Genomic DNA, 56,619 nt, shown 5'->3' on the forward strand with positions numbered 1-56,619 from the left:
GAAGAAAACACGCAGGGCCTCGACCGGTCGGTAACCTGCCTCGCCGTAGAAAGCGATTGTCTCCTCTTCGATCCGGAAAGTGGTCGTCTCCTCCAGGGGCACGATCCCGAAAAGTGTCGGTAGACCGATCCCGGTCACTCCCACTCCCTCAGTGGCATTGCTCGAGAGAAAGAGCCCTCCGCTCAGATCGAAGTCCTCCTCCCCGGGGCGATAGCTGACCCGCGTTTCCGAAAGCCATCCGATCTGCTCTTGCTCGATCCCGGAAGAAAAGAAAGGCAGGGGAGAGAAATCGAGGTCGGACAAATACGGGCTGAGGTCCCAACCGCGTCGAGCCAGAACGGTCGAGAAGTCCCACTCCTCGCCTTCGTAGGCCACCCGAAGCGAGACTCGATTGGCCTCCCGCTCCATCAGGCCAGGCGTCCCGGAGGCCACCAGACCGAAGTCCGCGCTCGCGAGCGACTGCAATTCGGGCGCGCCATCCTCCCAGCGATCCCACCCCGCCTGCAGTTCGGCCTCCCAGCCTGGAGCCGCCTTCCAAAGAAGCGAGCCAAAAACCCCGCCCCGCTCCCGATCGCCTTCCCGAATGCCGAGTGCGCTATTGCGAAGAAAGCCGTCTCGCTGCTCATACTGGCCTCCGATCTGGAGGAAAAGGGTCCCCGGAATCAAGGGACCTCCCACCCAACCGCTGGCACCCAAAAGTTGGTAGGTCCCGGCCTCAGTGGAAAGTCGGCCACCCCAAGTATCGCCAGGACGCTCGGACTCGATCTCCACCACCCCGCCGTAAGCGCCCGCCCCGAAGCGAGTGGTTTGCGGGCCGGTCCAGACCCGGGCAAAACTGGCATTGTCCAAGCCCCCCACAAAGGTGGAGGCATCGAAGTAGGGCACCCCATCGACGTAAAAGCTGAGCGCCGGATCGCTGAAAAACGGGGTATTCGAAAGGCCCCTCACGGAATAGACATCCCCGTAACCGACCGTCCCGGCATCACTCGCAAAGACATTGGGCGCCAAGAAGGTCAAGTCCTCCAAGTCGGAGACCCCTTCCTTGTAAAGCGTGTCGCCCGGGATGGGGGAGGTCGTCGCGGCGTAATCAAAAAGAACCGAGGAACGGGTGGCCACCGCCACCACCGGATCCGCTTCCAGGATTTCTTGGGAGAATCCAGGCACAAGCGCACACAGCCAAAAGGAGAGAGTCAAGGGGAGGAGGTTTTTCATGAGCCCCTCCCTCCCGAAAAAGAGGTCTCGGGTCAACTGAAAAGACCTCATACCAAGCTGCAGAATTGGCTGGTAGAATGGCCGAGTGGATTTCGGGCCAGACCAAGGCGCGACCAGGGCGCGGTGCAGGCACCGTAACCGAGGAGCAACGCAGGCCTGGCTCGAAAGACACCGGCTCTCCCTTCCCCGCGCTTCAGCGCCTCTTCCCCACATCACCTCCCCTCCATTCTTCCAGTGAATTCTGGAGGTTGGTATCACTCATTGCGTAAGAACGGCAGCAAGCTCCGGCGAAAGGAAAGAGCCGTGGCCCAACGCGACGCCAGATACCCCCCCACCAAAACCAGCGCCATCACCAGGAGCACCAGCAGCCAAGGAAAGGCCCCCCGCGCCCCCAAGCCGGCCGGCAAAACAGCGATCAAAGCGGCCCCCGCCCCCAGAGCGATGCCCCAGGCCACCAGCCCAAAGTGCTCATGGTGAACCAGCGCCTGAAGACGGGAACGCCTCACCCCCACCCCCTCCAGGAGCGCCAACTGCCCCCGGAACTCCACCACATTTCTGCGAAAGAGGACGAGAAAACCGACGCAAGCGAGCAACAACCCGAAGCCACCCAAAAGGAGAAACATCTTGAGGTAGGTGTTCTGGACCTCGGCGTAGGCCAACAAGCGGTCCCGGGTCGTGCTCACCTCAGCCCCGTAAGCCTCGAGCGCGCGGGAAAGCGAAGCCACACTCGCCGAAGACGCCTCCCCCCCTCCCACCAGAAAAACCCGATGTCCAGCTTCCGCGGGGAAGAGATCCTGGAAAACTTGTTCATCCAAAAGAAGCGCGCCTTGGAGAATGGACGTCGCCAAAAGACCCACGATTTGGAAGCGCAAGGTTTCCTCTCCGGCGGGCAGCTCCACGATTTCGCCAAGCGACTTACCCAGGGCCCAGAGAGCTGAGTTTTGGTCGACCACCACGGGAACGGCTCCCCCCGTCCCCGCTTCCCGCAGAAGCGACCAGGCCGCGGCCTCTCCCTCTGCCAGACTGCTCGAAAAGGCAAAAGCCCCGCGTTCTTCCAAAGCGCGCGAAGACACCCCGAGCAGCTGCGGTCGCCGAGCTCGCGCCAGGTTCAGGCAGCTCGCCTCATCGCCGGGCAAGAGTCGCATCGGCAGCCACTCGCCTTCCCGCGACAGCCCCAGCGCATCCCGTTCGAAAGGATCGCGCAAATCAGGAAAAACCGGGAGCGCCGTTTCCACAAAGAACCGGTAGCCCCCCGTCGGCCCACCAGGCCTGGCCGAATCCGCCTCGCTCAAGCTGATCCAAAAAGCCAGCACCGCAGCCACCATGAAAAAACCAAAAGCCGAGATTCCCAAGACGGCCAGCGCGCGGTCGGGCCGCCCTCGCACCAGCTGAAGCGTCCCTAGAAACGGCTTCCGCGGCTGACTGCGCCACCAACTCCGGGCCCCCAAGAGCGCACTCAGCAGGAGCAACATCCCGCCGCCGTAAAAAGCCCCCGCTGCGGCCTCCCCCGTGGAGCCTCGACCCGAGAACAAAAGGCCAGCGGCCCCCAGCGCCAAGCCGGCCGCCAGCCACCAGGACCAGCGAGCCGCGCCTGCTTTCTGGGGCTGGCTAGTGAGCGCGCCCCCATGCAAAAGCGCCACCAGAGAGAGCTGGCGCAGAAGCCTGAAAACCGACCAAGCCACCACCAAGAGCGCGGGCAGCCCGGTGGCCAGGGCCCCCGCCAGAAAGCTCGCTTGCGAGACCACCAGCGCCACCTCCATCCCGACGGTGGCCCCACTCCAGGCCCCATTCAGGCCGCTTAAAAAAAGCTGAGCCACCGGGGCCGCCAAAATCATCCCTAAGCCAACGCCCAGAAAAGCCACCAGCAAACCCTCCGCCACCAGCAAGCGGCCAATCTGCCATCGGGTGAAGCCAACCGCCGCCAGCAAGCCCAGCTGGCTCTGCCGCTGCTCCACCCCAAAGCGAAAGGTCAAGCCCACCAGAATGAGAGCGGCCGCCACCAGGAAGACACTCATCCCGGCGAAAAGTCCCCCGAAGTCCATGGCCTCCTCCGCTGCCGCCAGCAATTCCTCGGTGTCCTGCGTGAGAAAACCGAATTCCGCGGGATCGATCTCCCGCTGGATGGCTTGCCGCAGCCGCTCTTCATCGAAGTCTGCCTCCGCCACCCGCCACTCCGTCAGTTGCCCGTAACGATTGCCCCACAACTCCCGCGCGCGGGCATAGGGGAGGAGTGCTTTGGGCGTTTCGCCCCAGGTCGTCCAGTAGTCTTCATCTTGATCGCGAATGGCCGCTTCCTCAAAAGGAATCCCCGGGTCCCAATCGCGACAATTCTCCGTCCCCATGACGCCTGGAATGTCCGGCACCCAACCGGCCTGGAGACCCTCATCCTCCATCGCCACGATCGCCTCCACGACCGACTCGGCGCGTTCCTCGCGCAGCTTCCCGTCCTCCTGCACTGCGAAGAAACGCATCTCGAGTTTGTCTCCTAGGCCCAGCTCCAAATCATCGGCCAACCACTGATTGATCACGATCCCCTCGGGCGAAATTCCCTCCGGCACCGGGCCCACCCCTGGCGGAGCGCTCGCTACGAGCGAATAAGGCGCCGCCTCCTCTCCTTTGGCCAAGGCGTTTGCCAGATAAGAAAAAGAAGCCTCTCCCTCAGGGAAAGTCCCGCGCAGCACCTGCTCCAAGGAGGCATCCAGGAAAAGACGTTGGCTTTGGATCCGAAGGGTGCTCCCGCGCCAGGCCGGCTCGAGCTTCAGCCCGAAGTCTTCCGGAGTTTGCACCTCGCGGAAGGTCTCGATCAGCCGCTGGCCCTCCTCCTGGGCGGTCGCAATCACATTGACCTGGCCCTCCAACTCCGCCAAGCGCTGGACCTCCCCGAGCGGCCCCACCAGCGTCGGCTGCTCTTGCTGTTCCGCCCGGAGAGAAAAACTCCCATGGGTGGAGGGCTCCAAGAGGCCCGCGATCTGCAAGCGCTGACGGACACTCGTCTCCTCGATCGATTTCGAACCCGAAAGCGGCGCGTCCTTGGGTAAAAAACTCGGCTTAGGCAAAGACAATTGGAGAAAATCCCCCGCTTTCACCCCGAGCGCATCCGCAAGCACCCGATTGACCCGCCAACCCTTGCTCTCGCCCCCTCCGCCAAAAACTTGGGCGAAGTCGGCATCGATCGCCAAGACCTGGATTTGATTGAGGCGCTGCCCGGTCTCCGGCCTGCTGACATGGCCGGTCAGAGCCAAAAGCGCGGCCGCCTCCACCCCCTTCTCTCGCAAGCGTTCGGTGATGTTCTGGGCGGCGAAGCGATCGCCGGTCACCAAGACACTTTTCAGCTCTCCCACCCGCCTCTCCAAACGCTCCTGCAAAGCGGCATCGATGGAATCGCCCGTCCCGAGCGTGCCAATGACCACCGCCACCGCCAGCGCCACCATGGCCAAGGTCAGGGCATGGGCCGCCCGAAAATGCCACAGGCTCCGGCCAATGAGACGCCAAATACTCATGAGACCACCTTGCCGTCTCGCAGTTCCACCCGCCGATCGAGCCGAGCCGCCACCTCCGCGTCATGGGTGACCAAGACCAAGGTCTGCTCCGGCCCGCTCGTCAATTCCAGGAGCAGGTCGACCACATCCTTCGACGCCTGGGCATCAAGCGCGCCCGTGGGCTCGTCCGCCAGCACCAAGGCAGGCCCATGCAAGAGCGCCCGGACCAAAGCCACTCGCTGCCGTTCCCCGCCGCTCAGCTTCCAAGCCAGCCGATCCCGTTCCGCAGAGAGCCCGACTCGCCCTAAAAGGCCCTCCGCTCGCTCCAGGACTTCCTCCGAAGCAGCCCCCTGGGCCAAGGCAGGAAGAAGGGCGTTTTCCAGGACGCTGCATTGCGGCAACAAGTGATGCAGTTGAAAGACGAAGCCCAGATGCTGGCCGCGAAAAACCGTGCGCTCCTTGTCGTCCAAGCTTTGCAGATCGGTTCCCTGCACCACGACCGAGCCAGCATCCGCCCGGTCCAGGGCTCCCATCAGATTGAGCAGCGTGCTCTTGCCACAACCGGATGGACCTTGGATGGCCACGCTCTCTCCGGCGGCCACCGTGAGCGATAAGCCATCGAGCACCCGGTCTTGGCCGAAGTGCTTGGTCACCTCCTCAAATTGAATCGCTCTTTCCGTCCTCATCTCTTCGCCAGCGCTTGGCCTTGAACTCATAGCGTGGGAGCGACTCCGCCGGAGCCACCTTCACATGAGCGCGCAGTCCCAGGATATCACGAATGTCTTCTCCCAGTCGACGCGCCACCAAGTCAGGAGACTCCGTGCGAAGCTCCACTTCCAAAAACATTTCTCGCATTTCGCGGACGGTCCGGATCTCCACCTGGTATTCCACCACCTCGGGGAAAGAGCGCACGATCTCTTCGACCGCTCCCGGGTAGACATTCACGCCGCGAATGACCTCCATATCATCCCGCCGGCCCAGGATCCCGCCGTCAAAAATCATCCGCTGCGAGCCCTCGATCTCTTCTCGCCGCAGCCGGACCAAATCGCCCGTGCGATAGCGCAGCAGCGGCATCCCCACCCGACGCAGCGGAGTCAGCACCAGCTCCCCCACGGCTCCCTCCTCCACGGGCATCTCGTCCTTAGGATCGATGACTTCAGCGAAGTAAGCGCTTTCGATCAGGCAGAGGTGATGGGGGTGGCCGGCATCTTGGTAGGTCACCGGGCCCACTTCCGTCATCCCATGATGGTCGAAGACCGCCGCCCCGCCCCAGCGCTCCGAAATCTGATCGCGAATGAGCGGCAAGCTGCCTCCCGCCTCGCCCGCCACGATCACGCATTCCACCGAAAGCCCCGGGTAGTCCACCGCCTCTTCGCCTAGGCGGAGGGCATAGGTCGGCGTGCAACAGAGCGTCGTGGCCCCCGTCCGAGCCATCAGATCCAGTCGCGAGCGGCCGGACAAGCCTCCGCCGGGGAGACAGAGATTGCCCCGCTCGAGGGCCGCCTCGTAGGCACTCCAAAAGCCGAGGAAGGGGCCAAAGGAAAAGGCGAACATGACCGGCTCGCCCGCTCGCACCCCGGCCGCCTCAAAGACCTTTTCCCAACAGGCCAACATCCCCTGCCAACTCTCCGTGGTGTCCAGCCAGGGAAGAGGCCGACCGGAGCGGGTCCCGCTGGTCTGGCAGTAGCGGGTGTAGCGATTTCGGGCGTAGGTCAGATTGTTGCCAAAAGGAGGGCTCTCTTTCTGGTCCGCGAGAATTTCCGACTTGGTCGTAAACGGCACCTCCCGCCGGAAACCCGCAAAAGACTCGCCGGCCGCCTCCCAATCGATGTCGGACAGCTTGCGTTGGTAAAAAGTATTGCGCCCCTGGCGGATCTCCCGCAGCAGGTAGCGGAGGGACTCGAGGCGATTCGGCATGGTCTAGAGGGGGGACGGAAAGACCATGGGGATCACTCACCCGGTTTGGACGCCACCTCCGCGGCCACCGGCGGCTGCGGAACGCTCGCCTTGGCGGGCAGAGGTTTGTAGAAAGAGACCAGACACCCCCCGGCAGCCGCGCACAGGATGCCGAGCCAGAACTGAGGCCGCGTGCTCGAGAAATCAAAACCGCCTGCCACCCCCACCGCCACAAAAGCGTTCACAATCGGGGCCCCGCCGAAGACGATCGACATGACCACGCTCGGCTTGCCCCCCGCTCCGAAAGCCAGAAGAACGCCCAGCGCGCCGACCGCTCCCAGCGTCCCCGCCAAGAGGCTCAACCAAACGCCGCCCGAGCTGAACCGGAACTGGATTCCCTGCATCAGCATGATGAGGGCGGGGGCCAGCACGGCCACCAGGAAATAGGCCAGGCCCACGATCAAAAAGGCCTTGTGTCGACCGCCCACCGGATCGCCCATCGCCACTTGGCCCTTGTGCAGAAAGACCCCGTATAGCCCCCAACAGACAACTGTTAGCAGCACGAAAATTAACCAGCTATTCATTGTAAAGTGTTTCAAGTGAGGGCCTCCCATTCTTCTAGTGAGGCCGCTTCGGCGACCATGATCTGGCTACGAATCTCGTCCGGGATAGAGACCGCCTTCATGGGGCCATCCGGTTGCCTCCGGACACAAACCACCTTGAGCGCGCCCTTGGCGGCCACTTCACCCGTTTCCTTTCGGAGAAGAAACCGATGGTCGAGGGACTTGCTCCCCACTTGGCTGACCCGAAGCTCGACCGTCACGACTTCTTCAAACTCCAGAGGACGCCGATACTCGGCCGAGGCCTTGACCCGCGGCCAACCGACACTTTCGTCAAAACGTCCCTCTTTTTTCGGGTGCACGGAGAATCCCAGCGAACGATAAAAAGCGTGTTCGGCTTCCTCCATGTAGCGGAAAATCTCAGCGAAGTGGACGATGCCCGCCATGTCCGTCTCGGAAAAGGCGACTCGACGCTGGTAGCTGAATTCCGAGCCCATCTCCTTAGCCCTACACATAGTTCCGGAGACTTGCCACCTTGGCTTCGCCCAGTTGGCTCAGCAGTTCGCAAGCCAGCGTCACCATGGCCCGGTAGTCGTGCAAATCCACAATGGCGTGGTGCGAATGAATGTAGCGAGCCGGGGTGCCCAGGACCACGCAGGGAATCCCGCCATGGGCCTGTTGCACGGCCCCGGCATCGGTCCCGCCCGAGCGCCGGACCGCCACCTGATGAGGGATGCGCTTTTCCTCCGCCAGTTCGATCGCTAGATCGGTGAAGCGAGGCGAGAGCAAAGCGCTCTTGTCATGGAGACGAATCTGCACCCCTCCGCCGAGGATGCCCTGCATTTCCCCGGGAGAGAAGCCATAGGTGTCGTCGGCGGGCGGGCCTTCCAAAAGAATGGCCACGTCGGGGCGCACCTTGCCTAAGAGCGTGTGCGCGCCGCGCAAGCCCATCTCCTCCTGGACCGTGCCCGCGACCGTCACCTGATTGACGCTCCCGCGCTTGCCAATCCACTGTCCGACCTGAATCGCCCCCGCCATCCCCACCCGATTGTCGAAGGCCTTGGCCATGTAACGATCCGGCACCGCCAGCTCGCGAAAGCTCGAGAGAGGCGCCACGGGATCGCCCAGGCGGATGCCCAAATCTTTCTTGACTTCGCTGCGACTACTCGCCCCCACGTCGATGACCATGGAAGTGATCGGCAAAACGCGGCCGCGTTCCTCGGGGCCTAGAAAATGGGGCGGCTTGGAGGCGATCACCCCTGGGATCTTTCTCCCCTCCCGGGTCTTGACCGTGACCGGCTGCGAAAGCAAAGCGTGCTCCCACCACCCGCCCAAGGGGACGAACTGGAGAAACCCATCTGGAAGAATATTTTGGATGCGGAAGCCGACTTCATCCATATGACCTGCCACCAAAACCTTGGGGCCTTCCCCCGGGAGATCACAGTAGACCGAGCCTTGGGCATCCCCATGGAGCGAGCCGCAGCCCGAGAGTTCTTCCACAAAAAGATCCCGCACTTCGTGCTCAAACCCCGGCACCGCATGGGCCTCCGTGAGGGAGCGGAGCAAAGGGACGGTCGAATCACTCATGTCCCTCCCTACACAGACTCCCGGTGGCAGCCAAGGGCGAAATCAGCCGTCAAAAAAATGGCTCCCCTCACTCCCACTCAATGCTGGCAGGCGGCTTGGTCGAAATGTCGTAGAGGACACGATTGATCCCTTTGACGTCGTTCAGAATCTGATTGCTGATGTCTCGCAGCAGCGAGTAAGGCAGCTCCACCCAGTCCGCTGTCATGGCATCCTCGCTCACGACCGCCCGCAGGCTGATGGCCCACTCGTAGCTGCGTTCGTCCCCTTTCACGCCGACCGTCTTGACTGGCACAAGGGCGGCGTAGGCTTGCCAAGTCTTTTCATACCAGCCGCTCTCCTGGAGCCAACCGATGAAGATGGCGTCGCACTCCCTGATGATGTCGAGCTTGTGCTGCGTGACCTCGCCCGGACAACGAACCGCCAAGCCAGGACCGGGGAAGGGATGGCGATGAAGAATATCGTGGGCGATGCCCATGGAAGCACCCAACTGGCGGACCTCGTCCTTGAAGAGTTCGGCCAGCGGCTCCAGGACCTTGTCCTCTTTCTGAAGCGCCAAGATGCGGTCCACGCGGTTGTGATGGGTTTTGATCTTGGAGGCTTTGGACTTGTCGTTGGAAGCGCTTTCGATGACATCCGGATAAAGCGTTCCCTGGGCCAGCATCTCGGCTTGGCCGACTTCTTCCCAGAAGACATCGATGAAGAAATTGCCGATCAGGACCCGCTTCTTCTCAGGGTCCTCCTCCCCGGCCAGCTTCTCCAGCATGCGGGCCGAGACATCCACGGTTTCGATCGGCACCTGCATCCGGGCAAAATTCCGCTCCACTTCCGCCGCCTCCCCTTTTCGGAGCAGCCCATGATCCACGAAAATAGCCCGCATCTTCACGCCGGCTTCTTTCAAGAGCACCGCCAGGACCGTGCTATCCACCCCTCCACTCACCCCGCAGACCACCTGCTTGGAGCCCACCTTGGCCCGGATTTCATCCAGCATTTCCTTCTTGAAATCCTCGATCCGGAAAGGCAGCAGCCCGCTGGCTTGGTTCAGGAAATTTCGCAAGATCTGCATGCCCTCGTGGCTGTGGGAAACCTCGGGATGAAATTGGATGCCGAAGAAGCGCTCGCCCCATTGGAGAGAAACCGGAGTGTCCGAACGATTGACCGCTAGGACCGAGGCATTCTCCGGCAAGTTCTCGACCGTGTCGGAGTGGCTCATCCAGACTTGGCTCGATCGAGAAAGCCCTTGATACAAGCCGTCCCTGGCCACGGGGCAAAGCTGGGCCGGGCCATACTCCCGTCGATTGCTCGGCTTGACGCTCCCGCCGAACTTGATGTTCAAGAGCTGCATCCCATAGCAGACGCCGAGCACGGGCACCCCGAAGGCTTGCAGCGCTGGAAAATCGATATCCGGGGCGTCCGGCTCGGCCGTGCTTTTGGGGCCGCCGGAAAGAATGATGGCGCCGGGGCGGCCCAAGCTGGCGAATTCCTCCAAGGCGTAGAGCTTGGCCACAAAGCCCAGTTCCCGCACGCGCCGCACGATGAGTTGGGTGTATTGCGAGCCAAAATCGAGCACCGCCACGTGCCCGGTCTCGTCGAGGACGGCCCTGTCGGGGAGTTGGCTCACAGTTCGGCGCTCGGTTGGTAATTGGTGGGTTCTTCGGTGATCACGATGTCGTGCGCATGGCTCTCGCGCAATCCCCCCACCGTGATGCGGGTGAACTTGGCTTTCTCCCGCAGCTCCGCCAGATTGCTTGCCCCCACATACCCCATCCCAGAACGCAGGCCTCCCATCAGTTGGAAGACGACATCGGCCAAGGGCCCTTTATAAGGCACCCGGCCTTCCACCCCCTCCGCCACCAATTTGCCGGAGCTGTTTTGGCCGTAGCGATCCCCCGAGCCCTTCTTCATGGCCCCGACCGAGCCCATACCGCGATAACTTTTGAAACGCCTTCCCTGATAGTGAATGGTCTGTCCGGGGCTCTCCCGGGTCCCGGCTAGGACGCTCCCGAGCATGACAATATCCGCGCCAGCTGCGATCGCCTTCACGACGTCGCCCGAGTAGCGGATGCCCCCATCCGCGATCACAGCCACCCCTTGGTCCCGGCAGTAACCCGCCACGTTCTGGATCGCGGAAAACTGCGGCATGCCCACCCCGGCGATGACCCGCGTCGTGCAAATGGACCCCGGTCCCACCCCCACCTTGACCGCGCTCGCTCCCGAGCCCACCAGCGCCTTGGCCCCCTCTTCGGTTACCACGTTGCCGGCGACCACCGGGGTGCCCAAGCCGGCCAACTCCGCGACCACCGCCATCACGCGATGAGTGTGTCCGGTGGCAGCGTCAATGAAGAGCGCGTCCGCCCCTGCTTCCAGCAGGGCTTCCGCCCTTTCTCGATACTCGGGCCCCACGCCCACCGCACCCGCACAGCGCAGCCGGCCATCCGGGGCTTTCGCCGAGTGGGTGAAGGTCCTGCGTTTTTCGATGTCTGCTCCGGTGATGAGCCCGGCCAGGCGACCATCGGGCTCGAGCAAAGGGAGTTTTTCGATTCGATGTTGGTAGAGAATGGTGCGGGCTTCTTCCAGACTGGTGCAACTGGGCGCGGTCACCAAGCGCTCCCGCGGCGTCATGACCTCCGCCACCGTGAGCGCGAGATTGTCCTGATAGCGAACGTCCCGACCCGTCACGATGCCGACGACCTGTTCTCCTTCGCCCAGAACGGGAAAACCCGAGACGCCTCGTTCCTCCATCACGCCCTTGACTTCGGCTACCGTCAGCTCCGGCGTGACCGTGAAGGGATTTTGAATCACGGCATTTTCAGAGCGCTTCACCCTGCGCACCATGAGGGCCTGGTCCTCAATGGTGGCATTGCGGTGGATCACTCCCATGCCTCCCTCCCGCGCCAAGGAAATGGCCAGCTCCGACTCCGATACCGTGTCCATGGCCGCGGAAACCACCGGAACCTTGAGAGGAATCTCTCCCGTGAGGGCCGTCGAAAGATCGGTATCGTTCGGAAGCACGCCGCTTTCCTGCGGCAACAAAAGAACATCGTCGAAAGACAATCCCACCTCGATTTGGCCCATGCGCAAGGAGAGCGCGAAAATCTGAGCTGTCGAGAAGAAGGTTTCTCTGGAGAGGTTTCAGGCTTCGGGGTTCAGAAGCGAGAAAGCACCAGCCTGAAACCTACCCCACCTTCTTCGTCCCCGGCCGCACCACCGGCAAACTCCCCAGCTCCTCCGGCAACTCTCCCTCTTCGTAAGTGGGAAACTGCACTTCCATGCAACTTACCAAGGGCCACCCCTGCCAATTCTTGAGCCCCGATCGATTGACCAGCACAAAGACCCCGGCGATCTCCCCGCCCTCGTCTTTCACAAAGTCCTTCAGCTCCACCAGGGTGCCTCCGGTGGTGATGACATCCTCCACCATCAGCACCCGCTCTCCCGGGAGAATCTGGAAGCCACGCTTCAAGGCCAAGGCATTCTCGCGGGAGCGCTCGGCATAGATGGTGCGCACCCCCAAGGCCAAGCCCACTTGCTGTCCCACCGGAATGCCCCCGACGGCAGGCGAAAGCACCACGTCGATTTGCCCCAGCGCCCCGAGCGCCTCCAAGCGCTGCTCGATCATTTTCTGGACTTGGAAAGGGTGCTGCACCAGCAGGCCCTTTTTGACGTAATGGCCGCTGTGGCGACCGCTGGCCAAGAGAAAGTGCCCCTCCTCCAAAGCCCCGTAGCTCTTGAGAAAATCAATCGTTTCCTCGGGCGATTCGGGCAATTTGGTCTGCATAGGCTTGGGCCTTTTCTTGGAAGCTCTTCTCCGGCTCTGCAAATGAAATCCCCCGCGACACATTCACCACCCACGGGGCTTGGCGCTCCTCAATCCGCAGGGAGGACAACTCGCCTCCTTGGGCCCCCAGACCCGGAAGCAGCAGGGGTAAGTCGCGCACCCGGTCCATGACCTCTTCCGCGGCATTGGTCAGGCCCACCACCAGCCCGACATCCCCGGGAAGCCCGGCCGCCCGCTGGGCGAAGTCCTGCACCAGCTCGAAGAGAAAGCGCTCCCCCACCCGCTGGAGCTGGAGGTCGGCCGCGCCTGGGTTGGAGGTCACCCCCAAGAGATAGACGCCCCTCCCGGGATACGCTAAAAAGGGAGCAATCGAATCCATGCCCATGTAGGGACTGAGGGTGACCGCGTCCACGTTCCAATTCTCAAAGTAGGCCTTGGCATAGTGCGCCTGGGTCGCGCCAATGTCGCCTCGTTTGGCATCCAAAATCACTGGGCAATCCTCCGGAATCCATTGAAAGAGACTTTCCAAGGCCTCGTAGCCCGCCCGGCCCATCGACTCGAAATAGGCCATATTCGGCTTGAAACAAGCGGCATGCGGCAAGGTTTCTTTGACCACTCTTTCCAGGAAATCGACCACTCGCCCTTCGATCCATTCCGGGCGAGGATCAAGCCCGACACAGAGCCGACTTCCCGTGGCTTCGATTCGACGCCCTAGCTTTTCCCCATACCGCATCCCCTCCTAAAGCAAGCGCTCTCCCGGGGCGCAACTCCTGACTCTCCCCGCCGTTTCTTCGCCATGCCCCCACCTCTCCTCCGCAGCCTGGTTCTCGCAGGCGCCTTGCTGACCGGTTTCTTCTGGTGGGCCTTATTGAGCGATCCCCACCCACCCGACGCCCCACCCTCCGAGCCAGGCCCTTTCCCTCGCGCCTCGCAAGCCGAGCCCACCCAGCCCCTGGTATTCCTTCCCGGGGCCGAGCTTTCCACCGAGCCAGCCAGCGGACTGGCCGAGTCAGTGGGTGGGCAAGAGGCCGGAGTGCGGTTGGCGGCCGATCCCATGACCATTCCGGGCGAGGCGCTCTTGCGCTTTTCCGATGCGGCTGCGCTGGAAGGGTTTCTCGCCCGGCTGGGGAACTCCCCTTCTCTCCAAGTGCTGGCTCGGCTGGATGGTTTCCACGCCCTCCGCGTGCGCTTCGCCGACTCCGCAGACCTGCTGGCTGCCACGGGCGATCCAGAACTCATTGAGCCCAATTTTTACGTGACCATTCCAGAAGCGCTCACCAGTCCAGAGCCCTCTGGCGACCCCGTGGGTTTCGGCTCCTCGGCACTATCCTATCTCGGTCTGGCCGACCACCAAGGCCTGGGAGAAGGGGTCACCCTGGCTCTCATCGATTCGGGGGTCGCCCCGCACAGCAACTTCGAGGGCGTCTCCCTTCAGCATTTCAATTTGAGCGCCTCTCCCAGCGTCGAAAATGGACATGGGACAGCCGTGGCCTCAATCCTGGTGGGCGGACACCTGGGACTCTCCGGGGTCGCCCCGGCCGCCCACCTCCTCAGCTACCAAGTGACCGACGCCGCCGGAGTGACGGACACCTTCACTTTGGCTTCCGCCATCCAGCAAGCCGTGGATGCCGGAGCCCAGGTCATCAACCTGAGTTTGGGGACCACCGGAAACAGCCAACTTCTGCGCGACGCCGTGGCCTACGCCGCCTCGCAAGGCGCTGTTCTGGTGGCCGCCGCGGGGAATAACGGGAGCGACCAAGCGCTCTACCCCGCCGCCCTCGACGGCGTAGTGGGAGTGGGAGCGATTGATGCCCGAGGTGAGCTGGCCTACTTCTCGAACACCGGGGAAACGGTCGACTTGGTGGCTCCGGGCTACCAAGTCCATGCCGCCTGGCCGCAGGAGCGATTTCTGCCTTTCAGCGGCACCTCGAGCAGCACCCCCTTTGTGAGCGGGGCCATCGCCGCCACGCTCTCGAGCCACTCTGGGCTCACTTCCTCCCAGGCCGCCCAGCACGTCCTCCGCTACACCAATGACGTGGGGCCACTCGGGCCCGATCCACTCTACGGCGCCGGCATCCTCGACATCGGCCGCAGCCTAGTGGGGTCCACCCCGGGGGTGGTCGATCTCGCCTTGAATGGCCTGTATCAACCCGATTCAGCCAATTTCAGATCCCAACTCCTGGTGCAAAATCGAGGGACGGAACCCCTCTTGGGCGCCACCGTCACCGTCACTTCCTCGGGCCCGCCCCAGGACTTCCTGGTCCCCTCCCTCGCCCCTGGGCAGACTCATGTTTTGCAGGTGCTCGTGGGGCCCGAGGGTTCCTTCCAAGCGGTCGCCCGGGTCACCAGCGAGACCGACGTCCGACCGGAAAACAATCGCCTGACCCGTTGACCAATCATACCAAGCTGGAGAATTGGCTGATAGAATGGCCGAGTGGATTTCGGGCCAGACCAAGGCGCGACGAGGGCGCGGTGCGGGCACCGTAACCGAGAAGCAACGCAGGGCTGGCTCGAAAGACACCGGCTCTCCCTTCCCCGCGCTTCAGCGCCTCTTCCCCACAACACCTCCCCTCCATTCTACCAGCGAATTCTGGAGGTTGGTATCAGTCCCAGATCGGTTTCCGAGTGGGCTGGTCGCTTCGCAAGCCCTTGGGCAATTTCAGCTCAATGTAGGTCCAGCCGCGCAGCCGACCGCTCTCCGGCTTGTATTCCTCCACCACCATCTGTTGCGGGAAGAAGCCGCTTTCGAGGTGCTGCACTTTGTCGATGCGAAAACGCCGGATGCGCTCCCCCTCTTCGTTCAAGCCATTGACCTGCATGAGGGCGAGCTGCTTTTTCTCGACCCACACCTCCACCGAGGCATAGGGTCCGGTCTCCCCCGGATTGGTTAGATGCAGCTGCCAGCAATCCTGCCCCTTGATGGTATCACTTCCCAGGAGCTTGACATCCTCCCAGTAGAGAAAGCGCAAGGCCAAGTCCTCGATCGTGACATCCGTCATGCGCAGCCCTTTCTCGAGGCGCTTCGCTTCCACGGCCGCGAAGTCCTCCTCGCCCTTCCGGTAAACGATCTCGTGCCCGTCCTTGCGAATGCGGAATTCATACTCCTCAGACGGCCTGGAAAGGGAGAAGCGGATGACCTCCCCTTCCATCGCGATCTTGATAGGCGAGTTGATCCGCCCCTTCCGGAGAAAGCCTTCGAAGCTGACATTTTGCAGGCGGGCGTTTTCGCGAACGGCTGCCAGGATGGCGGAGGCATCGGCCTCCTCCGCCGAAAGAGCCGGGAGCGACCCCGCCCCAAGACCAAGGAAAAGAAAGGGAGCAAGCAAGGATTTCATGACGAGACTGGGACGCACCGGAGAGACAAAGGATTCATTGGCAGCCCCGGTCAAGCACGCTTAGATCTGCGCCTCCCAGCTCATGTTGCGCTACTCTCCCCTCCTCTTTTGGACCTTGGTGGCTCTGACCGGGTTGCGCTTGCTGGCAGGAGGGCTCTGGGAACTCTCCCCGGCGGAGGCCCTCCACTGGCAAAACTCCCTCTCCCCCGCTTGGGCCTACTTCGAGGGGAGCCCAGCCTTCGCGGGGCTTCTCTGGCTGTCCCGACAGCTCTTCGGAGAAGCGGAGTGGGCGCTCCGGCTTCCCGGTCCGCTGCTGCTTTTCGCCAGCAGTCTCTGGCTCTTCGACCTCGGTCGCAAGTTGGCCGACGAGCTGGCGGCCGCCCTCGCGGTCGCCCTTCTCAACCTGGTTCCTCTGGCCAATGGCCACGCTCTCCTGGCCACTCCCACTCTCTTGTGCACCAGCGCGCTCTTCGCCTTTCTGAAGTGCTCCTGGGACGCCCTCCAGCAGAGCCGTCCCTGGAATCCTGCTTGGCCCCTGGCGGGGCTTTCTTTGGGACTGGCCACCTTGACCCACAGCGAGTGCCTGTGGCTTTTGCCGCTCTTGTTGGGCTTGTTGGCCGCGGATCGGCGATGGCGCTATCATTTCCGCCAGCCAGGACTCGCTCTCCTGATCGGGCTCGTCCTGCTTCTCTGGTTGCCCCAAGCCCTCGCGCAAGCCGCCTTCCCCCAGGCTCCTCGCGATCCCCCCGCTTGGGGTCGCTGGCTTTCTCTTCAAGTGATGGCTTGGACGCCGTGGATCCTGCTTGGCATCCTCTTCGCCCTCGGCCAAACCCTCCTTTCAGGTCGCCTCTCTCTCCCCGCGCGTTTCCTTTTGGCCTTTCTCCTTCCGCTCTTGGCGATTTCCCTACTTCGCCCCTCCTTCTCCAGTCTCTCCGCTCTCAGCCTGGGCAGCCTGTGGGCGGCTTCCGCCTGGAATCGATGGCAGGCCCAGCCCGTTTGGAAGGACTGGCTGCGACGAGCGGTCTTCGCCTGGGCCCTCCTCAGCAGCCTGGGGCCGCTCCTGAGTGACTTCCTTCGCCAAGAAGGCTTGGCTTGGCCTCATGAGCGCGACCCTACGCAAGGGCTCAAAGGTTGGCGGGCTCTCGCGGGCGACCCGCGACTCGCCGCGCCCGATCATTTCCTGATCGCAGAAACGCCCGGCCTGGCCGCCGTTCTCACCTACTACCGCTTGCGAGAGAACGGACAGGCTTCTTCTCCAGTCCAGCTTCGGCAATCGCCCCTGCCCCGGGGACAAGCCTCTTTTCTCCCTCGCTACGATGCCAAAACCGGGGGCGAGCGTCCCGGAAGCCAGGCCCTTTATCTGTCTCTGGAAAGCGAAATCCCGGCTTCCTTGCGGTATCAATTCGCCTCGGTTCGACCCCTGGGAGAACTCCGGATCACCCGCGCGGAACAAGCACTCCGGACCGTCAAAATCTTCTCTTGCCAAGACTTTCAACCCTCCCCTCTGTAGGCCATGCTCCACCCAGCCGACGACCCTGCCTCCCCCTCGCCTGAAATTTCGGTGGTGGTGCCCCTCTACAATGAGGAAGACAACGTCGTGCCCCTCCAAGAAGAGCTGGCCACCGCTCTCCAAGGGATCGAGTATGAGGTGGTGTTGGTCGACGATGGATCGACCGACGGGACCGCTGCCAAGGTGGTGCCGGGCGAGCGCGTCCGCCTCCTGGAATTCGAGGCCAACACGGGCCAATCGGCCGCCATGCACGCAGGCATCCAGGCGGCCCGCGGGGAGATCATAGTCCTGATCGACGGGGATCTCCAGAACGATCCTCGGGACATCCCCCAACTCCTCGAACCCCTCCGCCAAAACGAAGCCGACCTGGCCTGTGGCTACCGGGCCAAGCGCAAGGACACCGCCTTCAAGCGACTCCAAAGCCGCATCGCCAACGGCGTCCGCAGCCGCTTCGTGGGGGACGGCGTGCGCGACACGGGCTGCACTCTCAAGGCCATGCGGCAGGAATGCCGCCGCGCCCTCCCGCCCTTCACCGGCATGCACCGTTTCATCCCGGCGCTCATCAAAGGGGCGGGCTTTCGCATCGTGGAAATGGCCGTCAACCACCGACCCCGCCAGCATGGCGAGAGCAAATACGGCTTCGGGAACCGTGCCTGGAAGGCCACCATGGACATGTTTGGAGTCCGCTGGTTGGTCTCGCGCAGTTTCCACTACCAGGTCAAAGGGGAAAGCGATTGAATCTCCACCGCCCTCGGCTAGGTAGCTGCCGGCCCGTCCCCTCCCATGTCGACCTCCCTGCGCGAACAAATGAAGCAGATCCTGCCGGAATTGCTTCCCGCCCGACCCCAAGATGCCATCAAGGGCACCGAACTCATCCGGCTGGTCAAGTTCCGCCTCGACAACAAAGAATACAGTGATGCGACCATTCGCTATCACTTCTCCATCCTCTCGCACGACCCCACCTCCCCCATCGCCAAGGTCGAACAAGGACAAGGCTACTACCTCCGCCCCACCGCCTTCATCGGCACCTCACAGCCGGAGGAGTACCGTCGCCTCATCCAGGGCCAACTGGGAGAAGAACCCGTCTCCGCCGCGCAGATCGACCGCGCCCGACGCAACCTCCTGAAATTCCAAACCATCCTTTCGCGCAGCTTTCTCGCCGAAAGCCGCTCCCTCTTCCTCACCGAAAGCATGGCGTCCGATGATTCCCTCCCTCGACACTGGAAGCTCTCCGACGCCATCGTAGTGACTTGGAACACCGCCTTGGAAAGCGCCTCCGACGTGTCGTCCAAGCGACAGCACCTGCTCGATCCCGGGGAGCTCATGCTGCGTCGTTCCCTGGGCGCTCCCCAATACCAACTGCATGCTACCAATCTCCTCTTGCAGACCGACCTCAAGAACTGCCACGAAGCCTTCTTCCGCCTCCTGAGCTGCGGCTCTTGGGCCCATGCCAGCGAACTTCTCATCGCCAGCCCCATCTCGGACGGTCGCCTGGCCAAGGAACTCCGCACCCTCGCTGGCCAGTTCGGCATCGGAGTCACCAGCTTCGGCATCGACCTGGGCCGACTCGATGACCTCCCGAGCACCGAAGAAATTCGCTCCATGAACGAACCGGAATTCAGCGGAGTCGAAAGCATTCTCCAACCGCAGACCCTGGCCACCCCTACCGTCCGAGCCCACCTGGACTGGCCCCTGGTCCAAGAACTCAAACAGGACTACCCCCCGATTTCCAAACTCTTCGATTGGGTGGCCGAGTGCCTGACCGCCGGGGAAGTGTATCCGCCCAAAGGCTAGGTCCCCGAGATCCCGCAAGAAGCGAATTTCCTCGCTTCGGCTTTCAGATTTTGGTTCAATAGAGGGAGTCAGGGGGGACCTCATGGACTGCTACATCGCGCGAGACAATCAAACCGAAGGACCCTTCCCGGAGGAACAAATCCGCCAGTGGGTCGCTCGGGGAGAGCTGCGCCCCACCGACCTAGTCTGCCCGGTCGGCGGCCAGCAGTGGCAAAAAGTCCTCGAGCGCTTCCCCCCGATCGACCCCAACCTACCTTCGCCCGCCAGCTCTCCCCCAGCGCCGAAGCCGGCCCCCCGACCCAAGCCGAAGCCTCAGGCCACCGCGGAAAGAAATCCCTACCGCTCTCCCGCGACCGACTCGACCGTCCGGATTCAAAGCAAGTCCGAGAAGTTGACCTTCTGGCAGTTGCTCTTCTCCTTTCACGGCCGCATCCGGCGAAGGGATTATTGGCTGCTGGGGATCGTGGTGGGCGCCATGTTTCTCATCCCGGCCTTCTTTGTCGCCTCCATGATTCCAGAGAGCGAGGTCACCTTCGATCCCGAAACCGGTGAGTATTATCAAGCCGAACCACCCCAAGAAGCCTCGGTCGGTCTCGTGGTGGGCTTGCTCTTGGTCATCGTGCCAAGCTTCTGGTCGTCCTTAGCCATCAGCGCCAAAAGATGGCACGACCGAAACAAATCTGCGCTCTGGATCTTGATTGGCCTCGTCCCTTACATCGGCGGCATCTGGACCTTCATCGAATGCGGATTGCTAGCGGGAACAGACGGCGACAACCAATACGGCGCCGATCCCAAGCAGAGCTAACGAGCCCTCCGCCCCTTCCCCTCTTCCGAAAAGAGTCACAAGACAGGCCCCACCGAAACTGAAACTTCCTCAAACCGAGGCCAAACGGCGGTCGGCCGCCATCTTCCGCAGGTAAACCATTTCCCGAATCACCTGCACGAAGCGCTGCACGCTGCACGGCTTGGCGATGACACCGCTGTAGCCACAATCGGAAGTGTCCTCGTAGAGGTCCGGGTCGGCCATGGCGGTCGTGCCGATCACGGGGATCTCAGAATCGAAGCGCTTGATGTCGGAAAGCAATTCATAGCTGGAAATCCCAAAGTCGTGATCCAGGATGACCACGTCGAAGGGAGAGCCGGTCGCGATGCCACGATGAAACTCATTGAAGGCATCGCTGGGTGAGGCCACCGAACCCACAATGAAAGAGTGGGCGATCAAAACCTTGGTCAGCACCTGGCGTAAAACCGGATCTTCCTCCACCAGCAAGACCATGTTGGCCTCTTCCTGCCGCCGTCCATTTCCATCCAAATCTCGCCCGAGCGAGACAAATTCCCGCAGACGCACCTCCAGGCCCAGGACGTTCGGAACCGGGTCGCCCTTGCCGCGGTAAACCAACGGAATCTTGAGGCGCACCTCGGCCAGCGAGGGCAGATCCTTCAGCTCGGCCTCCCCCACCCCCTCCTCATAGAGGAAAAGATCATAACGCTCGCGGAAAACGGGGCGCTCTGCTTCGGCTGTGCTCACAATGGTGACCTGGCACTTCAGCCGATTGAGGGAGGAAAGAATGGAATCAGCGTGCTCCCTCTTGTTGACGGCCAAAAGAATGTCGAGAGGCTTGCTTTGAGTCTGGGCACAGCTTTGCATAGCAAATTTAATTATGAAGATTATGAATTACACGAATTTTAAACGCAAGCCGAATCCAGAATTTTCATAATTTCTGCCTTTTTTGTTAGAACGGCTCTTTCCCACCACCCTCCTACCCCCGTGAAAGAGGCCCCCTCCACCTACCCGGCTCTGCCCTTGGAGGACGAGTTTTCTGACGTGGTGGCCAAGGCCCTTCGTGGTCACGAGCTGAGCTGGGAGCGACTCGCTGGGGAGCTGGGACAAGATCCCGAAGGCTTCCGCGCCGCTTTTTCTTCCCCCAGCCCCCTGCTCTTCCCGCTTTGGGAGAGAGTGGCGGAGCGACTTTCGCTCCACCCCAAGAAACTCCAGGAAGCGGCCTGCCAGCAGTGGCGACCTCCCTCCGTGCCTGCGATACCAGGACTGCACCAATTCGTCTCCCCTTTTCGCGCCTGGACCGTGAACGCCTGGCTGGTTCACTGCCCCGTGACCAAGGAAGGCTGGGTCATTGATACGGGAACGGACGCCTCCGAACTTCTTCAGTTTGTGGAAGAGCAAGCGGTCTACCTCCAAGCGCTCGCCTTCACCCACACCGTCCATCCAGATCACACCAGCGAAGTCGATCGGATTGGCGCTGCGACCGGTCTGAGGCGTTTGCTTGGACCCGAAGGCGAACCGTCTGTGCGAAAGAGCGCAGCTCTCCGGCGGGATCAGGTCTACTCGCTAGGAACCTTGGAGATCGAAATCCGTTCCACGCCCGGCCACAGTCCCGATGGAGTGACCTTGGTGGTGGCGGGATTGGCCAGGCCAGTCGCTCTGGTGGGCGACGCTCTTTATGCCGGATCACTCGGAGCGCCTCTCGACCATTACGGGAAGCTTCTCTCCGGAGTCCGGAGGGAGATTTTCAGCCTCCCGGATGACACGCTCCTCTGTCCAGGCCACGGGCCGGTCACGACCGTGGCCCAAGAAAAAGCCCACAATCCTTTCTTCTAAAAAGGAGCGTTTCCGAAAGGCAAAGTCACTTCTTTTCCCGATCAGCCTGGCCTTTGTCGTAGGCCTGCGGCAGCTCCTCATTCCACGCGAGCAACTTGGCGCTCAGTTGAGCGAGCACTTCCGGCTCGCGCGCGGCCAAGTTGTGGCTTTCTGCCGGATCCTGGCTGAGATCATACAGCTCCGCCTCCTTCCGGTTTCGCAAGGGCAGGTGCAGCTTCCACTTGCCCTCCCGCATGGAGGGGGTGGAGTTGGCGGCACTGGCTTTCCAGAAGAGTGGGGTCGTCCGCTTTTGGCTCTCGCCCCTCCAGATGTCCGAGACATCGAGACCATCCAAATCGGAGGGCAGCTCCTTGACCCCGGCGATGGCGCAGAGGGTGGGCAACCAGTCGATGAAAGAAGTGACACTTTCCTCGTCGATCCGACCCGCCGGGACCTGACCGGGCCAACGAATGATGAAGGGCACCCGCACGCCGCCTTCAAAGAGATTGTGCTTCGAGCCTCGCAGAATGCCGGCATAGCCCAGCATGTTGTTGGAATACTTCCGGTGCCCCAAGCCACCCCCCAAAATGACGGGCGCGGGACCGTGGTCGCTCGAGAAAACCACGATGGTGTGGTCGGCGATTCCTAGCTCCTCCAGCGTCGTCATGACCCGCCCCACATTGAGATCGAGGGCATAGACGTCTCCCAGATACTGGTGCATGGAAGCATCCAACTCCCCTCCGATTTGGAGGCACTCATCAAACTTCTGCTGCATCGGCTCTGAGAAATCCGAGCGCTTCACTTTGACCTCGATGAATTGGCTGGCCAGCTCCGGCAGCACATGGACCGGAAAATGGGTGCTGTGGGCCCAGATGTTGACGTAAAAAGGGCCTTCCGCGTTCTCTTGAATGAAGTCGATGGCCTCCGCGAAGAGTCCGGCATCCCGGCCTGCGGGGTCTTCCCGAGTGGCGCCCTTCACCCGCACCGTATCAATCCCGTAGAGGCCGTCCATTTCGCGCGACCTGGGACCAATGTGCCATTTCCCAAAGTGGCCCGTGCGGTAGCCGCGTTCCTGCAAGAGGCTGGTGATGGTCGGACGTTCACCGAAGCCATAGACCGCGGCGTATTTGGGAAAACGGGCCGGGTAGATGCCTGTCATGAGGCCGGTCCGGCTCGGGTTGCAGGTCACGCCCGTCACATAATGCTGCATGAAGCTGGTTCCCTCAGCCGCCAGGCGATCGAGATGGGGAGTTTTGGCGTAGGGGTGGCCGTAGGAGGACAAATCGCCATACCCCAGATCATCGGCGAACATGAAAACGATGTTGGGAGGCCGCTCTTCGGCGGAACTCTCTGGAAGGAGAACGCTCCCCAAGAGAAGGAGGGCCACCAAGGCATAGGAGAAAGAAGAGGAGGGTTTCATAAGCGAGGAAGGATCACGGAAAGTGGCTCAGGGGCTTTCATCGATCGCACCCATCTCGGTGTTTCGCTGGCTAAATCGACCTCCCTGGACTTGCACCGTGGGGCCACGGTAGTCGTGCTCTTGCTCGATCTGCTTGAAGGAGACCGAACCACCATGAATCTCAAAGCCCGATTCCACTTCTCCCCGAGCGTAGAATTTGGAGATGATCAAATTCACGGCGGAAGCGGTGGAGACACTCTCATCGACCCGCAGGACCAGGCCCTTGGGAAGATTGCCTTCCGGAATGTCTTCCGGGAGCACGTAGGGCAAACGGCTCATGGGATTGACGCTGAAGTTCACAAAGGTCGCCCCGCGGTCTCCCAGGGCCTTGATCCAACCGCCCCAACCGGCTTCGCTCCCGCCGATGAGGATGTCGGCATTGCCGCCGCCGGTGCCATTGTGATCGATGAAGTCGAGGGCCCGCGTGCTCCCATTGGTGAAAAAGCCCGTGATTTGCTCATTGGCACCACTTCCGATGGTGATGGCCCCCCGCCCGCGCAGATTTGGGATGAGGCTGTGCTCGGTTCCTCGGAAGATGTCCCGCTTGGTGGGTTTGCCGGGCCCAGGGTATTCCAGGGTGAGGTCGTCCGCCGTGCTGAGCGCCCAATCCTGAGGCCGGATGTGGCAGTTGTCGATCCAGCCAATGGTCCGAGAATTCCCCACCATAAAAGCGATGTGGAGAGCCGAGCCGTTCACGCGAGAGAGGACGTGGCGATCGCTATTATGGGTCGCGAAATCGACTCCGTTGTAGACATTCCCCAGATACAAGCGCCGCACCCAACAGCCCGGCCCGAAGCCGCGGATGGTCCAGGGAAAAGGCTGCACGTCCTGGTAGTCTTGGTGGAGATACCAGATGGCCAGTCCGCTCACACCCGAGCCTCCCAACTCTTCGGAAGAATAAAGACTGAGGAAGGGTGGATGATCCGGCTGGCCGCGATCCTCCGGGAGATCGGCAATCAGCATCGTGCGCACCTGGCCACCCCTCGGCATGGTGTCATTGACCCCCCGCAACTCCACCCCCGGCGGCACCTTCAAATGGGCCGTGACCCGATAGCGTCCCTGCGGCAAATACACGGTGCCCCCTCCATCGCGCCCCGCTTGGAGCAGGGCTGCCTGGATGGCCTGGGTGGCATCGCGCGTCCCATCCCGGGGGGCATGGAAGGGAGAGGCCGTCACCACGTAGAGAGACTGCGGATCGGTCCGCGCCGGAAAGGTGGGCGGCACCGGCTGCAAGGGGCGAATCGTGCGAGTGGTCTCACGAAAAGCACGGTGATCCAACTCGGTCTCCACGCTCTGCGCCACCTCGAGATCCGGCCTCCCGGCAAATTCATTGCCCACCATCACCAGCCGACCCGCCTCGCCCGCAAAGCGAAGGTGCCTGGCGCGCTGGGCAAAGACGGAATCGTAGACAACCGCCACCCCCTTCTCGACCGCAATGGCAAAATCCTCGGCCGAGTCCCCCCACTGCTCAAAGCGGCACTCCTGGATGTTGATGCGCTGTTTGAAGGAACCATCCAGCAAAATGCTGCTGCCCTCCCCGGCGAAGCGACAGCCAAAGAGTCGCAGCTCCGCCAAGTCTCCTTCGGTTCCATAGGCCTTGCCGCTTTTGCTGTGACGATTCCAGCTCTCCTCCCAACCGCTCTGGTCCATCTGCATCAAAATGCCCGCCCGCCTCGCCTGAATCTGACTCCCGGTCATACTGACGCGTTGATGGGAACCGCCTACAAAATGGAATCCCACCTCGACATCGCGCACCCGGATGTCATGCCAGTAGGTCCACCCGTGAGGCGGCATGACTTTGACCGCAGTGGGGTAGCCCTCGATCTCCACATCGATGAAAATTCCAGCGTCTTGCCGGTTCAACTGAATGGCGTGCGCGTCCCTTTCTTGCAGCGCCGCCCTCAGAGCCTTGGCCGAAGGCGCGCCCGGAAAGCCTGACTCAGCCCAATAGCGCGGCGAGAGCGAAATCTGGCTGCATCGAGGGACCGCGGCCGCCTTCAGCATGGTGACGCCGATATCGAGCGGCGAACCATAGACATTCAAGACCGTGGAGAAAGAACCGGTCAAGATGCCGCGGTAGGCATTCACCAAGTTGAGATTTTTGACAGCCGCATTGCCCACCAGGTGGACGCAAGTCGGGTAGGGCTGAATGTCGGTGACCGTTTGCTCGGGGTAAATGACACTCAAGTCCCGCACCCCTCCTTGCTCGATCGAAATAAAGGGAGGGCCCTCGACACTGCCCCGTCCGGCGAAGGCCAGTAAAACCGTGCCGAGCACCCGGGCCTCCTCGGGCGTCGGTTCCTTGAAATCGCCTCGCAGGGTCACGCCCATCGGGACCGTGAGCGTCCCATCGATTCGGTAGCGCCCCGCTGGCGCGTAGACCGTCCCTCCGCTTTGCTCGGCGTCCTCGAGCGCTCGTTGGAAAGCGGCCGTGCTGTCTCGCTTTCCATGACGGTCCGCCGAATAGGGCGAGGCCGTCACATCATAGGAAATCACCGGAGCGAGGTCCTCCGTGCTGTAAACCAAGGGCACCATCCACGGTTCCGGCGCCCCGCGGCTCTCACTGAAGCCGAGCGCCAGGCTCGCCAGCCCAAAGAAAAACAGGAAAAAGCGGTCGGAATTCTCCATGAAAAAAGCGCGTCTCAAAGCCAGCCCAAGACTCACGCGCCTCCGGCGAAAATCCTAGCAAAAAAGTCTGCCTTTCCTCTCCTCACCCGAAACCCGAGCCTGAACCCTCAAGCAGCCGAACTCGCCTCCCGCCCGAAGCGCTGGGCCAGGGGAATGCGACGCCCCATCCCAAAGGCCTTACTCGTCACCCGGAGACCGGGCGCCGCCTGCCGTCGCTTCCACTCGTTTTGCTCCACCTTCCGAGCCACCCACCGGACCAACTCTTCCTCCAACCCGGCCTCGACCGTCTGGGCGACGGAGGCCTGTTGCTCCACCAGCCATTCCAGAATCTCATCGAGAATCTCGTAGGGAGGAAGCGTGTCCTGGTCGGTTTGGTTGGGTCGAAGTTCCGCGCTGGGCGGTTTGTCGATCGTGCTCCAGGGAATGATTTCGCAGTCCCGATTGACCCAGCGGGCCATCTCAAAAACCAGCGTCTTGGGCACATCGCTGATGACCGCCAGACCACCGCACATATCGCCGTAAATGGTGCAATACCCTACCGCCAACTCGCTCTTGTTGCCGGTGGTCAGCAGAAGGTGCCCCAACTTGTTGGAGACCGCCATGAGCGTCAGGCCGCGGAGCCGGGATTGAATGTTCTCTTCGGTGGTGTCTTCGCCCTGCCCCTCGAACACACCTTTGAGGGAATCCCGCACCACCTTGTTCATCTTCTTGATGGGAACGGTGTGGGAAGCGATCCCGAGACTTTTTACCAAGGCCTCGGCGTCCTCCAGGCTGCCTCGGGAGGAAAACTCGCTCGGCATGAGCACTCCCAGGACGTTCTGCGGCCCCACCGCCTCGGCGGCCACCACCGCCGTGAGCGCGGAATCGATTCCTCCGCTCAGGCCGAGGACGACTGTTTTGAAGCCGCACTTTCGGACGTAATCCCGCACCCCTAAGACCAGGGCTTGGAAGACATCGGCCGGCACCAGACGTTCGGCGGCTGCCTCCGCCTTGGGACCAGCTAGATCGATCACTTCGGTCGCCTCTTGGAAACCGGGCAAGCGCGCCATGACCTCCCCCGCTCCATCCAAGGCTAGGGAATGGCCATCGAAAACCAGCTCATCGTTTCCCCCCACGAGATTGCAGTAGACCACGGGCCGACCATGCTGTTTCGCGACCGAGCTGAGCATGGCTTCCCGCTCCCGATTCTTCGTGGCATGGTAGGGAGAGGCACTCAGATTGAGAATGATCTCCGCCCCAGCCGCCACCAGCTCCGCCGCCGGATCCCGGTCGTAGAGGGGGGCAGGCAGAAAATCCTCCGTCCAAATGTCCTCACAAATGGTCACCCCCACCTGGCAACCAGCCATCTCCCAGATCTCGGCTGCCTCGAGCGGGCGGAAATAGCGTTGCTCATCGAAGACATCGTAATTCGGCAAGCGGGTCTTGTGGGTTTGTTTCCGGATCGCGCCTGCCTCCAACCACGAGACGGCATTGAGATGCTTGGGTCCACTCCCCTGGCACGCCTCCTCGATATGCCCTACCAGGAGAGGGACCTCCCCCACCTGCTCCGCCAAGTCGCGGAGGGCTTCCCGCGTGGCCTCCAAAAAGCCTCCTCGCGAGATGAGATCGCGCGGCGGGTAGCCATTGAGAGCCAGCTCGGGAGCGAGAACCAATTCGGCCCCCTCTTGACAGGCCACACGATACTCGCGCAGGAGCAGTTCCGCGTTGGCTTCCATCGCGCCCACCGTGGTATTGACTTGGAGAAGTCCGATTTTCATAGAGAAGTGCTTACCAAAAACCGTAGTGCCCGGTCTGCATGACGTAGAGACCGAGAGCCAAATTTGCCACCGCGTGCATCCAAATGCAGGCTGCCAGACTCTTGGTCCAATAGCAGGTCAGACAAGCGAGGGTGCCATAGCCGAGCGCCCCGAAGTAATCCGGCGGAGAGTGCGCCAGAGCGAAGAGTCCCACCGTCAGGCCGAAAGAAAGTGGATGGTAGCTCCCAAAAGGGACCTCGGTGAAGGGCTTGTCGGGAGCGATGAGAAAGCGCATGAGAAACCCCCGCCAGAAAATCTCTTCGATCAAGGCCACCACCACCACCATGCGGAAAAAGCGAAGTGCGATTGTCAGCCCACTCCATGTGACCTCATACGGGTCAAAGCCCTCCAAGCGTTCTCGAAAGCCCAGCCAGTAAAGCCAGGTCTCCTCGCCCCCCCACCCTTGGCGAGTAAAGAGTTCGCAGGGCAGGACCCAAATGACGATGCCTAGGACCGCGGTCAGCGTGGCCACCCCAAAACCTCGCCAAGGCCGCATTTGGTAGCGGCCCGACCAAAAGAGGACCAAGCCAAAACAGAGGAGCGATTGCACAGGATACAGCCAGTGCTCGGGGAAGCGTCGCCACCAAGGCTCGTCCGGGTGATCCAGCTTGATCCACTCCAAAGGCACCAGCAGCACCAGAAAGAGAAAGAGCGGGACGACGTGCGCCCAGGTCACATTTCGCTGGAGCGCTTGCAGTCTTGTCGCGAGAGCCATACCTGCCAGCGAGGCCTCAGCCCAAGCGATCCACGAAACGACGAATCCCCAAGAGCGCCTTTTCCAAAAGCTTGGGGTCGGTGGCGTAGCAACAGCGCAAAAAGCCCTCCCCGGTCTCGCCAAAGGCGCTCCCGGGCACGGCGGCCACGGACTCTTCCTGCACCAGACGGGTGGCAAATTCGTGACTAGAGAGGCCCGTCGGTCGGATGTCAGGAAAGGCATAAAAGGCTCCCCCGGGCTCGAAGCAAGGGAGGCCCGCTTGGTTGAGGCCTTTCACGATGAGATCGCGACGTCGTCCGTAATCCTGCCGCATGGCCTCGACGGGGCCCGCACCGTTCTCCAGCGCTTCGAGAGCGGCCGCCTGGCTGGTGATCGGCGCGCAGAGCATGGCATACTGGTGGATCTTCATCATGGCCTCGATCAAGTCCTGCGGGGCGCAGGCATAGCCCAAGCGGAAACCCGTCATGGCAAAGGCTTTGGAGAAGCCGTGCAGCAGAATGGTCCGCTCCCGCATCCCGGGGAGGGAAGCGATGCTGACATGGGCCTCCTCATGGTAGCGGAGTTCGCTGTAGATCTCGTCCGTGATCACGATGAGATCGTGTTCGATCGCCAGGGCCGCCAATTTCTTCAACTCGGCCAAAGGCTGCACGCCCCCCGTTGGATTGGTCGGAAAGTTCAGCATGAGGATGCGAGACCGGGGCGTGATCCGCTTGGCCACCTCGTCCGCTTTCACCGGGAAGCCCTCCTCCGGCACCGTCGGCACGGAAATGGGAACGCCATAAGCCAGGGCCACGCTCGGACTGTAGGAAACATAGCAAGGCTCGTGGTAGAGCACTTCATCCCCCGGGTTGAGCAAGGCCCGGCAAGCCAGATCGAGCGCTTCGGACACCCCCACCGTGACGATGACCTCCGTTCCTCCCGAGTAGCTCACGTCGAACTTCTCCTCCACGTAACCCGCGATGGCGTCCCGCAGCCTGGGCATGCCCAAATTGGAGGTGTAGCTGGTTTGGCCCTTTTCCAGGGAAAAAATGGCCGCTTCCCGGATATGCCAAGGGGCCGCGTAGTCGGGCTCCCCCACACCCAACGAGATGACATCGGGCCGGCCTTGGACCAGCTCAAAAAAATCGCGAATGCCGGACCGCGGAATGGCCGCCACCTGATCCGCGATCCGGGAACGCGGTCGGGACGGGGCTGGGGTCGGGGCGGTGGTGGTCAGATCGCTCACAACAAAGAGAGGTTACGGCGTGACCGGCAAACGATCGGGCGAACCCTCGTCTCCAAAGTAAAAGCCATTCATCTTGTAGGGCTTGAGCTGGAAGTGGGTCACGGTGGAAACCACGCCTTCCAGGGTGCTCAGCTTCTCGGAGACGAAGCGGGCCACCTCCTTGAGATCGCGATCCTTGACCGTGACCGCCAAATCGTAGCCTCCACTCATGAGGACACAGTCTCGGACCTGGTTGAACTTGGCGATCCGCGCCGCCAGCCGATCGAAGCCCCCTCCCCGCTCCGGGGTCAACTTGACCTCGATCAAAGCAGTCACATCGTGGTCGCCCGCGGCCTCCGGGTCCACAATGGCGTGGTAACCCTGGATCGTCCCATCTGCCTCCCAGGCCGCGATGGCTGCCCGCACGTCTTCCAAACCACGATTGGTGAGAGAGGCGAGTTCCTCGTGGGAAAGCTTGGCGTTTTTCTGAAGCAGCTCCAGCAGTGGATCGACCTTCATGCCGACACCTTACTTGTCTCCGAAGCTGATGCCAATGCCTCTTGCGGCCCCCACCACTTCGCTGTCCGGCTGGACCGTCCGGATTTGGTTGACCGCCTCCTCGATCGGCACCGAGTCCACATGGTAGGACTGGTAGCTGACCATCCGGCCGAAATTCCCTTCCTTGATCAGTTCCACCGCCTGCACGCCGAAGCGCACGCCGAGAATCCGATCGAGAGCGGTGGGCGCGCCCCCTCGTTGGAGGTGACCGAGCGTGCAGGTGCGGGTCTCCTTGCCGGTGCGGGCCTCGATTTCCTTAGCCACGAGCGCGCCGATGCCGCCCAAACGCACCTCGCCCCCTTCGTTGGCGTCGATCGACATGATATCGCCATCGGGAATCTTGGCTCCCTCGGCCACCACCACCAGGGTCTCATGCTCCCCGCGGGCATCTCGCTCCCGGACCGCATTGGCGACTTCCTCGAAGTGAAAGGGAATCTCTGGCAGCAGGATGACGTCCGCCCCGCCCGCGATCCCGCCCCAGAGGGCGATCCAGCCGGCATGCCGTCCCATGACTTCCAGCACCATCACTCGTTTGTGGCTGGCGGCCGTGGTGTGCAAGCGATCCAGCCCATCCACCACGCAAGCGACCGCCGAATCGAATCCAAAAGTGATGGCCGTGGCCGAGATGTCGTTGTCGATCGTCTTGGGCACCCCGATGATGGGCCATCCCAATCGGTAGAGTTGCAGTCCGGTCGTGAGGGAGCCATCTCCGCCGACCACGATCAGCGCGCCGATTCCCATGTGGTCCATGGTGACCTTGGCCCGATCAATGACCTCCTGCGGCACCTCGGCGATATCCCCCTTGCCGAGCTTGGCTGCAAAATTGCCCTTGTTGGTGGTTCCCAAAATGGTGCCCCCCAGCTTCATGATCCCCTTGGTCCGAGCCGGATCCAGCTTCATGAAATCCCCCGGAGGCAGCAGCCCCTCGAAGCCCTCCCGAAACCCAACCACCTCCCAGCCAAGCTTGGTCGCAGCCCCCACCACTCCATGAATGACCGCATTCAGACCCGGGCAATCGCCCCCACTGTTCAAGATTCCGATTCTCATGATTCTGTTGCTGCTGTGGAAGGCCCCCTAAGCAATTGGCGACCAATCGCGGGCATAGTGAGGCCATTTTTCAGGAATTCAAACGCTCGTCGTGTTTTCTATCTGGGGCCCTTTCCAGCTCCCTTAGCCCGGAACGCTTTGCTGCTTGTCAAGCCCTCGCGGGACGCTTACTCCAGGGGCCTGGTCATGTCTTCCCACCGCCTGCTCCCTCTCGGACTTCTTGCGCTGGCCCACGCCCTGGCTGGATGCGTGACGAGTGACCGCGGGCGCTCCGATTTCCTCAGTCGAGCGGACGGACTCACCCCCTCCGCCCGAGAACCCGGGCTCTGGACCGCCGAATCCCCTCAAGCAGATTTTTCCTCGTTCACCCAGCTTCTGATCGAGGACGTCCTCCTGCTGCCTGACCCCGGCTCCCCTTTCCCCGGCCTAAAAGGCGAGGACGCCTACGAGATCAGTCGCTCCTTTAAGCAAGCGCTCCGAAAGGAACTCTCTCGCAAATTCCGGATCGCCACCCGCCCCGGCCCGGAGGTCCTCCAAGTCCGCGCCGCCCTGGCCGGACTGCGCGGCCTCAGCCCACTCGGGAGCGCCCCCGCCCCCGGCCGCCTCCCGGTGCGAGACAGTCTTCTCGACCTCAGCCAGCTCCGCATCGAGCTCGAAGTGCTCGACTCCCGGAGCGGCCTCCAGCATTTTGCCCTCATCGACACCCAGCCTCTCGCCAATCGTCGCGGCTCTTCGCTCACCTGGGACCAGCTCCGCCAAGCCTTCTATGAATGGTCTTGGCGCTTCCAGAGGGAGCTCGACCTCGCCCGGCAGCGTGCGCTCGCCCTGAGCGAACCTGTCTTGCTGGAAGAACCCGCGCTCAGCGATTTTTGAGCAATTCACGCGGAGGGGTCAAGCGCCCCGCCCGCTGCCACGCGTCAAAGGCGGCCCAGCCTTGCGCCAAGAGGGCGGCCGACTGTCGAAAGCGATCCGGGCTTCCCAGCACGATCACATGCATCCTCCCCGGGATGAGCAACTTCCTCCCATCCGGCATCTCAAGAGCTTGGGTCTCCCGGGGAGCGCTCACGATCAGGCATTGCCCGGCCGCGCGAGTGAGGCCCGTTTTCACGCCGTCGATCTCCTGTTGGCCCAGCAGTTGATTGGTGCTTTCCACGCGGAACTGACTCAGTTCCCCGCCGCGTTCGACGGAAATCGTTCGCTCCCTCTGCTTCACCATGAACCCAAAAGCTGGCTGCTTCAGGCCGTAGACCGTCAGCTTGGCCAGATCGATGGCGGTCGAGCGCCCTTTCCCTCGATCATCCAGCCCATGCGGATTGCCAAAGCGGGTGTCGGACATCCCGAGGACCTCGGCCAAATTGTTCATCTCGTCGACGAAAGTCCCGATGGGGTCGCCCCCTCGCCCGCGCGCCCGCTGGATGGCGGTACCCACGTAGTGCGCCAAGGCATTCGCGGCCACATTGTCCGAACCGAGAAGAGCGGAGTAGAGCAGGTCTCGCAGGGAAATGCGGTCCCCCGGCCGGAGTCCCAAAGGATTGACGGCTGCCACCTGGAGCACAATCGGTTGGACCGGGATCTTCAGCCCCAGATCCACCCGCGTGGCGGCGGCCCAATCCAACACCACCATGGCGGTCGCCACCTTGGTTAGACTGGCGACCGGGCGTTTTTTCTCGGCGTGGCTCTCGTAGAAAATTTTCCCCGAGTGGTGCTCCATCACCACGTAGCTCTCTTGGGCCGTCGTCACGCTCGCGGACCATCCCAGGCTCCAAGCCAGACACCATCTAAGAAAGATGCTCATGGAATTGCAGACGCAGACTAGGCCTGAACCCTTCACCGGCAACGTCTAACTTTGGGGAGAACGGCGGTTCCAAGCCAGGCAATCGAGGTAACGGGCCCCGCTCCCACCGAAAAGATCGAGTGCGCTCCCGATGGTGAGGTCGACCCTCCCACCACTCAGCTCCTCGACCCGTCTCAAATCCTCGAGCGAGCGCGCCCCACCCGCGTAGGTGACCGGGCCCTCGCACCACTCTCCCAGCTGGGCCACCAAGTCCTCCTCCACTCCTTGGCACCGACCCTCCACATCGGCGGCGTGCACCAGAAACTCGCTGCAGGCCGAAGCCAATTCCCGCAGGACCGACCCATTGACGGGCAAATCCGTGAGCGTCTGCCAGCGGTCCTTGGCCACTCGCCAGCCGCCCTCGACCCGTCGGCAGCTCAGGTCCACCACCAGGCGCTCGCGACCCACTTCTTGGGAAATCGACTCCAGCCGCTCCGGCAAAAAGCTTCCCTCAGGCGAAAAAAGCCAAGAGGTCACGATGACCTTCTCGGCCCCCGCCTCCAGCCAGGCACCAGCGTTCTCCCTGGTCACCCCACCTCCCAACTGCAAGCCCCCGGGCCAGGCCGCGAGAGCGGCCACGGCCGCCTCGTGATTCCCCGGGCCCAGTTGAATGAGGTGCCCCCCTCGGAGATCATCCGCACGGTAGCGCTGGGCGAAATCGGCCGCCGCTTGCTCGGAAACAAAATTGGTCTCGGGCGCCTCCGAGCCATCGCGCAAGGTGCCCCCGACGATCTGCTTCACCTTGCCCTCGTGCAGGTCGATGCAGGGACGAAACCGGGTCATGAGGCAAGGTGGCCGAGCTGGGCCCTAGATTCAAACGGATCCCAAGGCTCACATTTCATCCAAGCTGCGGGCCTGGCCCTCATTCTCTTGGAAGACGATGCGCATGGGCCGACAGCAGACCTCGCAGTCGTAGTCCACGTCCGATGGTTGTTCTTCCAAAGGCGGCAGGAGAACCTCAAAGCTCTCGAAGCAGCTGGGGCAAGTCACCATCGCCATTCCTTCCATCGGCCCATCCTTGCACCTCTGGCGCGACGGTCTATTCTGATCCCAACCATGAACCGAGGATGCCTGACCGCCACGGCCCTGATTAGTTCGGCCACCTTGGTCGGCCTTCTCTTCTACTACTTCCGGGTCTATCCCAGCGCCCGCATCAGCATCGCCTCCGCCTACTGCATGTCGCTCGAAGACGCCCTCGCGGAGCACAATCAAGAGCATGGCCCGCTTTCCAGCACTGAAAACCAGCGGATCTTCGAAGTCCTCTTGGGCGACAACCCCATGCAGACCAACTACCTCGAAGAGCGCCTCCGCTTTCAGCTCGACGAAAAGGGTCGCGCCATTGATCCCTGGAGTTCGCCCTTTGAAATCCAGCCCGACTTTCGTGTCATCTCTCCCGGACCGGACAAGGTTCTTCGAACCGAAGACGACGTCACCAGCGCCGAGGCCCGCAAGTCGCTTCCCCAGGAGCCCTCATGATCCAATACCTCGACCTTCTCCGTCACGTCCTCGAGAACGGCGCTTCCAAGACGGATCGCACCGGCACCGGCACCCTCTCCGTCTTCGGAGCGCAAGCTCGCTACGACCTGGCGGAGGGATTTCCCTGCCTCACGACCAAAAAACTCCACCTCCGCTCCATCATTTACGAACTGCTTTGGTTTCTAAAAGGCGATACCAACATCGCTTACCTGAAAGAACACGGGGTCCGCATTTGGGACGAATGGGCGGATGAGGAGGGGAATCTCGGGCCAGTTTACGGACACCAGTGGCGCTCTTGGCCCTCGCCGGAGGGGCCCATCGACCAGATCGCCCTCTTGGTCGACTCCCTCCGAAACGACCCCCATTCCCGACGCCACCTCGTCTGTGCTTGGAACATCGCGGACGTCCCCCGGATGGCTCTTCCCCCCTGCCACTGCCTCTTCCAGTTTCACGTGACCGAGGGCCGCCTCTCCTGCCAGCTCTACCAACGAAGCGCCGACCTCTTCCTCGGCGTGCCTTTCAACATCGCCTCCTACTCCCTCCTCACGCTCATGCTGGCTCAGGTCTGCCATCTCCAGCCTGGGCATTTCGTGCACACCTTTGGAGACCTCCACCTCTACAACAATCACTTGGAGCAGGCACGCTTGCAGCTCACGCGCGAGCCACGCCCGCTCCCGAAAATGCACCTCCATCCCGCCCGCCGAGAACTGGATGAATTCGTCTTCCAGGATTTCCAGCTGATCGACTACGCACCGTGGCCTCACATCAAGGCCGAAGTCTCCGTTTGAAGCGCATGGGACAGCGATCGACACGCCCTCGGATCCTTCTTTCTGGCGTCAAGCGGGAGCTGGCCAGCGCCCTCCAGCATGCCAAGTTGGAGCTCCAAGATCTGGGAGCCGACGTCATCGAGACTCTCGACTTTCCCGAGGGCGTCTCCGTGGAAGGTGTCTTGGAAGACTTTCAGCCTAAGATCGCCTCCGCCGACCTCTTTCTCCAGTTGGTCGGCTTTTCCCAGGGGGATTCGCCCTCCGAGTCGCCCTCCGATTGCCCTTCGACCGTGGAGGCCCTCTACCACTCGGCGCGCCAACTGGATCGCCCAACCCTCAGCCTTCTCTGCGCCCCGACCTTCCCCTTCGACTCCCCCCCGGAAGCGCAAGCAGCAACGCAGGAAAGCAGCCCTTCCCCCCCCTCCTCCCTCCTTCGAGAACGCCTCCCAAAAGCCGACCCGGACAGCCCGGAAATCGCCTCGTTCGACGAACTCACCCTCGCCCTCAAGAAAGCCACCTCGTCCCTCCACTTTCCTCGCGCGGCCCGGGTGCGTCGCTTTCGAGTGAGGCTATTTTTGGCCAGTCTCCTGGGATTCGTGGCTCTCGGTGGCATCGCCTTTGGCCTTCTCGACCCCCTTCAAGAGGGAAACACCTTCCTCAAAAAACGAAAGCCACCGGCACCCACCAAGCAACCGCTCCAACCCTCGGCCGTCCGCTCCCAACTGGCTCACGACCTCTCCTCCCACCAATGGGAGGAACTCTCGCACGAGCCCTCGCTACGTAGCCAACAAGTCGCCAACCGTCACGGCTTGCGACTCTTGCAGGAATGGCTCAGGCATCCAGCGAGGCAAGCCCCCCTCGAACTGCTGGCCGGTCTGCCCAACCCTTGGGAAAACCCGGCGCCGATCGAGCTGGCCCCCCTCTCTTGGAAAGTGGCCAAGAGCGAAGCCATGGCGGGCCGGGGGGAGTGGCAAGCTGCCATCGACTACTTGCAGGGAGTCGTCCGGCAGCATCCTGCTCACCCCGAGCCGCGCCTGCCGCTTGGTCTCCTCCTTTGGCATACCGGAGACTTGGCGCAGGCCGAAACTCAGCTTCAAACGGCCGCCGAACTGGCCGAGCCCGGGCACTTCGCGAAACTCGCCCTCGTGCGGCTGCAACTTTCCCGGGGGCGCTTCCCGGACGCCACCTCTCACGCACGCTCTTTGCTCGCCCGAAAAGGTCTCCCCCAAAAGACCCAATTTCGGGCCCACCTTTTGTTGGCGCAGGCAGCGCGTTACCAAGGCCAAATGGAAGCGCTCGCCGAATCCCTTCGCTCCGCCTTGGAGGCAGCCGCTGGCCTGCCAGACTCTCCCCTCTTAGCGGAACTGCATTCGCTGGCCGCCCTCCTGCCGAGCGAGATCGATCCCTCGGAGGAGCCGGAAAAGCACCTCCGACTCGCCCTCCAGCGGGCCTCTCCTCTCGGCTCCTGGCGGGAAGACGAGGCCCTTCGCCAGCTGGCACGCTTTCTCTTGCAGGCCGAGCGTCGCGCCGAAGCCATTCTCCTCCTAGAGAGGCTCGCCACCAGCGTCGAGACCCTTTTTGGTTCAAACCATCCCCAACTGGCGACCGAATTGAATCTTTTGGGAGTGGCCTTGAAGCGGGAGGGGCGGTTCAAAGAGGCCGAACAAATCTACCAGCGGGCTCTCCAGATCGATGAAAGCAGGCTGCCGGAGAACGACCCCCGGATCGCACGAGACCTCAATAACCTGGCCGCCCTCTATGAAGTCCAAGAGCGCTACGGGGAAGCCGCCACCCTCAGCAAGCGCCACCTCTTGATCTTGATGCGCCGAAGCCTCCAGGAAAACAAGCGGCACCCTCTGCTGGACGTGGCGCAGCAACACTACGCTGCCCTCTTGGAAAACCTGGGACATGGACCGCTCTACATTCAAACCTCCTTCGCGGAGCTGGAGAAAGAAGTGGCTCCCCCCATCGCCCCAACCGAGCCACCCCAGGACGAGGAATGAAACCCGTGCTGACCGCCATCGTGGCCATGGACCCGCAGAGACTGATCGGGGCCAAAGGGCAGCTTCCCTGGCACTTGCCGGAGGACCTCAAGTTTTTCAAACGCACCACCAGCGGCCACGCCCTTCTCATGGGGCGCAAAACCTTCGACAGCATTGGTCGGCCCCTGCCCAAGCGACGAAACCTCGTCCTCACCCGAGACCCAACTTGGAGCGCCCCTGGGGTGGAGGTCCTTCACCAGCTCAGCCAGCTCCCCCCGATCCGCCCGGAAGAGCGCCTCTTCCTGATCGGCGGCGCGGAACTCTATTCCCAACTCCTCCAACACTGCCGCGAGCTGCTCATCACGCATGTGAAAGAGGAATATCGGGGCGACACCTGGTTTCCCTCCTACCAAGACCGCTTCGCAAAAACCGAAATCCTTCAAGAAACAGCCGACTTTGAAATCGCCCGCTGGGAGCGACGCGGGACTGACCCGAAAAGCACCGGCCCTCTCTCCTCTGCGCGTCAGCGCCTTTCCTAATCTCCTTCTAAACTTCCGTTCTACCAGTTTATCCGGTCGGTTGGTATAAGGCCAAAAGCTGATCCAGGGTCGCGTTCTCTCGCAAGAGCGGCTGGAGGCCGGGAACGGTCCCGAACCCGGCAAACTTCTCGTTCTGGTTCTTCGGCCAACGGAATTCGAAAAAGTCGACCTGGGCTCCGGAGAGGCCGCTCAGGCGACCACTCCTGGCCCCGAACATATAGTGCTTTTCTGACTCGGGATCTTGTCCGACGTAGATCATGACATGGGAAATCCGATCCTCGACTCCCGTGTCGTAGGTATTCCGCCAAAACAAGAGATCGCCGGGCTCCATCGCTGCGAGAGCCGCCCGCGGATTGGGAAACTCTCCTTTTTCCTGCAAGCGCCCGGCCTGCTTGAGCCACTCCCATTGGAAGTTCGATTGCCGAGGAACCGAGCCAATCCCCTCCTCTCGCAGCAGCCAGAGAATGGTTCCGGAGCAATCCAGTCCACCCCCGTCCGGATCGCTCGAGCCGAAAATGTAGTCGAGATCACGCTGGCTGAGGGCCACGCAATTCTCCAAGAGATGCTCCACGGTTCCCACCTCGCCCGAACTGGCAAGTCGCTCAGGGGAAACCTCGCCCGCGGGAGTCACCTCTTGGACTTCCTCCTGGGTCGCAGCGGGCCAGCTCGGCAGCCGGTCCTCGATCTCGATGAAGGAAAATTCCCCAGGCTCAAAAGGGGGGAGCTCCGGCCGCTGGCCTCCCCACTCTGACTGCGCGATGACCCAGACGGCCCCCACGGGCACCCCGAGTCGCAGCAAATTGGTCCAGAGAAGAGAAAGCATGGTAAATAAGAATACGAAAATTCTCAGGAATTGTCACCCCCTTGGGATTTTCGCTTGGACGGGAAGCCAGGAAAAGAGAGATTATTCCCGTCATGAGGACGCTGCCTCCCCCAGAAACCTTCACGGAGATTCCTCTCTCGGAAGCCGAGCGCGAGCGCTACCTCCGCCAGACCTCTCTCCCCGGATTTGGAGAGGCCGGCCAAGAGGCCTTGCGTTCGGCCCGCGTCCTCTGCATTGGGGCCGGGGGGCTAGGCTGTCCTGCCCTGACCTACCTCGCAGCTGCCGGAGTCGGCACGCTGGGGATCGTGGATCCAGATCAGGTGGAGCGCAGCAATTTGCACCGGCAGCCCCTTCATGGGGAGAATGACCTGGGTCAGCGCAAGACCGATTCGGCGGCTCGGCAGCTCCGCGCCATCAATCCCCACGTGGAAGTGAAAACGCACGCCATTCCCTTCACGGTAGAGAATGCGGCTGAGCTCTTGAGCGACTACGACCTTTTGCTCGACGGCACCGACAACTTCCCCACCCGATACCTCTCCAACGACGCTGCCTTTTTCGCCGGAAAACCGAATGTCTACGGGAGTGTCTTCCGCTTCGAGGGCTCGGTTTCTCTCTTTGACCCTCACCGCGGCGGGCCCTGCTACCGCTGCCTCTTCCCCGAGCCGCCAGAGGAAGGGTCGGTCCCAAATTGTGCTGAAGGGGGCGTCTTGGGGGTGCTCCCGGGCATCATCGGTTCCCTCCAAGCCTTGGAAGCCATCAAGTGGCTGACCGGCCTCGGAGATTCCTTGCGGGGTCGCTTGCTGCACTTTGATGCCAGCACCATGAAGTTCCGGACCCTCGCCCTCCGGGCCGACCCCTCCTGCCCTCTTTGTGGAGAAGCGCCCACCCTCAAGCGACTCCAAGCCGTCCAGCTTCCCTGCGCCCTCGGCTTGGGAGAACTCAGCCCGGAAGAACTGGAAACCCAGCAAAAGCTTGATCCCACTCTCCAGCTCATCGATGTGCGCGAAGAGAGGGAATTCCTCCAAGGCCACATTCCCGGCGCCCGCTTGCTTCCCCTCTCCCAGCTCCTGCAGCGCTTGGGAGAAATCGACCGCCAACGTCCCGTCTACCTCCACTGCCAGAAAGGCGGCCGCAGCGCCCAGGCCGGGCGGCTTCTGCTCGACCAAGGCTTCTCGCCGGTCACCCACCTGGTCGGCGGCTACCAAGCGTGGCTCTCCTCGCAGTCCTAAAAATGGACGACCTCTTTCCCAAAAGAGCGCCCCGGAGCGATTCTCATCCGACCGCTAGCGAAGCTCTCCCGCTAGCCGCTCGCATGCGCCCGACGCGCTTGGAAGAAGTCATCGGCCAGGAACACCTCCTGGCCGAGGGCAAGCTGCTCCACCGCGCCATTCAGGCGGATCAATTCACCTCCCTCATCCTCTACGGCCCGCCCGGCACCGGCAAGACCACGCTCGCCACCGTCATCGCCCACCAGACCGACTCACGCTTCGTCTCCCTCAACGGCGTCGAGTCGAATGTGGCCGACATCCGCGATACTATCGAAGCCGCTCGCTCTCTTCAGCGGCTTCGGGACCAAAGCACCCTCCTCTTTATCGATGAAATCCACCGCTTCAACAAAGCGCAGCAAGACGTCCTGCTCCCTCACATTGAGCGCGGCACTGTCCGGTTCATCGGTGCCACCACCCACAATCCCTACTTTTACCTCAACTCCCCGCTCGTCTCACGCTCCCAAATTTTCTCGCTGGAGCCTGTGGCCGAAGAAGCCCTCAAGAAGCTTCTCGAACGGGCTCTCCAAGACCCGGCCAAAGGCTACGGTCGCTTAAAAATCACGGCCGAGGAAGCGGCTCTCTCCCATCTGGCGAAACTCTCGGACGGGGACGTGCGCAAGGCGCTCAACTCTCTGGAACTGGCCGTCCAAACCACCCCCGCCACCGGTGGCGTGGTGCGCCTGACCCTGGAAATTGCCGAGGAGTCCATTCAGAAAAAAGCCATCGTCTACGATGGCGATGGCGATGCCCACCACGACACCATCAGTGCCTTCATCAAGAGCATCCGCGGCTCTGATCCCGATGCCGCGCTCTACTGGCTGGCGAAAATGCTCCACGCCGGCGAAGACCCACGCTTCGTCTCCCGGCGCCTCGTCATCGCAGCCAGCGAGGACATCGGCCTGGCCGACTCCGCAGCCCTGCGCGTGGCCATGGACGCTCACCAAGCCCTCGAGTTCCTCGGCATGCCGGAAGGCCGCATCCCCCTGGCCCACGCCACCGTCTACCTCGCCACCGCGCCCAAAAGCAACACCGCCTATGCCGCCCTCGGGGCCGCCACCCGAGACGTAGAGCAAGGCCGCACCTTGGCCGTTCCAGAGCATCTGCGGACTGCCACCCGCAAGAAGCTCGCCCAAGCCAGCGGCGTCCCCGAAGAGAAACTCCGCTACCAAAACTCTCACGACCACCCAGGCGATTTCCTCCCACAAAGCTACCTACCTGAGGGCCGCCGCTACTACCACCCGGGAGAAAACGGTCTCGAAAAGCGCATCAAAGAACGCCTCGAGCACTGGCGCGCCCACTTCGAAGAATCGAAACCATCCACCCGCTGATCAGGCCCACTGGGGCACCTTCATCTCGAAGCGGGGAATGCGGGTGAAGACCACCTGGCCGTCGGGCTGTTCCGCGAAAAACGCTCCTTCGGCGAAGCTATCGCAGCCAATCACATGGTAGCTATTGTAGGAAAACTCCTGCTCCGGCTCGATGTTGGGTTGCTGGCTGACCACCCCTTCGCCCTCCACCACCGTCGTGTTCCCCTCCAGGTCCGTCACGACCCACTTCCGCCCTCGGATCCGGAGAGGGCCTTGGCTCTCGTTTTTGATCGAGATGTAGTAGACGAAAGGATGGGGGCGATCTTCCGGTGCATCCAAATTCGGCATGTAGACCACATCCCGCACAAAGACCTTCAGCTCTGGCAATTCTTTGATCGCGACCGACATCCCTTCAACGTAGGAAAGGCCACAGACCCCCGCAAGCAGCAAAGCCATGGAGCCTCACTTTACCGAAAACACGCCCGTCTGCCTGACCATCGCCGGTTCGGATTGCTCGGCCGGGGCCGGCATTCAGGCAGACCTGAAAACCTTCTCCGCCTTCCGGACTTTCGGTCTCTCAGCCCTCACCTGCGTCGTATCCGAAACCCCCCGGGAAGTGGCCGCAGTGGAGGCGGTTTCCCCAGGCATGCTGGCGAGCCAGGTCTCCCTCCTGCTCCGCTCCTATCCGGTGGCGGCCCTCAAGACCGGGATGCTCTTTTCGGCCGCGCACATGGAAGCGGTCGCGGACGCTTTGGGCGACTCCCCGCCACCCCTCATCGTGGACCCCGTCATGATCGCCTCCACCGGAGATCCTCTGATCGAGCCAGAGGCCGTGGACTACCTCGCGCAACGAATCCTCCCCCTGGCCACCTGCCTCACGCCCAATCTGGACGAGGCCAGCCACCTTCTCGCTCGTCCGATCCAGAGCCGGGCCGACATGGAGAGCGCCTGCCACGAGCTGGCCGTGCGCTTCCAAACCGCAGTGCTTCTCAAAGGCGGCCACTTGGACGAAAGCGAAGAGGCCTTCGATCTGCTGGTGAGCGAAGGACGCCGCCAAGCCCTGACCGCGCCCCGCCTGACCGACGTCAGCACCCACGGCACCGGCTGCACCTACTCGGCCGCCCTCTGCGCAGCGCTCGCCCAAGGCGCCGAACTTCCGGAAGCGGCTCGCCAAGCAAAATCCTATCTCACCCAGGCCATTCGCCAAAGCCACCGTTGGCCAAATGGCCTCCAAGCGCTCGCCCATTGAACCAAATTCTTGGGAAATTTGCCTAAAATTATAAAAACTTGAATAATTTCCATAATTTTGATTGCATTTATACTGGGTTTCCCTTTTTATGGAAAATGTAACAACTCCATTGTTGCTCCATGAAAAAGCTGCTCCTTGTCTGCGCACCAGGTGATTCACGCCTAGGCACCGCGCTCCCCACGTTGCTCCAGCATCTGCTGGAACAAGAACGGCAGGACCCCGTCCTGGTTAGCCTGAACGAAGAATTCGAAGAAGCCGATCACTTTTGGGACCTGGCGGACGCGCCGACCGGTTCGGACTTGGTCCGCTTCCTCGACCAAGGGGCAGTCACTCTCCTCTTCGTGACTCCCTCGGAAATCGAGGCCCTCATCGGTTACATCGAAGCCTTTGAGGTGTTCGACCTTCTTGAGGAGCTCGATACGCACTTGACGGTTCTCCACATCACTTCGGGCGATCTCCACGAGAACGATCAATTCCTCGACCTGACGCAATTCATTTCTTCCAACGCCGACTACATCCACGCCCTTCCCCACGAAAGCGAGGAAGAGGCCGTGTTCTCCGAGCCCTTTGATCGCACGATGGACTTTCTCGACTCCCGGGAGATCCAAATGCCCCGCACTCGCGAGATGGACCTGGCCCTCGAGTCTTGTCAGGTTCGCTTGGCCTCAGCGCTCAAATTCCCGCCCGCTCTGCCCCCCTTCGTCAAGAATCTCCTTGGCCAATGGGTGAGCGAGGCCAGCCAGGCTTTTGAATTCTGTCGCGATCGCATTCTTCCTGAGGAGGATCCCTCCGTCCGGCTGAGTCACCGCTATTTTTCGCGCCGCGGGGAGCGCCGGGCCGCAGTCCACGCTGCCTGAAGCTACCGGGCCGAAGTCTTTTCGTTGTTCATTGGTTGTCAAAAACGTCGTCGGGAAGTCCCGGCGGCGTTTTTGCATTTCGGCTCGTTGCAAGCGAGAGTGCACTTTGGCGTTTTCTCTCCCTGCATGAAGCGGCGACCTCCCAAATCCTTTCGGCCTGAACCCTTCTCCTACCACCAGGAGCTGGAAGCGACCATTGAGTCGCTCACCAATCTGGCCCAAGGCGTGGCCCGGATCGATGGCTGGGTCGTCTTTGTCCCCTTTGCCCTCCCGGGCGAGCGAGTTCGCTTGCGGATCTTCCGCAATCACAAAAACCACTCCGAGGCCGACCTCCTCGAAGTCCTCGACCCCTCTCCCGACCGTATCGACCCCCGCTGCCCCCTTTTCGGCACTTGCGGAGGCTGCAATTACCAGCATCTGGCCTACGAAACGCAGCTCCGCTGGAAGCGACGGCAGGTCGAGGAACTCCTCCGTCACATGGTCGGCTTGGAATTCCCAGTCGAGCCCCCCGTGCCCTCGCCACAGCCCTACGGCTACCGTTCCAAGCTCACCCCGCACTTCGCCAAACCCCGCGAGAGCCGCATCGGCCCCATCGGCTTCCTTCGGGCGGGGACGCGGCATCAAATCGTGGACGTCGCCCACTGCCACATCGCCGTCCCCGCCATCAACCAAGCTCTCCCATCGCTGCGCGCGCACACGCGCCAACAGGAAACCAAGCGGAGAAAGGGGGCCACGCTTCTCCTCCGCGCGGCGGACAAGGGAGTCGAAAACGACCCCAACCAGGAAATCGAAGAAACGGTCGACGGTCTTCGCTTCCGCTTCCTGGCCGGGGATTTTTTCCAAAACAATCCCTTCATCCTGCCGGCCTTCACCCGCTACGCCGCCCAGGAAGCCAAAACCGGAGGTGCCACTCACCTGATCGACGCCTTCTGTGGGAGTGGCTTGTTCGCGATCGCTTGCGCCCGGCACTTTGAAAGCGTCTTGGGCATTGAAATTAGCGAAACCGCCGTGGAGCGAGCCCAGGCCAACGCCCTCCGAAATGGTCTGGCCCACTGTCGTTTTCAAGCGGGCGATGCCGCCGCCATCTTCGCCCAGGTGGGCACCCCGCCCGAACGCACCACCATCCTGATCGATCCGCCCCGAAAAGGCAGCACCCCCGAATTTCTGGTGCAGCTTTTCGCTTACGGACCCTCCCGAGTGGTCTACGTCAGTTGCAACCCCGCCACCCAAATGCGGGATCTGAAGCTGTTCTTAGAAAACGGCTACCACCTGCAAAGAGTCCAACCCTTCGATCTCTTCCCTCAAACCAAGCACCTCGAATGCGTCATGACGCTGACCAAAGAAGGCTCGCCGGAGGAGGCCTCGTGCCATGGTGGCCATGGTGGCCATGGTGGCGAAAGGCCTACCGAGTGAAGGAGGTGGCCAAGACCGCCCGCGCCTTTTTTTCATCCAGTCGGATCTGCTCCCTGAGCGCTGCCACGCCTGCGAACTTTTGCTCCCCTCGCAGGAAATCGAGGAAGGCGATCTCCATATCCGTCCCATAGAGATCGCCTTCAAAGTCGAAGAGATGGGTCTCCAGCAAGCGTTCCCCGCCTTCGTTGGAAGGTTCGACGGTGGGGCGGTGACCCAAATTCGCCATCCCCGGCCACCACTGCCCCCAAGCTTTGGCCCGCACAGCGTAGACGCCGGTCGGCGGCAGCTGGGTGTTGCGCAATCCCAGGTTGGCCGTGGGGTAGCCGATGGTTCGGCCGACTTGCTTGCCCCGGATGACTTGGCCGGAGACGCTGTAAGGCCGCCCCAGCATGGCCGCGGCCTCCTCCAGACTTCCGCGCAAGACGGCTTCCCGCACGCGGGTGCTGCTCACGCGCTCGCCCCCATGCAGGACCGGCTCGATCACGGCGACCGCGAAGCCCCGCTCTTGGCCGAGTTTTGCGAGCACTTCCACGTTCCCACTCCGGGCGCGGCCAAAACACCAATCACGACCCACGATCATTTCGGCGACGCGCGCCTGCCCCAGCAGCCTTTCAATGAAAGCGGGTGCCTCCAAACAAGCGAAGGCAGCCGTAAAGGGCAGGACAAGAAAGCCATCCATCCCGAAGTCTTCGAGCAGGTGCTGCTTGTGGCGCTGGGCGGTTAGGGTGCGGGGAGCGCTTCCGGGGCGCAGGACTTCGATGGGGTGAGGGTCGAAGGAGACCGCCACCGCCGAACCCCCTTCCTGGGCAGACTGCAAGGCTCTGGCGAGCAAGGCCTGGTGCCCTCGGTGAATTCCATCGAAAACGCCGATGGCGAGATGGAGCGGTTCCGGCAAGGAACTCAATTCGCTCATGTCGCTCGCGGTCAGCATGCCCAGCTTGTCTACGCACCCCGAATGTAGGACACTTCCGGTAGGGAGAGGAGTTTTTGCAGCACTCCCTCACGCGGGCCTTCTTTCAGCTCGTCCGCGGTCACGGCCCGCGCCAGGTCGAAGCGCCCCGATTTGGTGCGGCGCAGCGCGCTGAGGTGGGCTCCACAGCCAAGGGCTTGCCCGATATCGTGGGCGTAGGTCCGGACATAGAATCCCTTGCTGCAGTGGACCCGGAATCCAATCTGAGGCGGGGCGCTTCGGAGGATCTCGTACTCGTGCACCTTGACCGGGCGAGGGTCGCGCTTCACTTCTTTGCCCTTGCGCGCCAGCTTGTAGAGAGGGACGCCATCTTTTTTGATGGCGGAGACCATGGGCGGGATCTGCTCGAAGTCTCCCGTGAAGCGGTCGAAGACTTCTTTGATCTGCTCGTCCGCGAGCGGGGGGACGTCCTTGCGCTCCAGCTCTTCGCCTTCCTTGTCTTGAGTACTGGTGGTGGTGCCGAGCGTGAGTTCTCCCTCATAGACTTTGTCTTCCGCCATCAGGAGATCCTGGATTTTCGTGCCCCGACCCACCACCAAGATGAGCAGGCCGGTGGCCATGGGGTCCAGGGTGCCGCAATGCCCGATTTTTTTGATGCCGAGGCACCGGCGAGCGATGGCGACGACGTCATGGGAGGTCATCCCCCCGCGTTTGTCTACCAGGAGAACTCCGTCAATGGTCGAGGTGGGCTGCATGGATCACGTTTTCTGTAGCGTTGAGGAAAGCTTCGCGGGCGGTTTCGAGGGGTCCGGGGAGTCGCGCGCCCGCCGCGAGGGCATGACCGCCGCCGCCAAATTGGTGACAGAGAGCGCAGACATCCACCCGGGGGGACTTCGAACGGGCGCTCACTCGGATCTCTCCCGAGGGCAGCTCTTCAAAGAAGACCGCCACCACCACGCTATCGATCGCTCGCAGCGGCAGAAGCGCGTCTTCGGTATCCCCTGGCAGGAGGCCCAATCGGGATTTCAGCTCGCCGGTGGCCCAGGTCGTGGCCAAGCGACCCCCGGCCCGCAGCTGGTAGACTTGCAAAAGCTCCTTCAGGAGAGCGATTTTTCGCTGCGGATGATTGTGGTAGGTCAGACGATTGAGTTCCCCTACATCCAACCCGCGATCCAACAGATCAGCCACCAAGCGAAAGGTCTCCGCATTGGTGGAGCTGTATTGAAAGGACCCGGTATCGGTGGAGATGGCTACGAAGAGTCCATCGCGGGTCTCCGGCGGGATGGGGAAATTTTGCGAGGTCAGAAACTCGTAGAGGAGTTGACCGGTGGCTGGCAGATCACTGGCTAGGCAAACGAGGTCTCCATAGCCTTCATTGCTGATGTGATGGTCGAGATTAATCCAAAAGGTCGCAGCGGACAGCGCTTGCAGGCAACCTTCGCCCAGCCGCGAGCGATTGGCGCAATCCAAGGCCACCACCACCGCTTCTCCCTCGACCTTTTGAACCGTTTGGGAGGGCGAGGCGACGGCTGAGGCCCCCGGGAGGTAAGCCAGGTGTTCGGGGACACCATCTTCATTCAGCATGAGGACCTCTCTTCCCTCGGCTTGCAAAGAGTAGCCCAAGGCCAAGGTCGAACCGAGCGCATCTCCGTCCGGTCGGGCGTGGCTGACCACGGCAATGCGAGGGGCCTCGCGGAGAACGCGGGCGATTTCCGGGAATTCTGCCCTCATTTCTGTTCGGCCGAGAGGTCTTCGGGATCGCTCTCTTCCTGCGGGGCCGTGGGAAGCTCATCCAAGGAGTCGATCAGATTGAGAATGCGAACGCCGCGCTCGACCGCGTGATCCAGGATGAATCGAAGAACCGGGGTGTTTCGCAGATGAACTCGTTTGCTGACGCGACTCTGGATCAAGCCGTGTTTGGCATTCAGCTTCTCCACCGCTTGCTCTTGGAAGCGGGGATTGCCGACCGCGCCTACGAAGACCTTGGCCTCCTTGAGATCGGGGGTGATTTCGATCCCATTGATGGTCACGAGCACGTCATCGAAGACAAACTCTTTGGAAATGACAGCGCTGATCTCCCGCTTGAGGAGTTCCTGCACGCGTATGAGGCGGCGGCTCATGAAGTCTCTTTCGCGATGGGGAGCGACCAACCCGATCACAGGGTCTGCTCGATTTTTTCGAGGAGATAGGTCTCGATGATGTCGCCCTCCTCATACTCATTGTAGTCGCCCAAGCGGATCCCGCATTCGACGCCCATCTTGACCTCGTCCACATCGTCTTGGAAGCGGCGCAGGGTGTGGACTCCGCCATCGTAGACTGGCTGGCGATCCCGCAGGACACGGGCTCGGGCGTCCCGAGTGACCTTGCCATCCTGCACGATGCAACCAGCCACCCGCCCACGGCGGATCTTGAAAATCTGTTTCACTTCGGCATGGCCGATGATCTTTTCCCGGGTCTCCGGCTCGAGCATTCCCAGCATGGCGTCCTTCACTTGGTCGATCAGCTCATACACGATCGAGAAGAGCTTGATCTGGACGCCTTCTCGCTTGGCTGCGGCCAAAGCCTTGTTTTCCGTCTTGGTATTGAAGCCGATGACAATGGCATCGGAAGCACTCGCCAAAAGAATATCCGATTCCGTGATGGCGCCGGCCGCCTTGTGAATGATGTCGAGCTGGATCTTCTCGGACTCGATCTCGCCCAGAGCCTCCGCAATGGCTTGGGCCGTTCCTTGGACGTCTGTTTTGAGGACCATTTTCATGGTCTTCTGCTCGCCTGCCTTGATGGTGGCCAGCATGTCTTCCATGCGAGAGCGCTGCGGGGCCAGAAGCTTCTCTTTGCGGGCTTCTTCCTGGCGCTCGTCGCCCAGCTTTTTGGCGTCGCGCTCGCTCTCCATCTCGACCACATCGTCTCCCACGTTCGGGATGCCATTGAAGCCGAGCAGTTCCACCGGCATGGCCGGCCCCGCCTCTTTCACCCGTTCTCCCCGGTCGTTCAGCAGGCCTTTGATTTTGCCGGCGAAGGAACCGCAAATGAAGGGCATGCCCACCTTGAGGGTTCCCGTTTGCACGATGGCGGTGGCGGTCGGCCCCTTGCCGGCCTCGGTCTTGGCCTCGATCACGGTGGCGCGGGCCGTTCCCGCAGGATTGGCTCGCAACTCCAGCACTTCCGCTTGCAGCAAGAGGGTTTCCAAAAGCTCTGAGATTCCTTCCCCGGTTTGGGCTGAGACCTGAACGCATTCGGTCGAGCCGCCATAGGAAGTCGGGGAGAGATCATTCTCGGCCAACTGCGCCATGACGCGATCGGGGTTAGCGGTCGCCAGATCACACTTGTTGATGGCCACTACGATTTCCACCTTGGCCGCCTTGGCATGGTCGATGGCCTCTTTGGTTTGCGGCATGATGCCATCATCCGCCGCGATCACCAGGACCACCACATCGGTGACATCCGCTCCCCGGGCCCGCATGGAGGAAAAGACGGCGTGACCCGGTGTATCCAAGAAGGTGATGTGCTTTCCTTGGTGCTCCACGCTGTAGGCACCCACGTGCTGGGTGATGCCGCCGGCCTCGCCCGCGGTCACTCGGCTTTCCCGGATTTTATCGAGCAAGGAGGTCTTTCCATGATCCACATGCCCCATGAAGGTGATGATGGGGGCGCGGTATTCCAGATCGTCTTCTTTCTCGGTATCCGGCAGTTCCGGCTCGACGATGTTGACTTCCGTCTTGTGGACACCGCCTCCCTTTTCGCGCTTTTCCCGCTCGAAATAGAACCCATGCTTGTCGCAGATTTTGGCGGCGATTTCCGGCTCGACCGAGTGGGTCGGGGTGGCGAAGACATCGAACTCCATCAAGTCCTGGATGATCTTGAAAGGCTTGAGCTCCATGGCCTCTGCCAAGTCCTTCACGATGATCGGCGGCTTCAGGCTGACGGTCTTTTCAGGATCCGGACCCGCCTCCACTTCTTCCGCTTCCGAAGCGCCCGCGGGCTCGCTCACGACTTTCTTTTCAGCGGGCTCGTCATCGAGCAAATTGAGCGCTTCCTCTTTGGCCTTCTCCACGGGCGAGACCTTGGCCTCCTCCTCTTCCTGCTGCTTCTGGCGCCGCCGCTCACGACGTGAGGGCCGGTTGTCTTCGTCGATGAGAGACAAAACCTTTTTTTTCTTCTGGGGAGAAGCTTTCTTCTTGGCGGGCTTCGAAGACATGCGGGCGGAAAATCGTGGGTCGATTCGGTGGGAAAAAGTTGGGGTGGGTGGCTCGGGTTCGCTTTTTTAGCTTTCGGCAGAAGCGGGCTCTTCTTCGGAGATGGGTTCCTGTTCCTCGGGAGCGCCTTCCTCAGCCGCTCCCAGGGCTTGATACTTCTCGAGGATGAGGGCGGCGTCTGCTTCTTCGATCCCGAGGATGCCCATAAGGTCATCGGCATCGATCCCAGCCAAGCTGTCGACCGTGACAATCCCTCCCCGGACCAGCTCAATGGCTTGGGACTCGTCCATGGCCAGCTTGCTGACAAATTCTTGCGCGGCATCCACCACCCGCGCTTCAAACGCTTCATGAGCAGACTCGTCTTTTTCTACTTGGACGTTCCAGCCCATGAGGCGTGAGGTCAGCCGGGCATTTTGCCCTCGGCGCCCAATGGCTTTGGAAAGCTCGTCTTCAGGCACCGTCACGCGAATCATCTTTTCTTCCTCATCCACATCAATCTTTTTGAGGGTGGCCGGCTTGAGCGACTCGGCCACCAACTCGCGAGGGTCATCACTCCACCGGATGATATCGACCTTTTCGTTGTTGAGTTCGCGAACGATGTTCTTGACGCGGGCACCCCGAAGCCCCACACAGGCCCCAACCGGATCGACCTTGTCATCGCTGCTGGCGACCGCGATTTTCGTCCGGTATCCGGATTCGCGAGCGATGGAGCGGATTTGGACGGTGCGGTCGGCGATTTCACTGACCTCGAATTCAAAGAGCCGCTTCACAAAATTCGGGTGACTCCGGGAAAGAATGATCTCAGGGCCCCGCGAGCCGTTCTCGACCGCCACCACGTAGAGCCGCAGGCGATCGCCGATGTTGTAGTCCTCGGTCGAAACGCGTTCGCGCGAGGGCATGAGTCCTTCGAAGCGACCAAGATCAATCAAGACATCCGAGCGCTCGAAACGGCGGACCGTGCCGCTCACGATGTCCCCAGCGCGGTCCTTGAACTCTTCGTAAATCATGGCCTTCTCCGCCTGGCGGAGGCGCTGCATCATGGCTTGCTTGGCGGTCTGGGCCGCGATGCGCCCCAGGTTCGCTGGAGTCACTTCCACCTCGACCTCTTCGCCCACTTGGATCTCTGGCTTGAGGCGGCGAGCCGTGCGAAGATCGATTTCATCGTAGGGAAGCTCGACCTTTTCTTTGACCACCAGCCGGGCGATCGCCTTGATCTTTCCTTTGGCTGGATCGATGTCGATCCGCAGTTCCCGGGCAGGTCCGATGCGCTTACGGGTGGCCGAGAGCATGGCTCCCTCCAAGGCATCCACCATGGTGGCACGGTCGATCCCCTTCTCCTTTTCGAAGTATTCGATAACGGCGAGCAGGTCGTTGGTCATGATCTTGTGGTCGATTCCAGAAACAAAAAGAGCGGGATGAAAATCCCACTCCGCATACCGAAAGCGAACTTCCGGCGAGGTGTTGGCCGATCGGCGAACCAATCGGGGGAAGATCCTAGTTTCAGTTGCCCTTTCCGGCAAGAGGAAATTCCTTTGCCAGACTGTGCCAATCAATACGCTTTTCTTCGACGCCGTGGGGACGCTTTTCGCTCTCCGCGAACCCGTCGGCCAAACCTACGCCCGCCTGGGAGCCGAGCACGGCTGGCTGGCCGAACCAGACCATCTGGAAGCCGCCTTCCGAGCCAACTTCCAAGTCTTGGGCCGGCCGGCCTACTCTTTCTACCGAGAGGCCGACCAAGCCGAAGTCGCTTGGTGGAGAGAGCTCGTTCAGGCTACCTTCCTGAGCGCCACCGCTCGGGCGAGCGGCGACATCGAAGCTTGCTTCCAAGCGCTTTTCCAGCACTACGCACGAGCCGAGGCTTGGCAGCTCTACCCCGAAACCGAGGAAGTGCTGGAGGCCGTTTCCTCTCGCTACCGCTGCTTCATCGCCAGCAACTTTGACAAGCGACTTCCCCCTCTCTTGGAGGAGTTGGGAATCGCCCATCACTTTCAAGACTGCCTCCACTCCTCTCGCTTGGGGGCTTCCAAACCCAGCCCGGCCTTTTTCGAAGGAGCCCTCTTGGCGGCTTCAGCTCGAGCCCAAGACACCCTTCACGTGGGTGACGATCCGAAACTCGACCAGGAGGCCGCCACGACCGCCGGGATAGCAAGTGTCCACCTCATGCGACCCCAAACCTCGCTCTGGAGCGTCCTCCAGGCGCTCGCTTAAGGCGAGGACCTGTCCTTCGGAAAAATCTCCCCTCTCTATCATCCAGAATCGCCAAGGGTCTCCTAAAATCACGCTTGATGGAATCCGTTTTTTATGGAAAATGGATTCCATGAAGACCACGATTGATATTCCCGAACAAGCCTTGGTGGATGCCATGCGATTCACCAAGGCCAAGACGAAACGGGAAGCGGTGGTCAAGGCCTTGGAAGAGTTCAATCGCCAGCAGCGCGTGAAAGACTTGGTCGCGAGCTTCGGCACTTGGGATATAGCAACCAATGACGAGATCGAGGCCGGTGATATGGCGGAATTCCGGCGGTTGCAAAGAATCGCTGAGCAGGAGTCGAGCGCGGGCAAAGATTGACCATGATCACCCTGATCGACAGCTCAGCTTGGATCGAAGCGACGCGCAAAGATGGCGATCCCGAGACTACTAAGGAAGTGACGATCCTTCTAGAGACAAGCCAGGCTGCTATGACGGAGCCCGTGTGGATGGAAGTCTACCGAGGGCTAAATGGGAAAAAAGAGAACGCGCGCTTCGTTTCAGCCCGGGCGCTTTGTCATTGGCTACACTTTGACGCGGAATGCTGGGAAGAAGCCACCCAAGTGGGTCGCCTTTGCTTGCGCAGCGGCTTGAACATTCCGCTTGGCGATATCCTCGTCTTTTCCTGTGCGGAGAGGCATGGCGTGGATCTGCTGGAGCGCGACCGGCATTTCGCGATGCTGCGAAAAATCGGTCGGCCCTAGGTATCTTTTTTTCAAAAGGTCGCGGCCCACGAAGAGCCGCTTTCGGTTACTTTTTGAAAACGACTCCCCCTGCCTCGCGCTGGGCATGGATTGAATCGCCTTCGGCATACTTGCCTTCGAGGATCTCCAAGCTGAGCGGATCAAGGAGAAACTCCTGGATGGCTCGTTTCATCGGTCGGGCCCCGTAGGCGGGGTCGTAACCCCGCTCCGCCAAGAGCTCCGCCACGGCTTCTTCCACTTTCAGGACCATGCCCTTTTTCGCTACCCGTTGCACTACGCGATCGAGTTGCACGCGGACGATCTTTTGGAGTTGGTGCTCGTCCAAGCGATCGAAGATCACGATGTCGTCGATGCGATTGAGGAACTCCGGCTTGAAGTGGGAGCGCAAGGCATCGCGGACTTGGGCGTCACGTTGTTCCTTGTTCGCTTCGTTCAGGATGAACTCCCCTCCGATGTTGCTCGTCATGATGAGGACGGTGTTTCGGAAATCCACCGTGCGGCCCTGGCCGTCGGTGATGCGACCATCGTCCAGAACTTGCAGCAAAATATGGAAGACATCGGGGTGCGCCTTCTCGATTTCATCGAACAGCACCACGCTGTAGGGACGGCGTCGGACGCTCTCGGTCAGCTGCCCGCCCTCTTCATAACCGACATAGCCAGGAGGCGCTCCCACCAAGCGGGAGACGGCGTGTTTCTCCATGTATTCCGACATGTCGATCCGGACCATGGCCGCTTCGTCATCGAAAAGGAATTCGGCCAAGGCCTTGCTTAACTCTGTCTTCCCGACTCCGGTCGGCCCCAAGAAAATGAAGGAGCCGATGGGGCGATTCTCATCCTGGAGACCTGCTCGCGCCCTCCGCACGGAATCCGAAACAGCTTTGATGGCTTCCTCCTGACCCATCACCCGTTCCCCTAACCGTTCTTCCATCGAAACGAGCTTTTCCCGCTCCCCTTCCTGCAAGCGCGAGACGGGGATATGGGTCCACGAGGAGACGACTTGAGCGATGTCCTCTGGCGTGACCTCTTCTTGCAAAAGCGAGGTGCCCTCCTCACCCGATAGCTTGGACTCATTGCGTTGCAGCTTCTGCTCCAGCTCGGGCATCTGCCCATACTTGATTTCACTGGCCCGCTGGAGATCGCCCTCTCGTTGAGCTCGTTCCAGCTCTCCCCGCAGGGACTCCATTTCCTCCTGCAGTTTGTTCAGTTCCTGGATCTCCCCCTTTTCGTTCTGCCATCTCGCTTTGAGCGCGCTGCTCTGCTCGCGAGCGTGAGCCAGTTCGCTTTCGAGCGTCTCGAGTCGCCTTTGACTGGCCTCATCCTTTTCCTTGGAAAGCGCTTGCCGCTCCATTTCCAACTGCATGACTTGGCGCTCCAGTTGATCGATTTCCTCCGGCATCGACTCCAGCTCGATCTTGAGGCGTGAGGCTGCCTCGTCCACTAGGTCGATGGCCTTGTCCGGCAAGAACCGATCCGCGATGTAGCGATCAGAAAGCATGGCAGCGGCCACCAGAGCCGCGTCTTGAATGCGCACCCCGTGGTGCACCTCGTAGCGCTCCTTGAGCCCCCGAAGGATGCCTATGGTATCTTCGACACTGGGCTCACCCACCATGACGGGCTGGAAGCGCCGCTCCAAGGCGGGGTCCTTCTCGATGTGCTTGCGGTATTCATCGAGCGTGGTCGCTCCGATGGTCCGCAATTCCCCTCGAGCCAACTGGGGTTTCAGGAGGTTGGAGGCATCGACCGCTCCTTCGCTGGCTCCCGCCCCCACGATGGTGTGCAACTCATCGATGAAAAGAATGATCTGGCCCTCTGAGTCCGAGACCTCTTTCAAAAAGGCCTTGAGACGATCCTCAAATTCCCCGCGATACTTGGCCCCAGCCACCATCGCGCCAATGTCCACCGCGATGAGTCGCTTGTTCTTCAGCGAATCCGGCACGTCGCCTGAAATGATGCGTCGCGCCATGCCTTCAGCAATGGCGGTCTTCCCCACTCCGGGCTCGCCGATGAGGACCGGATTGTTCTTGGTCCGCCGGGAGAGAACTTGCATCACGCGGCGGATCTCGTGATCGCGGCCAATGACCGGATCGATCTTGCCCTGGCGGGCCTTCGCCGTCAGGTCCACGCCATACTTCTCCAACGTTTGGTATTTTCCTTCGGGATTGGCATCGGTCACCTTCTGGTTTCCCCGGACTTCTTGAAGGGCCTTCTCCAAGGCCTCCTTTTGCACCCCGGCCAGGCGAAGCGCCTCGGCTGCTTCCGATTTGCCTTCGAGCGTCGCCAACAGGAAATGCTCGACGCTCAAGAACTCATCGCCCAGCGATCTCATGAGCGACTCCGCCCGCTGCAGGGTCTCACTCAACTCACGCCCCACGCTCGCTTCACTCGCGTTTCCCGAGACTCTTGGCTGCCGCTCCAAGTGAGCGGCGAGCGCGCTGGAGACCCGCGAAGGGGCCACGCCTGCTTTGTGCAAAAGCTGCGGAGCCAGGCCGTCCGCCTGGTCGAGGAGAGCATGCAGAACGTGAACCGAGTGGACTTCAGAATGCCCTCGCTGGCGCGCCTCGCTGAGCGCCGTTTGCAGGGCTTGTTGCATTTTGGTTGTGAACTGGTTTGTCATTTTGCTTTGATTGGTGCCACTTGAAGGCGTTGCCGGCCGGTGATTTTTTCCATGCAGGCGTTACAAATTCACGCTTGGTTTTCCATCCATGGCCCCTCCCCTCGACGCGCTCCTGAAAGCGCTAGTTGCCTCGCAGGCCAATGACATTTTCTTGCGCGCGGGGAACCGCCCTCGCATCCGAATCGCGGGAGAACTCCGCTCGACCGAGGACTCGATGATCAGCCGGGAAGACTTGGCTGCACTCTGGCAGTTTTGCGGAGGCGACCCGCTGGAGGAAAACGAGCGGGATGCCCATTTGGTGCTTTCCGATGGGGAACGCCTGCGGGTCAATTTCTTTCGCACGCTCAATCAGTTGGCTGCTGTCCTCCGACCCATCGCGCGGACCGTGCCCTCCATGAGACGGCTCGGTCTTCCCGAAAAGCTCCTGGAAACCTGGCTCACTCACCCAGCCGGACTCGTGCTGGTGACAGGCGCCACCAGCTCCGGCAAATCCACCACGCTGGCGGCCTGCCTCGATTGGATCAATGACCAGCAAGCCCGCCACATCGTCACCATCGAAGACCCCATCGAATATCTCTTCGAAAGCCGCAAAAGCCTCTTCTCCCAAAGAGAGATCGCCACCGACACCGAAAATTTCGGGAGTGCCCTCCGCGCCGCCCTCCGGCAAAACCCGGACGTCCTCTTCGTGGGAGAGATTCGCGATGACGAAACCGCCGAAACCGCACTGCGGGCCGCCGAAACGGGCCACCTGGTGCTCTCCACCCTTCACAGCTCCGACGTGGGAGAAACCATAGAGCGCTTCGCCTCTCTTTTCGTGGCGGATCGCCGCGAAACCGCGCTCTCCCTCCTCTCCCGCCAATTGCTCGGCGTCCTCTCGCAGAAATTGGTCCCTCGCCAAGGAGGCGGGCTCCAGTTGGTGACCGAAGCCCTTTCGAATGAGGCCGCCACCCGCAAGTGGATTCGGGAAGGCAATCATGCGCAGCTCATCGACTTTCTGCGAAGTGATCGCTCAGAAGGCCACAGCTTTCTTGAAAGTCTCGTGGAGCATGTCCGCAAGGGACGCCTGGAAAAAGACCTCGCTCGCCGGGTCGCGCCAAATGCCGCCGAATTTGATCGCGCCCTCCGCGGAATCTCCTAGCTTGCTCCCCTCATGCAGGACATCACCGACTACCTCCGGCAAACAGTCGAACTCACCGGATCCGATCTGCACCTCTCGGTGGGGGCGCCGCCCTGCGCCCGGGTCGATGGTCGGCTGCGCCCGCTCGACGAAGCCAGCCTGACAGT

Annotated in this window: 53 protein-coding genes (2 of these 53 cut by a window edge); 21 read left to right on the plus strand and 32 right to left on the minus strand. The window is 61.6% G+C overall.

Annotated elements, in window-relative coordinates; genetic code table 11:
• The 11 genes from AAF555_00520 to pyrF all read right to left on the minus strand — a co-directional run.
• A protein-coding gene (locus AAF555_00520; GenBank protein MEM6910040.1) for a TonB-dependent receptor plug domain-containing protein crosses the window boundary here: on the minus strand, positions 1-1,212 show its 5' portion. The gene continues 867 nt to the left of window position 1, outside the view; the window shows 1,212 of its 2,079 coding nt (coding positions 1-1,212); its start codon is at positions 1,210-1,212; its stop codon lies beyond the left edge, outside the window.
• Positions 1,213-1,466: 254 nt separating this feature from the next.
• Positions 1,467-4,712 carry an ABC transporter permease gene (locus AAF555_00525; GenBank protein MEM6910041.1) on the minus strand — a complete coding sequence of 1,082 codons (3,246 nt, stop codon included), beginning with the start codon at positions 4,710-4,712 and terminating at the stop codon, positions 1,467-1,469.
• Positions 4,709-5,377 (minus strand): ABC transporter ATP-binding protein, encoded by a 669-nt coding sequence (locus tag AAF555_00530; protein ID MEM6910042.1) that lies wholly within the window; start codon positions 5,375-5,377, stop codon positions 4,709-4,711. The genes AAF555_00525 and AAF555_00530 overlap by 4 nt, the downstream gene beginning before the upstream one ends.
• A complete protein-coding gene (locus tag AAF555_00535) occupies positions 5,349-6,608 on the minus strand; it encodes a phenylacetate--CoA ligase family protein (protein MEM6910043.1) in 1,260 nt (419 codons plus the stop codon). The genes AAF555_00530 and AAF555_00535 overlap by 29 nt, the downstream gene beginning before the upstream one ends.
• A gap of 32 nt (positions 6,609-6,640) precedes the next feature.
• Positions 6,641-7,186, minus strand: coding sequence for a hypothetical protein (locus AAF555_00540; GenBank protein ID MEM6910044.1), 546 nt, complete (start codon positions 7,184-7,186; stop codon positions 6,641-6,643).
• Positions 7,183-7,644, minus strand: a complete 462-nt coding sequence (locus AAF555_00545) for an acyl-CoA thioesterase (protein ID MEM6910045.1) — start codon at positions 7,642-7,644, stop codon at positions 7,183-7,185. The genes AAF555_00540 and AAF555_00545 overlap by 4 nt, the downstream gene beginning before the upstream one ends.
• Before the next feature lie 10 nt (positions 7,645-7,654).
• Positions 7,655-8,734, minus strand: a complete 1,080-nt coding sequence (locus tag AAF555_00550; protein ID MEM6910046.1) for a M20/M25/M40 family metallo-hydrolase — start codon at positions 8,732-8,734, stop codon at positions 7,655-7,657.
• 67 nt (positions 8,735-8,801) lie between these two features.
• Positions 8,802-10,352 (minus strand): glutamine-hydrolyzing GMP synthase, encoded by a 1,551-nt coding sequence (gene guaA, locus AAF555_00555; protein ID MEM6910047.1) that lies wholly within the window; start codon positions 10,350-10,352, stop codon positions 8,802-8,804.
• Entirely contained in the window at positions 10,349-11,806 is a 1,458-nt protein-coding gene (guaB, locus tag AAF555_00560; GenBank protein ID MEM6910048.1) for an IMP dehydrogenase, read from the minus strand. Before guaB ends, guaA begins: the two co-directional genes overlap by 4 nt.
• Before the next feature lie 100 nt (positions 11,807-11,906).
• On the minus strand, positions 11,907-12,506 hold the full coding sequence (gene pyrE / locus AAF555_00565; GenBank protein MEM6910049.1) for an orotate phosphoribosyltransferase: 600 nt from the start codon (positions 12,504-12,506) through the stop codon (positions 11,907-11,909).
• Positions 12,466-13,239: an orotidine-5'-phosphate decarboxylase gene (gene pyrF / locus AAF555_00570; protein ID MEM6910050.1), complete on the minus strand. Its 774-nt coding sequence runs from the start codon at positions 13,237-13,239 to the stop codon at positions 12,466-12,468. The genes pyrE and pyrF overlap by 41 nt, the downstream gene beginning before the upstream one ends.
• Before the next feature lie 63 nt (positions 13,240-13,302).
• Here pyrF and AAF555_00575 point away from each other — a divergent pair, with 63 nt between their 5' ends.
• On the plus strand, positions 13,303-14,898 hold the full coding sequence (locus AAF555_00575; GenBank protein MEM6910051.1) for a S8 family serine peptidase: 1,596 nt from the start codon (positions 13,303-13,305) through the stop codon (positions 14,896-14,898).
• Between the two features lie 211 nt (positions 14,899-15,109).
• Here AAF555_00575 and AAF555_00580 read toward each other — a convergent pair whose 3' ends face one another.
• The gene (locus AAF555_00580) at positions 15,110-15,841 is read right to left on the minus strand and encodes an outer membrane lipoprotein-sorting protein (protein ID MEM6910052.1); all 732 of its coding nucleotides are present in this window, start codon (positions 15,839-15,841) and stop codon (positions 15,110-15,112) included.
• An 82-nt stretch (positions 15,842-15,923) separates the two neighbouring features.
• Between AAF555_00580 and AAF555_00585 the strand changes: the two genes are divergently transcribed.
• The 4 genes from AAF555_00585 to AAF555_00600 all read left to right on the plus strand — a co-directional run bounded on the left by AAF555_00585 (position 15,924) and on the right by AAF555_00600 (position 19,950).
• Entirely contained in the window at positions 15,924-17,351 is a 1,428-nt protein-coding gene (locus AAF555_00585; protein MEM6910053.1) for a glycosyltransferase family 39 protein, read from the plus strand.
• A 3-nt stretch (positions 17,352-17,354) separates the two neighbouring features.
• On the plus strand, positions 17,355-18,089 hold the full coding sequence (locus tag AAF555_00590; protein MEM6910054.1) for a glycosyltransferase family 2 protein: 735 nt from the start codon (positions 17,355-17,357) through the stop codon (positions 18,087-18,089).
• A 45-nt stretch (positions 18,090-18,134) separates the two neighbouring features.
• Positions 18,135-19,145: a hypothetical protein gene (locus AAF555_00595; GenBank protein MEM6910055.1), complete on the plus strand. Its 1,011-nt coding sequence runs from the start codon at positions 18,135-18,137 to the stop codon at positions 19,143-19,145.
• An 82-nt stretch (positions 19,146-19,227) separates the two neighbouring features.
• Complete coding sequence (locus AAF555_00600; protein ID MEM6910056.1) at positions 19,228-19,950, plus strand: DUF805 domain-containing protein; 723 nt, start codon at positions 19,228-19,230, stop codon at positions 19,948-19,950.
• A gap of 69 nt (positions 19,951-20,019) precedes the next feature.
• Here AAF555_00600 and AAF555_00605 read toward each other — a convergent pair whose 3' ends face one another.
• Positions 20,020-20,793, minus strand: coding sequence for a response regulator (locus AAF555_00605; GenBank protein ID MEM6910057.1), 774 nt, complete (start codon positions 20,791-20,793; stop codon positions 20,020-20,022).
• Positions 20,794-20,913: 120 nt separating this feature from the next.
• Here AAF555_00605 and AAF555_00610 point away from each other — a divergent pair, with 120 nt between their 5' ends.
• On the plus strand, positions 20,914-21,762 hold the full coding sequence (locus tag AAF555_00610; protein MEM6910058.1) for an MBL fold metallo-hydrolase: 849 nt from the start codon (positions 20,914-20,916) through the stop codon (positions 21,760-21,762).
• Positions 21,763-21,787: 25 nt separating this feature from the next.
• On the opposite strand, the gene AAF555_00615 is transcribed toward AAF555_00610, so the two are convergent.
• The 7 genes from AAF555_00615 to AAF555_00645 form a co-directional block, all read right to left on the minus strand.
• Positions 21,788-23,161, minus strand: coding sequence for a sulfatase-like hydrolase/transferase (locus AAF555_00615; protein ID MEM6910059.1), 1,374 nt, complete (start codon positions 23,159-23,161; stop codon positions 21,788-21,790).
• Positions 23,162-23,188: 27 nt separating this feature from the next.
• Entirely contained in the window at positions 23,189-25,828 is a 2,640-nt protein-coding gene (locus AAF555_00620) for a glycosyl hydrolase family 28-related protein (protein ID MEM6910060.1), read from the minus strand.
• Between the two features lie 107 nt (positions 25,829-25,935).
• The gene (locus AAF555_00625; protein ID MEM6910061.1) at positions 25,936-27,585 is read right to left on the minus strand and encodes an NAD+ synthase; all 1,650 of its coding nucleotides are present in this window, start codon (positions 27,583-27,585) and stop codon (positions 25,936-25,938) included.
• 10 nt (positions 27,586-27,595) lie between these two features.
• The gene (locus AAF555_00630) at positions 27,596-28,339 is read right to left on the minus strand and encodes a CAAX prenyl protease-related protein (GenBank protein MEM6910062.1); all 744 of its coding nucleotides are present in this window, start codon (positions 28,337-28,339) and stop codon (positions 27,596-27,598) included.
• A 16-nt stretch (positions 28,340-28,355) separates the two neighbouring features.
• Positions 28,356-29,564, minus strand: coding sequence for an aminotransferase class I/II-fold pyridoxal phosphate-dependent enzyme (locus tag AAF555_00635; protein MEM6910063.1), 1,209 nt, complete (start codon positions 29,562-29,564; stop codon positions 28,356-28,358).
• 12 nt (positions 29,565-29,576) lie between these two features.
• Positions 29,577-30,062 (minus strand): Lrp/AsnC family transcriptional regulator, encoded by a 486-nt coding sequence (locus AAF555_00640; protein ID MEM6910064.1) that lies wholly within the window; start codon positions 30,060-30,062, stop codon positions 29,577-29,579.
• A gap of 9 nt (positions 30,063-30,071) precedes the next feature.
• Complete coding sequence (locus AAF555_00645; protein MEM6910065.1) at positions 30,072-31,148, minus strand: ATP-dependent 6-phosphofructokinase; 1,077 nt, start codon at positions 31,146-31,148, stop codon at positions 30,072-30,074.
• A gap of 186 nt (positions 31,149-31,334) precedes the next feature.
• Here AAF555_00645 and AAF555_00650 point away from each other — a divergent pair, with 186 nt between their 5' ends.
• Positions 31,335-32,021 (plus strand): DUF3313 family protein, encoded by a 687-nt coding sequence (locus AAF555_00650; protein ID MEM6910066.1) that lies wholly within the window; start codon positions 31,335-31,337, stop codon positions 32,019-32,021.
• On the opposite strand, the gene AAF555_00655 is transcribed toward AAF555_00650, so the two are convergent.
• Genes AAF555_00655 through AAF555_00665 form a run of 3 tightly spaced genes read right to left on the minus strand, consistent with a single transcriptional unit; the run spans position 32,008 to position 33,981 of the window.
• Complete coding sequence (locus tag AAF555_00655; protein MEM6910067.1) at positions 32,008-32,943, minus strand: serine hydrolase; 936 nt, start codon at positions 32,941-32,943, stop codon at positions 32,008-32,010. The genes AAF555_00650 and AAF555_00655 overlap by 14 nt on opposite strands.
• A gap of 45 nt (positions 32,944-32,988) precedes the next feature.
• Entirely contained in the window at positions 32,989-33,765 is a 777-nt protein-coding gene (gene hisA, locus AAF555_00660) for a phosphoribosylformimino-5-aminoimidazole carboxamide ribotide isomerase (GenBank protein MEM6910068.1), read from the minus strand.
• 48 nt (positions 33,766-33,813) lie between these two features.
• Positions 33,814-33,981: a CPXCG motif-containing cysteine-rich protein gene (locus AAF555_00665; GenBank protein ID MEM6910069.1), complete on the minus strand. Its 168-nt coding sequence runs from the start codon at positions 33,979-33,981 to the stop codon at positions 33,814-33,816.
• A gap of 57 nt (positions 33,982-34,038) precedes the next feature.
• Between AAF555_00665 and AAF555_00670 the strand changes: the two genes are divergently transcribed.
• Genes AAF555_00670 through AAF555_00685 form a run of 4 tightly spaced genes read left to right on the plus strand, consistent with a single transcriptional unit; the run spans position 34,039 to position 37,746 of the window.
• Positions 34,039-34,458: a hypothetical protein gene (locus AAF555_00670; GenBank protein MEM6910070.1), complete on the plus strand. Its 420-nt coding sequence runs from the start codon at positions 34,039-34,041 to the stop codon at positions 34,456-34,458.
• A complete protein-coding gene (locus AAF555_00675) occupies positions 34,455-35,246 on the plus strand; it encodes a thymidylate synthase (GenBank protein ID MEM6910071.1) in 792 nt (263 codons plus the stop codon). Before AAF555_00670 ends, AAF555_00675 begins: the two co-directional genes overlap by 4 nt.
• A gap of 5 nt (positions 35,247-35,251) precedes the next feature.
• Positions 35,252-37,228: a tetratricopeptide repeat protein gene (locus tag AAF555_00680; protein MEM6910072.1), complete on the plus strand. Its 1,977-nt coding sequence runs from the start codon at positions 35,252-35,254 to the stop codon at positions 37,226-37,228.
• Entirely contained in the window at positions 37,225-37,746 is a 522-nt protein-coding gene (locus tag AAF555_00685; GenBank protein ID MEM6910073.1) for a dihydrofolate reductase, read from the plus strand. The genes AAF555_00680 and AAF555_00685 overlap by 4 nt, the downstream gene beginning before the upstream one ends.
• 28 nt (positions 37,747-37,774) lie before the next feature.
• Here the strand turns inward: AAF555_00685 and AAF555_00690 are convergent, their stop codons facing one another.
• Entirely contained in the window at positions 37,775-38,569 is a 795-nt protein-coding gene (locus tag AAF555_00690; protein ID MEM6910074.1) for an NlpC/P60 family protein, read from the minus strand.
• A gap of 92 nt (positions 38,570-38,661) precedes the next feature.
• Here AAF555_00690 and moeB point away from each other — a divergent pair, with 92 nt between their 5' ends.
• Positions 38,662-39,798 (plus strand): molybdopterin-synthase adenylyltransferase MoeB, encoded by a 1,137-nt coding sequence (gene moeB, locus AAF555_00695; GenBank protein MEM6910075.1) that lies wholly within the window; start codon positions 38,662-38,664, stop codon positions 39,796-39,798.
• Positions 39,777-41,165 (plus strand): replication-associated recombination protein A, encoded by a 1,389-nt coding sequence (locus AAF555_00700; protein ID MEM6910076.1) that lies wholly within the window; start codon positions 39,777-39,779, stop codon positions 41,163-41,165. The genes moeB and AAF555_00700 overlap by 22 nt, the downstream gene beginning before the upstream one ends.
• On the opposite strand, the gene AAF555_00705 is transcribed toward AAF555_00700, so the two are convergent.
• Positions 41,166-41,552 carry an ApaG domain gene (locus AAF555_00705; GenBank protein ID MEM6910077.1) on the minus strand — a complete coding sequence of 129 codons (387 nt, stop codon included), beginning with the start codon at positions 41,550-41,552 and terminating at the stop codon, positions 41,166-41,168.
• 46 nt (positions 41,553-41,598) lie between these two features.
• On the opposite strand from AAF555_00705, the gene thiD reads away from it, so the two are divergent.
• The 3 genes from thiD (at position 41,599) to AAF555_00720 (ending at position 44,663) form a co-directional block, all read left to right on the plus strand.
• On the plus strand, positions 41,599-42,393 hold the full coding sequence (thiD, locus tag AAF555_00710; GenBank protein MEM6910078.1) for a bifunctional hydroxymethylpyrimidine kinase/phosphomethylpyrimidine kinase: 795 nt from the start codon (positions 41,599-41,601) through the stop codon (positions 42,391-42,393).
• A gap of 119 nt (positions 42,394-42,512) precedes the next feature.
• Entirely contained in the window at positions 42,513-43,250 is a 738-nt protein-coding gene (locus AAF555_00715; protein MEM6910079.1) for a hypothetical protein, read from the plus strand.
• 126 nt (positions 43,251-43,376) lie between these two features.
• Positions 43,377-44,663, plus strand: coding sequence for a class I SAM-dependent RNA methyltransferase (locus AAF555_00720; protein MEM6910080.1), 1,287 nt, complete (start codon positions 43,377-43,379; stop codon positions 44,661-44,663).
• On the opposite strand, the gene AAF555_00725 is transcribed toward AAF555_00720, so the two are convergent.
• From AAF555_00725 to nusA, 6 genes are all read right to left on the minus strand, one after another.
• Positions 44,653-45,594, minus strand: a complete 942-nt coding sequence (locus AAF555_00725) for a bifunctional riboflavin kinase/FAD synthetase (GenBank protein MEM6910081.1) — start codon at positions 45,592-45,594, stop codon at positions 44,653-44,655. The genes AAF555_00720 and AAF555_00725 overlap by 11 nt on opposite strands.
• Positions 45,595-45,605: 11 nt before the next feature.
• Positions 45,606-46,328 (minus strand): tRNA pseudouridine(55) synthase TruB, encoded by a 723-nt coding sequence (truB, locus tag AAF555_00730; protein MEM6910082.1) that lies wholly within the window; start codon positions 46,326-46,328, stop codon positions 45,606-45,608.
• Positions 46,306-47,304, minus strand: coding sequence for a DHH family phosphoesterase (locus tag AAF555_00735; protein ID MEM6910083.1), 999 nt, complete (start codon positions 47,302-47,304; stop codon positions 46,306-46,308). Before AAF555_00735 ends, truB begins: the two co-directional genes overlap by 23 nt.
• Positions 47,301-47,693 carry a 30S ribosome-binding factor RbfA gene (rbfA, locus tag AAF555_00740; protein ID MEM6910084.1) on the minus strand — a complete coding sequence of 131 codons (393 nt, stop codon included), beginning with the start codon at positions 47,691-47,693 and terminating at the stop codon, positions 47,301-47,303. Before rbfA ends, AAF555_00735 begins: the two co-directional genes overlap by 4 nt.
• 35 nt (positions 47,694-47,728) lie before the next feature.
• A complete protein-coding gene (gene infB, locus AAF555_00745; protein MEM6910085.1) occupies positions 47,729-49,771 on the minus strand; it encodes a translation initiation factor IF-2 in 2,043 nt (680 codons plus the stop codon).
• Positions 49,772-49,837: 66 nt separating this feature from the next.
• Positions 49,838-51,250 (minus strand): transcription termination factor NusA, encoded by a 1,413-nt coding sequence (gene nusA, locus AAF555_00750; GenBank protein MEM6910086.1) that lies wholly within the window; start codon positions 51,248-51,250, stop codon positions 49,838-49,840.
• 61 nt (positions 51,251-51,311) lie between these two features.
• Between nusA and AAF555_00755 the strand changes: the two genes are divergently transcribed.
• The 3 genes from AAF555_00755 to AAF555_00765 all read left to right on the plus strand — a co-directional run bounded on the left by AAF555_00755 (position 51,312) and on the right by AAF555_00765 (position 52,721).
• Entirely contained in the window at positions 51,312-51,977 is a 666-nt protein-coding gene (locus AAF555_00755) for an HAD-IA family hydrolase (protein ID MEM6910087.1), read from the plus strand.
• Positions 51,978-52,086: 109 nt separating this feature from the next.
• Entirely contained in the window at positions 52,087-52,338 is a 252-nt protein-coding gene (locus tag AAF555_00760; protein MEM6910088.1) for a type II toxin-antitoxin system VapB family antitoxin, read from the plus strand.
• 2 nt (positions 52,339-52,340) lie between these two features.
• Positions 52,341-52,721, plus strand: a complete 381-nt coding sequence (locus tag AAF555_00765) for a PIN domain-containing protein (GenBank protein ID MEM6910089.1) — start codon at positions 52,341-52,343, stop codon at positions 52,719-52,721.
• A 46-nt stretch (positions 52,722-52,767) separates the two neighbouring features.
• On the opposite strand, the gene clpB is transcribed toward AAF555_00765, so the two are convergent.
• Entirely contained in the window at positions 52,768-55,311 is a 2,544-nt protein-coding gene (clpB, locus tag AAF555_00770) for an ATP-dependent chaperone ClpB (GenBank protein MEM6910090.1), read from the minus strand.
• Positions 55,312-55,423: 112 nt separating this feature from the next.
• Between clpB and AAF555_00775 the strand changes: the two genes are divergently transcribed.
• Positions 55,424-56,473 carry a PilT/PilU family type 4a pilus ATPase gene (locus tag AAF555_00775; GenBank protein MEM6910091.1) on the plus strand — a complete coding sequence of 350 codons (1,050 nt, stop codon included), beginning with the start codon at positions 55,424-55,426 and terminating at the stop codon, positions 56,471-56,473.
• Positions 56,474-56,485: 12 nt separating this feature from the next.
• A protein-coding gene (locus AAF555_00780; GenBank protein ID MEM6910092.1) for a PilT/PilU family type 4a pilus ATPase crosses the window boundary here: on the plus strand, positions 56,486-56,619 show its start. It continues 961 nt past the right edge of the window; only the first 134 of its 1,095 coding nucleotides appear in the window; the start codon lies at positions 56,486-56,488; the stop codon falls past the right edge of the window.

It is taken from the genome of Verrucomicrobiota bacterium, assembly GCA_039027815.1.
GTDB lineage: Bacteria > Verrucomicrobiota > Verrucomicrobiia > Verrucomicrobiales > JBCCJK01 > JBCCJK01.

Bases quoted from the DNA above. Each gene is read 5' to 3' on its own strand.
- AAF555_00525 (MEM6910041.1), bottom strand. From the start codon at position 4,712: ATGAGTATTTGGCGTCTCATTGGCCGGAGCCTGTGGCATTTTCGGGCG.
- AAF555_00530 (MEM6910042.1), bottom strand. From the start codon at position 5,377: ATGAGGACGGAAAGAGCGATTCAATTTGAGGAGGTGACCAAGCACTTC.
- AAF555_00535 (MEM6910043.1), bottom strand. From the start codon at position 6,608: ATGCCGAATCGCCTCGAGTCCCTCCGCTACCTGCTGCGGGAGATCCGC.
- AAF555_00545 (MEM6910045.1), bottom strand. From the start codon at position 7,644: ATGGGCTCGGAATTCAGCTACCAGCGTCGAGTCGCCTTTTCCGAGACG.
- AAF555_00550 (MEM6910046.1), bottom strand. From the start codon at position 8,734: ATGAGTGATTCGACCGTCCCTTTGCTCCGCTCCCTCACGGAGGCCCAT.
- guaB (MEM6910048.1), bottom strand. From the start codon at position 11,806: ATGGGCCAAATCGAGGTGGGATTGTCTTTCGACGATGTTCTTTTGTTG.
- pyrE (MEM6910049.1), bottom strand. From the start codon at position 12,506: ATGCAGACCAAATTGCCCGAATCGCCCGAGGAAACGATTGATTTTCTC.
- pyrF (MEM6910050.1), bottom strand. From the start codon at position 13,239: ATGCGGTATGGGGAAAAGCTAGGGCGTCGAATCGAAGCCACGGGAAGT.
- AAF555_00575 (MEM6910051.1), top strand. From the start codon at position 13,303: ATGCCCCCACCTCTCCTCCGCAGCCTGGTTCTCGCAGGCGCCTTGCTG.
- AAF555_00580 (MEM6910052.1), bottom strand. From the start codon at position 15,841: ATGAAATCCTTGCTTGCTCCCTTTCTTTTCCTTGGTCTTGGGGCGGGG.
- AAF555_00585 (MEM6910053.1), top strand. From the start codon at position 15,924: ATGTTGCGCTACTCTCCCCTCCTCTTTTGGACCTTGGTGGCTCTGACC.
- AAF555_00590 (MEM6910054.1), top strand. From the start codon at position 17,355: ATGCTCCACCCAGCCGACGACCCTGCCTCCCCCTCGCCTGAAATTTCG.
- AAF555_00595 (MEM6910055.1), top strand. From the start codon at position 18,135: ATGTCGACCTCCCTGCGCGAACAAATGAAGCAGATCCTGCCGGAATTG.
- AAF555_00600 (MEM6910056.1), top strand. From the start codon at position 19,228: ATGGACTGCTACATCGCGCGAGACAATCAAACCGAAGGACCCTTCCCG.
- AAF555_00605 (MEM6910057.1), bottom strand. From the start codon at position 20,793: ATGCAAAGCTGTGCCCAGACTCAAAGCAAGCCTCTCGACATTCTTTTG.
- AAF555_00615 (MEM6910059.1), bottom strand. From the start codon at position 23,161: ATGAAACCCTCCTCTTCTTTCTCCTATGCCTTGGTGGCCCTCCTTCTC.
- AAF555_00620 (MEM6910060.1), bottom strand. From the start codon at position 25,828: ATGGAGAATTCCGACCGCTTTTTCCTGTTTTTCTTTGGGCTGGCGAGC.
- AAF555_00625 (MEM6910061.1), bottom strand. From the start codon at position 27,585: ATGAAAATCGGACTTCTCCAAGTCAATACCACGGTGGGCGCGATGGAA.
- AAF555_00630 (MEM6910062.1), bottom strand. From the start codon at position 28,339: ATGGCTCTCGCGACAAGACTGCAAGCGCTCCAGCGAAATGTGACCTGG.
- AAF555_00640 (MEM6910064.1), bottom strand. From the start codon at position 30,062: ATGAAGGTCGATCCACTGCTGGAGCTGCTTCAGAAAAACGCCAAGCTT.
- AAF555_00645 (MEM6910065.1), bottom strand. From the start codon at position 31,148: ATGAGAATCGGAATCTTGAACAGTGGGGGCGATTGCCCGGGTCTGAAT.
- AAF555_00650 (MEM6910066.1), top strand. From the start codon at position 31,335: ATGTCTTCCCACCGCCTGCTCCCTCTCGGACTTCTTGCGCTGGCCCAC.
- AAF555_00655 (MEM6910067.1), bottom strand. From the start codon at position 32,943: ATGAGCATCTTTCTTAGATGGTGTCTGGCTTGGAGCCTGGGATGGTCC.
- hisA (MEM6910068.1), bottom strand. From the start codon at position 33,765: ATGACCCGGTTTCGTCCCTGCATCGACCTGCACGAGGGCAAGGTGAAG.
- AAF555_00665 (MEM6910069.1), bottom strand. From the start codon at position 33,981: ATGGCGATGGTGACTTGCCCCAGCTGCTTCGAGAGCTTTGAGGTTCTC.
- AAF555_00670 (MEM6910070.1), top strand. From the start codon at position 34,039: ATGAACCGAGGATGCCTGACCGCCACGGCCCTGATTAGTTCGGCCACC.
- AAF555_00675 (MEM6910071.1), top strand. From the start codon at position 34,455: ATGATCCAATACCTCGACCTTCTCCGTCACGTCCTCGAGAACGGCGCT.
- AAF555_00680 (MEM6910072.1), top strand. From the start codon at position 35,252: ATGGGACAGCGATCGACACGCCCTCGGATCCTTCTTTCTGGCGTCAAG.
- AAF555_00685 (MEM6910073.1), top strand. From the start codon at position 37,225: ATGAAACCCGTGCTGACCGCCATCGTGGCCATGGACCCGCAGAGACTG.
- AAF555_00690 (MEM6910074.1), bottom strand. From the start codon at position 38,569: ATGCTTTCTCTTCTCTGGACCAATTTGCTGCGACTCGGGGTGCCCGTG.
- moeB (MEM6910075.1), top strand. From the start codon at position 38,662: ATGAGGACGCTGCCTCCCCCAGAAACCTTCACGGAGATTCCTCTCTCG.
- AAF555_00705 (MEM6910077.1), bottom strand. From the start codon at position 41,552: ATGTCGGTCGCGATCAAAGAATTGCCAGAGCTGAAGGTCTTTGTGCGG.
- thiD (MEM6910078.1), top strand. From the start codon at position 41,599: ATGGAGCCTCACTTTACCGAAAACACGCCCGTCTGCCTGACCATCGCC.
- AAF555_00715 (MEM6910079.1), top strand. From the start codon at position 42,513: ATGAAAAAGCTGCTCCTTGTCTGCGCACCAGGTGATTCACGCCTAGGC.
- AAF555_00720 (MEM6910080.1), top strand. From the start codon at position 43,377: ATGAAGCGGCGACCTCCCAAATCCTTTCGGCCTGAACCCTTCTCCTAC.
- AAF555_00725 (MEM6910081.1), bottom strand. From the start codon at position 45,594: ATGCTGACCGCGAGCGACATGAGCGAATTGAGTTCCTTGCCGGAACCG.
- truB (MEM6910082.1), bottom strand. From the start codon at position 46,328: ATGCAGCCCACCTCGACCATTGACGGAGTTCTCCTGGTAGACAAACGC.
- AAF555_00735 (MEM6910083.1), bottom strand. From the start codon at position 47,304: ATGAGGGCAGAATTCCCGGAAATCGCCCGCGTTCTCCGCGAGGCCCCT.
- rbfA (MEM6910084.1), bottom strand. From the start codon at position 47,693: ATGAGCCGCCGCCTCATACGCGTGCAGGAACTCCTCAAGCGGGAGATC.
- infB (MEM6910085.1), bottom strand. From the start codon at position 49,771: ATGTCTTCGAAGCCCGCCAAGAAGAAAGCTTCTCCCCAGAAGAAAAAA.
- AAF555_00760 (MEM6910088.1), top strand. From the start codon at position 52,087: ATGAAGACCACGATTGATATTCCCGAACAAGCCTTGGTGGATGCCATG.
- AAF555_00765 (MEM6910089.1), top strand. From the start codon at position 52,341: ATGATCACCCTGATCGACAGCTCAGCTTGGATCGAAGCGACGCGCAAA.
- clpB (MEM6910090.1), bottom strand. From the start codon at position 55,311: ATGCAACAAGCCCTGCAAACGGCGCTCAGCGAGGCGCGCCAGCGAGGG.
- AAF555_00775 (MEM6910091.1), top strand. From the start codon at position 55,424: ATGGCCCCTCCCCTCGACGCGCTCCTGAAAGCGCTAGTTGCCTCGCAG.